Below are 52,329 nucleotides of genomic sequence, written 5' to 3'. Positions count from 1 at the left end.
GTTGGATCAAGAGCTGGCCAGCTGAAGCTCGAAGCCGGCGTGATGCAATCTCAGCAGCTTGCCTTTTATTCGACATCGCTACGGATGGGAAAAGGCTCAATCCCGGGAGAGAAAACGGATATCAAGAACCCGCTGCAGGGCAGGGAAAACCAGTCGATCCTGCCGAAATAGAGCGCATCATCCTGGGCCTTTGGGACCGCTCTAAAACTTCAGAGCTCGCTCATGCTTGCGCCTGGATCACGACTTGGGTTGCCTTAACGGGTGCCAGAGGGGCAATGGTGATGGCCTCGGAACTCCTTTGGAAAAAACCTGGTCAGGTTGAAGTTGCTGTGGGTAGCTACGTGCGCTGTCGGGACAGCAAGCGAGGCCGAAACCGACCAGCAAATCTATGCCCGTCCTGGCGGGGGTTACTAGAGAGCGTCGGCGTAGAACGACTGCAACAGCCACCTCAACGGCTACGCAACGCCGCAAGTCCTTGGGACGACAAACCGACTCAGGATCAGCAACGGAAAACAGAACAAGAGCTTGGAGCCGTTCACGGCTGGCTCTGGAGAGAGCTGTCTGATGAGAAAGGCCTCAAGGGATACCGAGAAATTATTGGACTGCGCACACTGCGACATAACGCCGCACGACGCCTACTCGAGGTGAAACAGTTGGACCTACTGCAGATTGCCGGCCTGCTCTCTACATCCGAAGAGATGCTGAGGCGCACCTATGCCGACCATCACCGATTCCGCTCGCACGAAATCATTCGAGAAGTCTTCTGATAAGGGTTTGCATGGGTCAGGCGCATGCCCTTGCTCAATCCAACTCGCAGGCTTCCACCTTCCGGCGAATGGCCCGCAGCAGCTCACGGATCCAATCCTCATTGGTGGACATCCCACCGCTGTGGCGTTCACGGCGTGCCTCGAAGAACAAACAACAGCGCAGCTCGGTGAGAGTTTTCGGCGTTCCCCGGTTCGCCAGTTCGGCACAGGGCTCAAACCCACCCATCACCTCGTAGCCGTTGATGGTGTGCGCAAAGCGTTCCCAACCCCACAGCTCTGCCTCCGGATCAGGGATGAGTTTCAGCACCAACTGCTCGTTCGGGATCAAGTGCAGTGGCATGCCCAATCCAGGGGAGCTGACCTGAGCTTCGGCGGCAAGTCCATCGCAGCCATCCCTCCAATGGGGGATGCAAAGGCATTTATTCAAGACAACAATTGAGCTAACGGCCATAAAGGCCCTCTTGAACTGATGAAAACCAGCACCGAACTCACCGACACCCTGATTGCTCTGATCCCAGAGGATGGCAGCCGAATCAGCAACGCTGAGATCAAAGTGGCGCTGGAGAAGGAAGCTGGCGACTCCATTAGCGAAGCGGAGCTGAAGGAGCTGAAATCACGCGTTATTGCCATGGAAGCAGCCGAAGCTGCAATGGGCCCCGGTGGTGGCCTGAAGGCACCTGGCATCAATCCACCACCACGAGCTGAAGCTGCACCAAAAAGGAAAAACTCAGCCGCTTCGCCACAAAGCGGAATTGCTCCTGGCACCACAGCGGCTTCTGTGCTCACGGGCGAACTGCGAAACCAAATCGACCGGATATGGGATGCCTTCTGGAGTGGCGGCATTGCCAACCCGCTCGAAGTGCTGGAGCAGCTCACTTACCTGCTATTCATCCGCCGCCTAGATGACCTGGAAACGCTGGAGGAACGGCGCAGCCAACGATCTGGTCAACCCATGCGGCGGCGCATCTTCCCAGAAGGGACAGATGACCAAGGACGGCCATGGTCTGAACTGCGATGGAGCCGATTCAAAGAACTGGGTGACACCAATGAGATGTTCACCGTTGTCAGCGAAAGGGTCTTCAAGTTCCTGAGGGAGATGGGTGGCGACGAATCGGCTTACGCAACCCACATGAAAGACGCGCGCTTCACCATCCCCACAGCAGGCCTACTCACCAAGGTTGTTGATCTACTTGATGCGGTTCCGATGGAAGACCGCGACACCAAAGGAGACATCTACGAGTACATGCTCGGCAAGCTGGCGACTGCTGGCACCAATGGCCAGTTCCGAACGCCACGCCACATCATCGAGCTGATGGTGGCAATGACTGAACCAACACCAAAGGACGTGATGGTGGACCCGGCCTGTGGAACCTGCGGATTCACCGTTGCTGTGGGCGAATACCTACGCGAGCACCACCCGGAAATCCTTATTGATCCTGAGCTGCGACAGCATTTCAACCATGGTTTGTTCCATGGCTTTGATTTCGACAGCACGATGCTGCGCATCGGCGCGATGAACATGCAACTGCATGGGGTTGAGAACCCTGACGTGAGCTACAGAGATTCACTATCAGAAGATGCACCAAAAGACACAGATAAATATTCGTTATTACTGGCTAACCCCCCTTTTAAAGGCTCATTGGACATGGCGAGTCTTGCCAACGACTTGCGCAAGTTCTGCAGCAAAAGCGGAAAGAATCCGAAGGGAAAAACAGAGCTCTTATTCAACGCTCTTTTCCTGAGAATCCTTAAACCAGGCGGCCGCGCTGCGGTGATTGTTCCGGATGGCGTACTGTTTGGCTCCAGCAAGGCTCACAAAGAACTGCGCCGCAGCTTGGTAGAAGACCACTTCCTTGAAGGTGTTGTTTCATTACCCAGCGGAGTTTTCAAGCCTTATGCAGGTGTGAGTACCGCAATCCTGCTGTTCACCAAAACCGGGCGGGGCGGCACCGATCAGGTTTGGTTCTATGACTTGGCTGCTGATGGCTGGAGCCTCGATGACAAACGCAATCCGCTACTTGCTTTGGAGAAGCTCGGACCTTCACCGAAGGAGGGCCTAGCCGAAGACGAACATGAGAAGAACAACCTGCCTGATTGCTTGGCGCGCTGGCGGCAGCGCAAGGATTCAGAGTGCGAGCGCGAACGCACCGCCCAGAGCTTCTGCGTGCCCAAGGCTGAAATCGCGAACGAAGGTTATGACCTCAGCCTCAATCGCTACAAAGAGATCGTTTACGAAGAAGAAAAACACCGGCCACCGCTAGAGATTCTTGCGGAACTAATAACTATCGAGAAAGAAATCCTGAAAGAAATTGAAGAGCTGGAGGGGATGCTGCAATGAAAGCCTGTTTGAGTGAAGTTTCAGAGTTCATTACTGACGGAACTCATGGATCTCCAGAGAGAACAGAAAAAGGCATACCAGTACTAAGTGCTCAAAACGTGACAGGCGGCACCCTTACATACTCAACCTCAAGATACACGAGCGAAGATGAGTATCAAGCGTTTAAGAAAAGACTGGACATTACTATTGGAGATGTCCTTCTTACAATTGTCGGATCAATAGGCCGCGCAGCGGTCATTTCAAAGAACAAGCCCGCTGTATTCCAGAGAAGTGTTGCAGTAATTCGACCAAAACCAAAAGACTTAGATTCACGATACTTACTTCACCTTTTTCACTCACAGTTTTTCCAGTCAGAGCTCTACCGAAATTCTAATCAGTCTTCGCAGGCAGGAGTTTACCTTGGCCGCTTGGGTTCTATTGAAATACCCCTCCCACCCATGGAGGAGCAGCAGAGAATTGCGAAAATTTTAGACAAGACAACGCAAATTTCCCAGCTTCAAAAAAGAAGCATGAGCAATCTTGTTTTGCTGAAGCAGGCCATTTTTCGAGATGAAATCACCAACAAATCAAGTGAATCATACTCACCACTAAGTGATTACTTGACCTTTATAACAAGTGGCGGCAGAGGATGGTCACGCTACTACTCCGAAAAAGGATCCAAATTCATTCGCTCGGGAGATATTCGAGAAAACAAAATCATTCAAAATGATGCTCAATACGTACAACCTCCAAATAATGCTGAGGCGAAGAGAACTTGCATTCATGAAGGCGACGTTCTTCTAACCATTACTGGATCGCGCATCGGCCGCGTTGCATACGCCACCTCAGAGGACGCCGGATCGTTTATTAGCCAACACGTAGCGATTATCAGACTTGACAGAGAAAAGGCTATTCCTTCATTCGTTTCGTTTTTCTTGAGCATGCAAGATGGAGGACAAATCCAAATCAAGAAGTCCCAGTATGGCCAAACGAAACCAGGCCTTAATTTTGAGCAAATAAGAAAGTTCTCAATCCCAAAATTATCCCTTGATGATCAACTGAAGGTCATGAAAAAAATTAGCGCTGCAGAAAAAATACTTGATGCTCATTCTCTCCAATCCAACAAAATCAATGAAGCTCTTGCATCATTGACCGCATCAGCGTTCAGCCCAAATACTCAAACATGAAAGCGACAGAAGCCAAACTCTTACAAGCCCTGGGCAATGTCTCCCAGTTCATCATTCCGATTTATCAGCGCACCTGTTCCTGGACGCTGAAGGAATGCCAACAACTATGGGCTTACTCACATCACTTATGCCCTACCCCCTTGGGCATTTGGCATAAGGGAAATGGAGACCAGAAGCACGGCGTTGCCACTATGGATGAGGTGCCCTGTGCCCTAGTACTTGTTCGGCAATGGCTCGAACAACAGTTCAATATCGACGAAGAGTCGAACTGATCGCCATGACGACAGGCTCCTCCCCATCCCAATACGCGCTCATCGCCCAGCAATGGCCTGAACTCCACGCTGAGGCCGTCCGGGTTGAGGAGTGTGCGCTACGCGATCCACGAACCGCCTGCTTTTACGCGCGCCGCACGATCGAGTTGCTGGTGGAGTGGGTCTATGACAACGACAGCCAGCTGAGGCGCCCCTATGGCAATGGCTCCCTAGCTGATCTGATTTATGCCAACGACTTTCGTGAGCTTGCCGGTGATGAAATCCGCCGACTACGCCTGATCAAAGACCTTGGCAACAAGGCCGTCCATCGCATTGAACCGATCCGCAAAGGGGATGCGGTTCTTGCCGCTGGTGAACTGTTCCGGGTCTTGCGCTGGCTGGTGCTCACCTATGGCCGCAACCCGCAGCAGCTGCGCGGCCAACGCTTTGATCCAGCGCAATTACCCAGCGAAGAAAAAGCTTCAGCGCAACAAAGCCAAAGCCGAGAACAGCTGGAGGTCTTGGCTGAACAGCTCGCCAAGCGTGATGAGGAACTGCGCCAACAACGCCAGGCCTCTGCCACGTCTCAAGAAGAGCTGGAGCAATTACGCGCTGAAATCACAGCCCTGCGCAAGGCCAATCAAGCAGCCGCCAAACCCGATCCTGACCTGCCCGAATGGGAGACCCGCAAGGGCTACATCGATGTCTACTTGGAAGAGGCCGGCTGGAGCTTGGGCAGCAGCTGCACCCTCGAGGAGGAAGTCCAAGGCATGCCCAATGAAACGGGTACGGGCTATGTCGATTACGTGCTTTGGGGAGACGACGGCAAGCCACTCGCTGTTGTGGAAGCCAAGCGCACCAGCAAAGATCCCATGGTTGGCCAACGCCAAGCTGAGCTGTACGCCAACTGCCTTGAGCAGCGCTATGGCCAACGGCCGCTGATTTTTCTCTCCAACGGCTACCGCCACCGCATTTGGGATGACAAGCGATACCCGCCTAGGGATGTTCAGGGCTTCTACAAAAAAGCCGAACTGATCACCCTGATCCGACGCCGTGAAACGCGCCAAGCACTCAACGACGCCAAGATCTCCAGCGATATCGCTGGGCGTTACTACCAGCAGCGTGCGATTCGAGCCATTGGGGAATCGCTCGAACACGGCCGCCGCAAGGTGCTGCTGGTCAAGGCAACAGGCACCGGCAAAACGAGAACGGCCATTGCCCTAAGTGAATTACTGATTCGCTGCAACTGGGTAAAGCGAATTTTGTTCCTGGCGGATCGCACGGCGCTGGTGCTTCAAGCCGAACGTGCATTCCGTTCCTTCCTCCCTGATTGCTCACCGGTGAATCTCGTCACCAACAAAGGCGGCGAAGGTCGGGTGTTCCTCTCGACCTACCCCACGATGATGAAACTCATCGATGCGGAAGATGGCCAAGGCGTGAAGCGCTTTGGGGTTGGCCACTTTGATCTGGTGATCATCGATGAGGCACACCGCAGCGTGTATCAAAAATATGGCGCGATCTTCAATTATTTCGACTCACTCCTGACAGGGCTCACGGCCACCCCGCGCGATGAGATCGACCGCAACACCTACCAACTCTTCGAGCTCGACATCGGGATGCCAACCGATGAGTACGGCCTTGATCAAGCCATTGCTGATGGCTTCTTAGTGCCGTTCAAGCCCATCTCTGTCTCGATGAGATTTCCAAGAGAGGGGATCCGATACAACGACCTCAGCGAAGAAGAGCAGGCCCAATGGGACATCCTCGACTGGGATGAAACGGTTCAGCAGACAGGCCAGGTTGATTCAGGGGCACTGAACAGCTGGCTGTTCAACGCCGACACAGTGGACCAAGGCCTCAAAGTGCTGATGACCCAGGGCTGCACCAGCGCCAATGGCGACGGCGTTGGCAAGACCGTGATCTTTGCGAGGAACCACAAGCATGCGCAGTTCATCCAGGAACGCTTCGATCACAACTATCCCCACCTCGCGGGCAAAGCAGCCCGCGTGATCGACAACCAAACCTCTTACGCCCAAAGCCTGATTGACGAGTTCGCCCAGCCATCAAGCGAACTAATGATCGCAATCTCGGTCGACATGCTCGATACCGGCATCGACATTCCAGAGATTGTCAATCTGGTGTTTTTTAAACCCGTCCGCTCACGCACCAAGTTTTGGCAGATGGTGGGCCGAGGCACTCGCTTATGTCCAGACCTCTTTGGCCCAGGACAAGACAAGCAATGCTTCTGGATCTTTGACTTTTGCCAGAACCTTGAATATTTCCTCGGCAACCGGGGGGCTGATGGAGCAACACCCGCTGCCACTCTGGCGACGCGACTATTTCGGGCACGCCTGGCCTTAGTCGATGCGATTGATCAGCAACACAAAAGCGGAGAGGTACCAGCGGAAGAGATCCAAAGTCATCGCCGCTCATTAACGGAGCTATTGCGAACGACCGTCGCCGCTTGCCCTGCCGATAACTTCCTCGTGCGGCCTCACCTCGAGGAGGTGGGTCGCTTCAGTAGTCCATCAGCCTGGGAGCAGCTCACTCCAGAAGATCACGATCTTCTAGCTCACACACTGGCTCCATTGCCATCGGCCCATGGGGAGCAAACCGGCGATTCCGATGCCACAGCCAGGCGTTTTGATCTGCTGCTTTACAACCTGCAGCTAGCTCAGATGCGCAGTGAGCCTCGGGCAGCAAAGCTCCAGGGCCAAGTGCGTGAGCTCGCTGGCTTGCTGGAGGAGCGGCACACCATCCCAATGGTGGCCGCCGAACTCGAGCTGATCCAAGACCTACTGCGCGATGAGTGGTGGCAAGACGTCAGCATCCCCATGCTGGAAAACGTGCGCCGGAAATTACGCGGCCTGATCGGCCTAATTGAACGGCAATCACAGGAGCCGCTTTACAGCGACTTCAGCGACGAATTGGTGGGAATCAAAGAACTTGATGCAGCAGGGCTACTCAGCAATGACGAGTTCACGCAATTCCGTCTCCGCGCCCAGGAGTTCCTTAAAACGCATCAGGACCATCTGAGCATGCAACGGCTGAGGCGCAATCAGCCGTTGACAGCTAGCGATCTGCAAGAACTCGAGCAATTTCTCCTGAGCCATGGCATTGGTGACGATCGCGTCATCGCTCGAGCCAAAGAGGAATGGAATGGGTTTGGGCTGTTTGTGCGATCCCTCGTTGGCCTCGATCGCAACGCAGCCAAGGAACTGTTCTCCAACTACCTCGCGGAAGGAACCCACACAGCAACCCAAATTCGATTCATCAATGCGGTCATCGATGAACTCACCAATAAAGGGGTTATGGATCCTGCAAGGCTTTACGACCCGCCCTTCAGCGACCTCGCCCCAACCGGCCCGGAAGATCTCTTCTCGGCAGATGAATCAGGCCAAATCTTTGACTTGCTTGCTCTGATTCAGGAACGCGCTCGACCAGCCATGGCGGCTTAGGCAATTACAACGAATGCAAAGTGGCTGTGTAAGCCAGAAACCCCAGCGCTGATCAGCAGGATTCACACCAGCTCCAGCCACCACGCTCCCCATCAATGCAGTGATTCTGCAGAGGAATCGATCAGGCCAGGGTCAAACCACCCACCGCGGCGCAAAACAGGACAACCCGCCACGCCGGTTGCCGCCAGCTCACCAACAGCACAAACGCCACCAAGGCCAGGCTGAACTCAGCTCCGCCGCGGATTCCCGTCTGCCAGACGGGTTGAAACAAGGCCGCCAGCAGGATGCCCACCACCGATGCATTGATGCCCAGCAGAGCTCGACGCATCGGAGCCAAACGGCCCAAGTCACTCCAGAAGGGCAAGAGCCCGCCAATCAACAAGAACGAAGGAAAAAAGAGAGCGATGAGCGCGGACGCAGCACCGGCAATGCCCTGAAGCCCTGGCTGCAGATCGAAGCCAAGAAAGGCCGCGAAACTGAACATCGGCCCCGGCACCGCCTGGGCGGCGCCGTACCCCGCCAGAAACTGCTGCAGGTCAATCCAACCGTTGGGCACCAGCGCTTGCTCCAACAGGGGAAGCACCACATGGCCACCGCCGAACACCAAGGCACCCGTGCGCAGGAATCCACTGAGCTGCTGCACCAGCAGCGGCCTGGCCTCAGCGGACAGCCAGGGCAGAGCCACCAACAGCAGAGCTGCACAGACAAGCAAGCCCAGCGCCACAGAGCGCCGCAGCGGAACCATGAGACTTTCAGGCGCCAATGGCTCCAGCTCAGGTGGCGTCAGAGCACACAACCCCACCAACCCACCGAGCAGTAAGGCCAACAGCTGAGCCCAGACACGAGGCACCAACAGCACCAGCACGGCTGCCCCCACCATCAGGCTGGCCCGCTGCCGATCGGGAGCCAGCTTGCGCTGCAGACCCAGAACGGCTTGGGCCACCACGGCCACAGCCGCCACCATCAAGCCATGCACCCAGCCCCCGTCCATCCAGGTGGGATGGGCTGAGAGCAGCGACGCCGCCAGCACCATCAACACAGCGGAAGGCAAGGTGAACCCTGCCCAGGCGGCCAGCCCGCCAAGCCAACCGGCCCGGATCAGCCCCAGACCCATGCCCACCTGGGAACTTGAAGGGCCTGGCAACAGCTGGCAGAGCCCAACCAGATCGGCGTAGGCCTCAGCGGTGATCCAACGCTCCCGCTGCACAAAACGCTCGTGGAAATAACCGAGGTGCGCCACGGGACCACCGAAGGACGTCAGCCCCAACACGAAGAACTGAACAAAAACCTGCAGCGGCCTGGGCATCACGCTGCCCATCTCAGGCAGGGAACAAGCGTCGGTTCCGATTGGCAATCGCCACCAGGGAGAGCATCACCGGAACCTCCACCAGCACGCCAACAACCGTGGCCAAGGCAGCCCCGGAGTTCAGACCGAACAGGCTGATTGCCACCGCAACTGCCAACTCAAAAAAGTTGGACGCGCCGATCATGGCCCCGGGTGCCGCAATCGATCGCGGCTGGCCTGCTGAGCGCATCCAAAACGCTGTGATCCAGAAGATCAGATAGGTCTGGAGGATCAGGGGAATGGCGATCAAGACGATGGCCAGCGGATTGGCAAGGATCGCCTGGGCCTGGACCATGAACAGCAGCAACACGGTGGCGATCAAGGCGCCAATCGCTAAGGGCTTGAGCCGCGTCTCGAACCGCTCAATTCGGCGAGAACTTCGCAAACTCACCCGCGTCAACCACCCGGCCACCAGGGGAACCACGACGAACAAACCCACTGCTGTGAGCATCGTGTTCCAAGGCACCAGCACATCCGAGACCCCCAGCAGAAGCGCCGCAATCGGCGCGAAAGCAAACACCATGATCACGTCGTTCAGCGCGACCTGCACCAGGGTGTAATTGGGATCGCCATCGCTGAGGCGACTCCACACAAACACCATCGCCGTACAAGGCGCGACCCCGAGAAGAATCATCCCGGCCACATACTCCTGGCCAACAGCTGCCGGGATCCAGGCGGAAAACACACCACGGATGAACAGCCAGGCAAGGGCTGTCATGGTGAGCGGCTTGATCAGCCAGTTCACGACAGCCGTCACCAAAAGCCCCCGTGGCTGCTGGCGAATCGCTCCGATGGAGGAAAAATCGACCGCCAACATCATTGGAAAAATCATTCCCCAGATCAGCACCGCGATTGGCAGATTGATCCCCACGACCTCCAACGCCGCTATTCCACCCGCCAGATCGGGGAATAACGCTCCAAGACCAACCCCAGCCACGATCGCCAGGGCGATCCAGAGAGAGAGGTAGCGCTCAAAAAGGCCCATTAATCCATCAAGGGATCTTGATGAAATGAGCCTATAGCGACGAAGTCCCCGCTCAAAAGCAACGCAGCAAAAGAAGCCGAAGGTTATGAAAGCGATAAGATCAGGCCAAAAGATTTATTATTTGAGCGCTGATAAGTAGGTCGCAATCAATCCTTATTCACTCGTTAACCAACAACGCCGGGAGAAGGTTAAATTTCCAGATATCGAGCTCGACAGAGAAGGTGCATGAAAGACCTGTTAAATATTAAGCAGCTATCAGTGTCTTTTGGAGATGGCAATTATGCAGTTCAAGATATCAACTTTTCAATCCAGGATGGAGAATTTGTAGTTCTCCTGGGTTCATCCGGGGCCGGCAAATCAACACTGCTTCGCTCTTTGAATGGACTGGTTCAACCGTGTGCAGGAAGCATTCATTCGCGGCACCACGGAGAAGTCAGCTCATGCTCCAAACGGCAGCTCCGCGCCCACCGGCGGGATACGGCGATGGTGTTCCAGCAGCATCAGCTGATTGACCGCTTATCAGTACTGGACAACGTGCTGATGGGGCGATTGGGGTACCACTCCTTCCTGCGTTCACTGCTTCCACTACCGGAGAGCGATCGTCAAAAAGCCCTTTCAGCCATTGAACGCGTTGGCCTGATCGACAAGGCACTGGCCCGCGTCAAAGACCTCAGTGGTGGCCAGCAGCAGCGCGTTGGAATCGCTCGGGCCCTTGTGCAGGAACCACGCCTCATCCTCGCGGATGAGCCGATCGCCAGCTTGGATCCAGAGAGTTCGCTGCAGATTCTTTCGCTGTTGAAGGACATCTGCCAACGCGATCGGATTGCTGTTCTGGTGAGTCTTCACCAAGTGGAATTCGCGCGTCAGTTTGCCGATCGAATCATTGGCATGGCAGCTGGTCACATCATCTGTGACCAACACTCCTTGACCCTTGAGGACAGCGACATTCACGCCCTGTATCGCCACAAGCTCGAGGCAGCGGTCACCTAAAAAACCGCCGTCTCGAGTTCAGGCTTGCTCTTCATTTCTTCACCATGTTGTCCCAAGCTGCGCGTTTTACAGCCGTCGCTTTCTCCTCTGCTGCGATTTTCCTGGTTGGTTGCTCCAGCCAAATAACGACTGGTAAGTCTGCGGACACCAGTGATCCCGACAAGCTGATTGTTGCCCTGATTCCGGATGAAAATGCCGCAACGGTGATTCAGGACAATCAGGGGCTCAAGGATTTCCTCAATCAGAAACTCGGTAAGGAGATCGAACTGGTGGTCACCACCGATTACTCCTCGATGATCGAGGCGGCCCGCAACGATCGCCTCGACCTGGCCTATTTCGGACCGCTGTCGTACGTCTTGGCCAAAACCAAGAGCGAGATCGAACCGTTCGCCGCACGGATCAAAGGTGGCACCAAGACCTACAACTCGTGTCTGATCGGCAACACCGAAGCCGGGGTGACCGACTTTGAAGCGATCAAAGGCAAAACCTTTGCCTTTGGAGACCCAGCTTCAACCTCCAGTCGCATGTTCCCGGAACTGACCCTCAAAGAAAATGGCCTCACCAAGGGTGAGGACTACGAGGGGGTGTTCCTCGGGGCACATGACGCTGTGGCCTTGGCGGTTCAGAACGGTAATGCTCAAGCCGGTGGGATGGCCTGCCCGATTTTTGAGTCGATGAAGGAGAAGGGCAAAATCGACGACACGAAAGTGACGTTGATCGCCAAATCAGCACCGATCCCGCAGTACCCCTGGACGATGCGCTCGTCGTTGAAGCCCGAACTGAAGGAGACCATCAGCACCACCTTCATTGAGCTGAACGACGACAGCGTCCTGAAGCCCTTCAAGGCCGATGGATTCGCCGTGATTACCGATCAGGACTATGACGGCATCCGCAAGGCGGGTGATCTTCTGGGCCTCGACCTCGGCAAGTTCGTCAACTGAACAGGTACCTCCGTCCCGATGGTTAACACCATCGGGACATTTTTTATCTCCCGTTATGAGCGCTTCCGTTGATTCCTATCGCGCCATTCTTCGGCGCCATGAGCTGCGATGGCGGCAGCAATTCCTCCGTGTTCTGGTGATTCTCACGGCGGTGGTTGGTTCCCTGTCCGTTGTGGGCCTGTTTGATCCGAATCGAATCGCCACCGGGGTGCCGGCGATTTTGAACTTGCTGCCTGAAATGTTCCCACCGGATTTCGCTCGGTGGCCGTTCTGGATCAAGCCCTTGATCGACTCGATGGCCATGAGCATCGCGGGCACCTCAATCGCTGTGTTCTTCTCAATGTTGCTCTGTTTCTTCGCAGCAAGAAACACCAGCCCCAGCCGTGGCTTGTACGTCATGGCCACCGCAATACTCAACGTGACCCGAGCCGTTCCCGAGCTAATTCTCGGCATGATTCTTGTGGCCGCCGTGGGCTTCGGAGCCCTGCCCGGAACGCTGGCCCTCGGTCTTCACTCCGTTGGCATGCTCGGCAAGTTCTACGCCGAGGCGATCGAGCTGTGTGATCAAGAACCGATCGAAGCCGCCCGCTCATCGGGGGCATCTGAAATGCAAGTGATCGTTCACAGCATCCTTCCCCAGGTGTTCCCAGCCATGGCGGATGTCACGTTCTACCGCTGGGAATACAACTTTCGAGCCTCGATGGTGGTGGGCGCCGTGGGTGCCGGCGGCATTGGCTTGGAAATCATCAGTGCTCTGCGGATCATGGAGTACCAACAGGTCTTGGCCCTGCTGTTGGTGGTGCTCGTGGTGGTCACGGCGCTCGATTCGATGAGCAATGCCCTCCGGCATTGGATGGTGCAATGACAACCCTCGTGAGCCATCAACACCGGCCCCATCTGGTGGTCACGAACTATGTGCAAGAGGAGGTCATTGACTTCCTCTCCCAATTCGCACGGGTCACCGCCAATCGCAGCCGGGAACCCTGGAGCCGTCGATCTTTGCTGGAGGCAGCAGCGGACGCCGACGGCCTGCTGATGTTCATGCCGGATTGCGTCGATGCCGACTTTCTTGATCACTGCCCGCGGCTGCGCTCGATTGCCGGAGCCCTGCGTGGTTTCGACAACTTCGATCTCTCCGCCTGCGATGCACGGGAGATTCGCTATCAATTCATCCCCAATTTGTTGGCGGCACCAACGGCAGAACTAACCGTTGCGATGCTGATCAGCCTGGCGCGATCCATCCCGGCAGGGGACGCCTTTGTGCGCACAGGTCAGTTCCCTGGATGGCGGCCGAACTTCTACTCCAAAGGAGTGATTAACAGCACAGTTGGCATCGTGGGAATGGGGCAACTCGGCCTTGAATTCGCCGAGCGCATGCGGGGCTTCGGCGCAACGATCCTCTACAGCGATCCCATTCGTCTTGATCGCCAATCTGAGCAACGTCTTGAACTGCAGCATGTGGAGTTCAACGACGTAATTGAACACAGTGATCACCTGGTGCTGATGGTGCCGCTCACAAACGACACGCTGCATCTGATCAATGCGGATGTTTTGGCCCGTTGCAAGCCGGGAGCGGTGCTAATCAATCCATGCCGCGGCTCGGTGGTGGATGAACAGGCTGTTGTGCAGGCACTGCAATCGGGCCAGCTGGGGGGCTACGGAGCAGATGTTTTTGAGATGGAGGACTGGGCCCGACAGGACCACCCCAATTCCATTCCCCAGGCCTTGCTCGATCAACGCGATCACACCGTGCTCACGCCGCACATCGGTTCGGCCGTCCAATCGATCCGCGACGACATCGCCATGACGGCGGCCCGCAATCTCAAGGCACTTGTTCAGACCACCCTGTTGCCGATCAGATGACCAACATCACAACGCACTGGGATCCGAAGGATCTCCTTCAATTCAAAGGGCTTCATCAGCAAGACGGTGTCGTTCATGTGCATGGCTTGGTGGCAAGCGAAGCCATGGCCGAGCTGTTGGCTTGGGTTGACGACATCTCCAACGCGTCAACCTTGGGGCGCCACTACTTCGAAAGAACAGCCCATGGCCGGGTTAAAGCGCGAACCGAAGACTTCGCCAAGGATCACCCTCCCCTGCATCAGTTCCTAACCCAAGGCCGAGTGCACGACGTGCTCGAAGCATTGTTTGGCGAGCCACCGGTGCTGTTCAAGGAAAAGATCAACTACAAGCATCCCGGTGCAGCCGGGTATGCCCCCCATCAAGATGCACCGGCCTATCCGTATGGCTCCCTGCACATCACGATGCTGCTGGCCTTGGATTCAGCTGATACCAGCAATGGTTGCTTGGAATTCGCCAAGGGGGCCCATCACAACGGGGTGATCGACGTGAATGCCGATGGATGTCTACCGATTGAGAAAGCATCCCAACTCGAATGGACGCCGATGCCTGTGGCTGCTGGCGACGCTGTGTTCTTCAACTCCTTTTCACCGCACCGCAGCGGCACCAACCGCTCCGATCGTTCACGCCGCGCGCTGTACGTCACCTACAACGCCAGCTCCGAAGGCGATTTGAGATCGGAGTACTACGACCACAAAAAGCAGGCGCTGGCTGAAGGGCGCGTCAGCTTGATCAACCACTTTCTCGGGGAGGACGTCTCATGACTGCACTGGCCGACCACGCCATGGAGTGGATGAAATCCATGCAAGCGGGGAGTCGCGAAGAGCGCGTTGATCTGCTCTTCGCCTATCTGAACACCCACGGGCAATCCAGCTATGACCCATCGGTGACGCAGCTGGAGCATGCTCTACAGACAGCGCGTTTGGCGCATCAGGAATCGCACCAGCCCCACATGGTGGTGGCATCACTGCTTCATGACATCGGCCATCTGATGATCGATGAACACGATGAACGGGGAGATTTCCTCGATCAAGACTGTGCCCATGAGGCCGTTGCAGCACGAGCACTCTCGGTGTTCTTCCCTGCGAAGGTCGTTGCCCCCGTACAGCGGCATGTCTCAGCCAAACGGCTGCTTTGCTCTTTGGATGAGACGTATTACGCGGGGCTATCGGATGCATCGAAACGCAGTTTCGCTGTGCAGGGTGGAGAACTGAGCCGTTCAGAAGCGATGCGTCTCTTGGAATTGGAGGGGATGAACGATGCCATGGCACTGCGGCGCTGGGACGACCGGGCCAAGGTTCATGGGGTTGAAGTGCCCGAATTGGATGCCTACCGGCAGGTGGTCTTGGACCATCTCCTGTAGAGCAGGATTCAAGCGAAGTCAGCTGCCTGGGAGTTGCACACCATTGATCCCAGTTGCACAAAATTCCAGGGACAACTCAAGGACAAGAACCTCAGGCCTATTACCGGAACTGATAGCTAAGTGGCAGCAGCGGCAAGAAACCCCAGCGCTGATCAGCAGGATTTACACCAGCTCCAGCCACCATGCTTCCCATCAATGCAGTGATTCTGCAGGGGAGTCGATCAGGCCAGGGAATAGCAAGACACCACTTTGCCAAAAAGAACCGACCTACAGGGAAACAACTGGCTCCAGCATGAGTTACTTGATTTTATCAATTTCAAGCGTGGGATTGTAACCTTCTTTGCCCATTTTGACCATTTCGCTTGGCCCATAATGCCTAATAACGATATTAAATTTATCCGTTTTATTCCCTTCTCGAATAGGAAGATTATTGGGCTGGCCATCACATCCAAATCGAACTGTGTAGGTACCATCCTTGTTCTGGATAGGATTCATATTGCTTGAGATATTCCCAACATCGTTGAAGAGGTACCCGTCACCATTGTAGACAGTTGCAGACCAAAAATCTCTTGCCTGCGGATCAAGAAATGTCATTTCATAGCAACCATCAGAACTCATATATTGACTCGTTTGATAAATGTTGTCTTGAACCATCGCTCCACCCCATCCCCCTGCAGCACCGACGTAATTCATAAAAGGTGTTTGCCCACTTTCTTCGTTGCTATAAGCCTTGGACTGGTCGTACCCCTTAGAGAAGATTTCGTTTCCAGCTGCAGCAACTTTTTCAAATGATTCATCATCCCAGCTCTTGACGCTGAATGGCTGGGCACTACTAGCTTCTGCAACGAGATTCCGACGTGCATTGTCATCTAGACTCCTAACAATAACAAAAGCATGTGTTGTCTTGGCAGTAAGCCTGTGCCTACCAGGTCCATAAATCATGGGTTGAGTTTCATGGTTCTCATCTACCACCTGAATCGATACGTATTTATCGGTCTCAGGGATGGTTACATAAATTCCACCCGTCATATCGAAGATCGATGTGGCATAAAATGTATCTCGGTTCATTCGAACAACGAACTGCTTTGCAGGGTCGCTCGAAGCAACTGGCATTTCTAAGAATTTATTAATTCCACCTGCCTGTTTGATAATTGCATCAAACCGTAAATTGCTATACGCCTGAGGGAAATTGCCTTCAGTAACGACAATAGGTCTTGATTGAACAGTTCTATCGCCATCTTTAGTACTCGCAATGATATTGCTCTGCTGAACGTGCTCGGACTTGTTTAAATAGCTAGCTGAATCCACTGAAGCGTGATGATGAGTGTTGGCTAAAGCCTTAAAGCCGAAAGCGCTAAGTGGAATCAGGAGTGCCAGAGGTAGAAAACGGGCCATGCGTCATCGAAATGCTTTTAGCAGCGTAGGAATAAGTCTGATCACTCGCCGCCCTACTTGGTACATATAGAGCCGATTTCCTGAAGCCATAATTTCTTTAACTTTGTGATTCCTATGAGTGATTCTGGAATGTCCCATGTCGCTCAAAACGTTGCCATGGCTTGCTATCAGGCATCTAGAGGCCAGTGAGATACCAATCGAGATGAGCTGAGCCAATTCGAACGACATCTAGACGTTCTGGTTGTTGTGGTCCAACGAAGCAGCTAATTCTGAAGACGACAGGCCCCTACCAGATGCGTCGAATTGAACTGGCTCTTTTGGTGTTAACTCTCTCCGGAGTTGGTGCCATTACAGGACTCCCTGCTCACGCGGCACAACCCACCTACTGCGAATCCAACGTCGGATCACCCAGTGATCTGAAGGAATTGAAACACGGGCTTCTGCAGGGCTACCTCGATCCGGAGACCCTCCCCGACTCCCTCAAACTGCTTGCTCCTCCACCGGTACCTGGATCAGCAGCACAGGAACTCGATGAAGAGATTGCCAAGGCCAATTTTTCTCATGAAGGCACTGCACGCTGGAGCCAAGCAGCGACAGATGCCGATCTTCACTTCCCTGCCGCCGCATCGATTTTTTCCTGCAGTTTGGGCATCGAAATTTCCGAAGAACGCACACCAAGGCTTTACACGCTCCTGCGCCGATCACTCACCGATGCGGGATTGGCGTCTTACAAAGCCAAGAACCACTACCAGCGATCAAGGCCGTTCATGAGCAATGGGGAGTCGATCTGCACCCCTGATGATGAGAGTTCTCTGCGAACCGACGGCTCCTATCCATCTGGACACACCTCCGTGGGCTGGGCCTGGTCTCTGATCCTCAGTGAGATTGCCCCCAACCAACAGGATCAGATCCTGCAACGGGGAATGGACTACGGAAGGAGCCGAAACATCTGCAACGTGCACTGGCACAGCGATGTTCAAGCGGGGCAGCTCATTGGCGCAGCAACGGTGGCACAACTGCATGCCAACCCCGTGTTCCGTGCTGATCTGCGGGCAGCACGCAAAGAAGTAAAGGCGCAGCAAGCCACCAACAACATTGCGAACTCGATCAGCTGCACGCGGGAGCAATTGGCATTACAGCCCTAACCAACCAAAAAGAAGAAACAAACGGCAGACAACATCTCCAAGGCTGAGCCATGCCCTCCACCATTGTCTTGAATGCCGATCCAGATGTTTGCCCCGCCATGGGGACCTGGATCACCAATAACACCCAGCTGCTCTCAGGTTTTTCTCTTCTCATCGCCGAAGACGTGATCGAGGAGCTCACCCTGCGCCATGAATTAGGTGGACTTTCGATCATTCCCTGTCGTGCCATCCGTGACGGTGGGGATATCAGCATGGCGGCCAAGGTCCTCGAAGGAGAAATCAGTGGCCTGGTCCATTTCCCAGCTCCACCTGAACAAATGAGCAGGGATGTGCTCGCTGAACCACTGGTGCGAGCGGCCCTCCTCTGCGATTTACCGATCGCACTGAATCCAGCCACGGCATCTGCCCTATTGCAAGGCATAAAACGCAGCAGGCGGGGCTATTTGATTTTCAATCCAATCTCCGGTCAAGGGGATCCTGAGGCAGAACTGGCCGAGATTCGAAGTCATCTCGAACCACAATTCATGCTGCAGGTTTGGAAAACCCAGCCGGATCTTGATCCTGCCGAGCAAGCTAAAGAGTTGATCAAGGAGATCAAAGCCTTCGATGCCGAAGGAGATGGCGAATCGATCATCATTGCCTCGGGCGGTGATGGCACCGTTGGCGCCGTTGCCAGTGCCCTGCAGGGCAGTGATATTCCTCTAGGCATCATTCCCCGTGGCACAGCCAACGCCTTTTCCGTTGCCCTGGGCATCCCCACAGGAGTGAAGGCCGCCTGCACCAATTTGCTTTTGGGCAATCTGCGACGGGTCGATGTGGCCTTGTGCAACGACCGGCCGATGATCCTGCTGGCTGGCCTTGGCTTTGAAGCGGGGATGGTGGATAAAGCCAGCCGTGAACTGAAAAACATCCTTGGCCCGATGGCCTACATCTTTTCTGGTGCCCGGCAGCTGGTGGATCAACAACCATTCCAAGCCACCCTGCAGATCGATGGCAACGAATACCAGCTGGATACCAGCGCCATCACCGTGGCCAATGCCGCACCAGCCAGTTCGGTGATGGCCCAGGGGTTCGGAGAAGTGATTCCCGATGATGGGCTTCTTGAAGTGATTGTGGCCACTCCCAAAGACCGCATTGGTGGTTTTTCGGTGCTGTCCAGCCTCGCCTGGTCGGCCATCAAAAGCAGCAACGCCAACCACAGCAACATTGCCTGTTTTCGAACCAAGCAGATTCAAATCAAGTTGAACGACGTTCAGAAACTGGTGATTGATGGAGAAGTGCTCGATGCACAAACCGTCACGGTGAGCGTGAACCCTCAAGCCTTGCAAGTAGTGGCACCCATCCCACTGAAATTTTGAATTTCGCCAGCGATCCCCCCCTTCAACGCAAGATCAGCCAGATGGGCAAGCGCGTGCGCTGGCAGCATCCGGAGCTGATACATCGCGGGATCGATCAAACCCGACTCGTCATCAACAACGCCAATGGCACCCCTGAAGCGCACGATGCCTTTCACTTCTTGGTTCTTGGCGACAGTGGCACTGGCCGTCATCGGTGGCACAGCCCACCCCGACGAATTGCGGAACGACTTCTGCCCCACAAAAAAGGCGCTGCCTTTCTGCTCCACACCGGAGATGTGGTGTATCTGGTGGGGGCTGCTGATCAGTACCGCGACAACTTTCTGAAGCCCTACAGGGAGTGGCTCCATCACAGTGAGGATTGGCAAACCATCAGCCATGAGGGGCTTGTCTTCAACCAACCCTTCCTTCCGGTTCCGGGAAATCACGACTACTACGACCTCTCCATTCCCGTGGCATTGCTTGCAGGTGTCACCCTGCCATTGCGGCGGCATCTGCAATGGATGCATGACATCGACGCCGGATGGCGCGGCTCACGGCAGGGTGAAACCTATGCCCGCGCATTCCTTGATGTTCTCGCCGACATCCCCTTAACCCATCTCGGCGATCACCTTGACAAGCACTACGACGTCTCGTGGGACGGAAAACGATGCCTGCGCTACCAACCCGGGATCAACACTCGATTGCCCAACCGCTACTACCGCTTCCGGCATTCGGGTGTTGACGTTTTTGCAATCGATTCGAACACACTGTTGACAACAGCCAAGCCGTCAACAAACAGCGTTAAGCGTCGGCAAGAGCTACGCAGTCTTGAACAACAACAGGCCAATCTCTACAGAGAGTTGGCGAATAGCAATCTCAGTGAAGAGAATCGCGATGCGCTCCTCGATGAACTTGAAACGCTTCAGGAGGAATGCTTCGATCTTCAACGCCATTTCAGGCCCAGTGCATCCGTTGATCAAGAGCAACTGACCTGGCTCAAGCAGGGGCTGATTGCATCCCATCGTGATCCCGACGCACGTGGACGCATCTTGACGATGCATCACCCCGCTTATGTCACAGAAAAAACCAAATGGAGTCAGGCCGATACGCAGGCGATTCGCAACCACCTCAGGGATGTCTTCGACGAGGTTGCGTCATCTCTTGGGGGCGCCCTCAATTCACCTCTGGTAGATCTTGTTCTGAGTGGGCATGCCCACTGCATGGAGGTGCTGCGTACCCATGAAACCGGACACGCCGATCGCGAGATCAACTGGGTGATCTGCGGCGGAAGCGGCTATGGGCTCCGCATGCAACGGCGCGAGGGGCCTGAGCTGATCGAACAGGACGAGGCAGGAAACAGCAGCGTGATCGCCAGCAACAACCTCTTCATCGGACGGAACTGGAATGGCACTCCTGAAGGAGATGCCTACAGCGGCCTGCGCATCGACATTGCTGAGGGAAAGCCGCTCAGGATGTCCTTAACACCGTTGGTGTCGTCCCGAACTAACAAGGGATGGGTTGATGCAGAACCTGCTCCAATCACTCTGGGGGGCTAAATCATGAGCAAGACAAAGCTCATACAGGGTTCAACACTTCCGTGCGCTGCGCGGTGATGTTGAAGCCAGCTCATATTCCTTGATAAGGAATGCCGTAACCAGAGGGCTGTATAGAAGATAAAGAGGATGTCGAAAAAACGTCAAGAAGCTCTGGAGACACGCTGCACTTGCTCAGCATTCACCCCAATTGCACAAAAAATGATGAACAACTACAACTCAGGGACCAGCCCCTCAAAACTATTTCTATAGGTAAAAGCCAGGTGGCAGCAGCTGCCAGAAACCCCAGCGCTGATCAGCAGGATTCAGATCAGCGACGGTTGGATCGCTTGGAGTGGCTGTGTTTCGACGACAAATGCAACAGGCTGGATGCTTTGTCTTGCTCCTCCAGCTTGGTGAGCTTTTTCACAAGGATCCAGGTGTCTTGGGCAGACATCTCCCCATCCGGCTCCCATTTGATGCTCGATAGCTCTGCGGGGGACATCAAGAGCTGTCTAGGGAGCAACAAGCTAAGGAACCCAGCCTGGTGGCAACCGGCAAACCCGACCCTTGTCACTTAAGAAAATTGGAGATTGGTTTGCCTGGTTACAGCTTTCTGTGCTGGACAACAAAAAAGCCCCAGCCGAACGGACTGGAGCCAGGTGATGGGGAACTTTCGAAAGATACCGGCCCTGCATCAACAAGCAAGACGGGAGACACCACATCTAGTGTGATCAGCCCTCAGAGGCGGGCCTACCCTCAAAAAACACCAGATCTAGGGGACGAGCAGAAGCCCCCTAATCGAAGCCAATAGCGGTCAGTGCGTGCCGAACCAGGAACAACAGGAGCCAAGACGCATCGTCAAAAGCGTCAGTACACCAACCGCTGCAGCCACAAACGACAGACCCATCAGCTGCTGACGACGCTTCTCCTTAATGACTTCGATCGATTGGCTGCCGTTCAAGCTGTAAGCGCTAGTCCGAAGATCTTAACGATTTTTAGTAACGAAAGCTACTAAGGCTGTGACTAAGGGTGAAATGGCCTAAGAGCTTCTGCGACGAACGACGTCGACTTCAGGTCCCCACACAAAACGACATTCTCTGTAATCGCAGCCAAGAGTTTGGACTGATACACCTCTGTCAGATCTGGGCCGAGACCATGAGCGACCTGAGCAAGGAACAGGAACAAGCCATTGCTCGGTCGACCATGTATCTCTTCGCAGCAATCCTGACGATTCTGATGGTTTCCCTTGCAGGACTCTTCCTCAGTGCCGAACTGGAGCAGCAAGCCCAGATCAAAGAGGCGACATCAGTGCAGATCTCACGCCAACCCGAGGTCGCTCCTCAATCCCAACGACCTTGGACACGATGGAAACAACAACGACCCGCAATGTTGCCTGTGAAAATCCATGCTTCACAAGAGCCCAACAAGGTCTTTGAACTGAGGTTCTCATCGCTCACTTGAAACAAAGCGGAGCCAAGCAAAAAACGGAGGCTTTCGATCGCTTCAGGGTGCAGCGGCGAAGCGGCGACTGCGGGCAGTCAATTGGGTGCGCGCTCTGAGATGGCGATGCCGACGACAGGGCCTTGCGTAGAGATCAGAGCTGTTTTTCCAAGAACGCGGATAGGGCCAGCTTCGTTTGACCGCCGGCGAATTGGTTGTTCTGCAACACCACCAAGAGTGGAGCCACAGGGCTGTCATGCCACAGATCAAACCTGTCATAGCTGCATGATGAAACCCACTGGGGCGACGTCAAGCGCAGATCTGAAAGCGAAGCCTCGCTGCGATTCCTCGCTCAGCCCCCAACCATCGCGTGTTGCATCAACTCTGCATAAATGAGTGATAAGGCCAGTTGCCAAGACCCCGAAGGCCGATGCAGAACGGGAACATCGGATCCGCAGCCATGGCCAAGCGTCGCTTTCTCGACAAGCAACCACTCACCCAGGCAGAAGGGCTAACCGCCCTGATCATGATGGGGGTGGGTCTAACCCTGGGCGGCATCAGCGTGACCATCTTCATGGCGTTAAGTGCTGCAGCCCAAGGGTCTTGGCAGGAACTTTGGCTCTCCGGTCAGCTGAATTTCTGAGCTCAGGGCATCCAAGGCAACCGGATGCCGAAAGCCTCCAACGGATCCATCACGAGTTTGTTCATCGCCCGCCCCAGCAGCACTTGGGGCTCTTCGGGACGAATCGGAAGCACTTCATGCTCTCGACTCGTCGCGCGATCCATTCCTTTGAGCACACCACTCCGTATCAAGGCATTGGCTGCCTCAAGGCCGCAGACATAGGCACGTTCCTGGCACAGTCCCTTGGCTCCGTGCTCCCGTTCTCCCATCCGCACCCAGTCGCCAGCGCAGACCACGGATGGCAGCGATGTTTGCAGCGGCGGACGTTGGCTGAAACTGCCAGGTGAGAACAACGACACCGAACCCGGGTAACGCCGCACCTCAAACTCCAGTGCTCGCGCCAACCGAAAACCCGGCACCGCCTGCGGCAGAAGCTCTTTCATCAGGGTGTCAACGATCTCTTGATCACTCAGAGCCGCAATCGCTGTGGCGTTATAGAAGTCGCTGGCAACGACGGACCCCTGAGGAGCGCGACCGCCCCAGAGATCCGTTTCATCCCCTTTCTGCAGCTGGTCGAGCATGAAGAAGGTGGCACCCGAACCCTGCAATGGCGCAAAGCGCGAGAAGACATTGGCGGGATCGTCGACTGCGACATAGCGATCCAGCCACAACCGCACCGACACCACATCAATCGCGCCCAATGTGCCGGCAGCCACCAGCTCCGGTAGGGCTCCTGCACAGCAAGGCGACTGCTCCATCAGAGCATTCATGCCCTTGGAACCCACCGCCAGAACAACCGCATCGACATCGTCGATCACACTTGTTCGTCCCGTTGCGGGCGAACGGACCTCCACAGACTGGATCGCGGCTGCCTGGTGATCGAGATTGAGACAAGTTGCCAGCGTGCCTGCCTGAACTGTGAGCTGACAACGGTCAAGCAAGCGTTCCGCCAATGGAGCGATCAACCGCTCTGCGATGGTCCCAGAACGAATCCAGCGCACATCGAAGGAGTCCTGATGCGCCAAGGCGTAGTAATAGAGCAGCTCCATGGTGACGGCAGCGGATAAGTCTTCGGGTGGCTTGAACAGCCCCACCAGAAGAATCGGACGCAAAAACTCATTGATCATCCGCTCACTGATCTTCAGTTGGCGGAACAGCGTCAGCGCATCGATGGCGTCATAACGCCGGAATGTTTCCTCACTGCGATTGAGATCAAGCATCGCCACCAGAAGCCCGGCGATACTCAATCGATCGGCAACTGGAAGGCGCTTGAAGTTCTTAACCGTGGCCATGGCCTGCCCCAAAGGACTGGGGAGCTGCAACCCATCACCAAACACCGGTGCGGTGGCCTCCAAACCATCGGGAGACCAGAAGGCACTGGTCGTGAAGTCGGTAAACACATGCTCGAGCTCGAGCTCATGGGTCAGCGCATTGATGTTGGGGTAATCCCTCCAGAAACCACGGGTACCGGCTTCAAAAGGGTTGCCAGTTGCGGTGCGCGTTGGCGTACGACCTGTTGGATCCGCCATCCCATCGATCAGGGTGACCCGCATGCCTGCTTCACAGAGGGCTTTCGCAGCACCCCAGCCCGCCCAGCCAGCACCGATCACCACGACATGGGAGGACTCAGCCTGCGTGACCATGGATTGCTCAGGCATCGAACCTTCAGAGATCGAATGAACCGTCTCCGCATCATGGAGCTCTGAGGCCGGCAACGGTCGCCATCGCCACTGAGCAGAACGGCTCAATAGCGTTGTCTCGAATGTTCAAAACCATCCGATGAATCCCGACACAAGCGCACGCTGGCCTGTTCTTCTTCCCATGGTGTTGTTCTTCGGGGGGATCGGTGCAGCGGCAGCGATGACTCAGTTGCTGGGATCGTTCTGAAATTCAGCTCGTCATCAGACCAATTTCAAGGCGTGCAGAACCTGCACTCGGATGCCTCCCAAGCGGACCCATGCCCGCAGTGCATCGGCTTTGCAGGTGTAGGGCCTCCAGTCGTCCTCATGAATACGCCGTTGAATGTGACGCACCACCCGCTCAGCAACAACACGGTCGCTGGGCACCTTCAGCAGGACCTGCTGACCGTTGACCAAGAGCGACTCAATCATTTTTAGGAGGTTTGATCAGCTCGCCGGTCTGCAACGACACCACAGCGAAGCTACCCACAAACACCAACGCCACCAAAGCCAGAAAGACAGCGGTGAGATTGCTGATCTCCAGCTGCCCGAGCATGAAGGCGAAAAGACCTGGCATCAAAAGCAGCGACGACGTCTGAACTTAAACCGACTGGTCAGTGGTGAGAGTTCCCAGAACAACGCCGGCCATGGACAAGCCGATCGCAAGCATCACAACGGTTTCGATCATGCGTTTTCACCAGAGGAGCTCGCGTTGAGCACGGCAGCAGATCGGGAGGACTTCACCGCAGGTTGCGCTGAAGAGGCAGACAAATCATTGGACTGCCAGGTTGAAGCTGCTGAACAACGGGTCGGATTTTTCACCCAGGAACTACGGCCCATCACCAAACATCCAATTGGAGCAATGATTGCGGCAACCGATTGGCCTGTCTGTTCGATCGGCAACCGACGCCGTGGGTGATCGCCATACAAGCGTTCACGGATCTGAACAGCCGCCTGGCCATAGGCCGACCCTCCACCTCTGCTTTTTCAAACGCAGCCAACAGGGGGATCTCTGCCTGCATCACATCGACCCAAAACCATCCAAGATTTGGCTCGCATCCTGAGCAAGCCGTTGTTGACGACGATCCACCTTCACCAACAACGCGGTATGCATGGTGCCCATCTGCCCCAGCATTGAGGAGAGTTCAACCGTGAACTCGACGGCACCTGCAGAGAGATTTTTGAGTTCATCTTCATGGCTTCTGACTTGACCCTCCGTGATGATCACGTAGGCATGGCGCGTGGCTTTCGCTGCAGCCTCGGCTGGAACCACCTCAAACGGGAGAATTCCTCGGGCGGAGAGGCGGTTGCGGAAGAGACGGTTGCGATCCGCGTCAACAAGACACACCGATATGCCCTGTTAATCCCATACACAGGCCAGATGATGACTGCTGCAGGTTTTTGCCACACCTCCCTTTTGGCCAAAAAAAGTCAACAACAGAATTCGGTCAAATGCGCGGAATGATCGCGTCGTTAGGAAAGAACTCCTCAAACACACAAATGCGGTCGGCCCAACGCGCCTCCACTTCCAAGCGCATTAAGCGGTTTCGCACCCACATCAATGTGTCCACATCAATGGGCTTATGAAGCTTGTGTTGCTGTGCCTTCACCCAATCATCTTTGCTCTGAGAGCTTTTCATGACATCTAAAACAATGTGCCTACACGGTACGAACGGAGGCTTAAGGCGCTAGCAGCTTCACACTAAGTAAGCATCAAAGAACACTTGATTGCGTGCGAACTGTTCACAATGACAACAAGTTAATGGAAGCTTTGAGTCCAGAACAAACCGTCAGAGCTTGAACCGCCAGATCGGTAGCCGATCCATCATTCCGTCACTCCAAGCAGCGACAAGATGAAATCAATTCCTGAAACGCTGAGATGACGCAAACCACTGCCTACCCCACTCTGTTGCAGGCCATCACCAAGGCGGCTCAAAAAACGCCGCAACTCAAACCTCGCCCGGTGCATACACCGCCAAACGGGCGCGGAATCAATTGAATGAAAACCGCTTGAATGCATCCAAGCGGGGGTATTCAGGCCTGGGCTAAACAAAATTGCAGCTGTGTAACAGCACGAACGACACGTGGGTTGATAGCGCCTCTATAAAGGTTATGTAGCAACAGCTACGCAACTACGTTCACCCCGCCTTAGGCGAGGCGCAGTTCGATTCAGGCCATGGAACGGGGACCTGAGCTTGCTTCGAGGAACCCATCATGACCCTGACCTATCGCGGCCAGAAGTACATCAAGAACAATGCTGCTGCGTCCAGCAACCAGCGTTCTGTTCTCGTTTATCGCGGTCAGAAAGTCGCTCGCTGACAACAGCACAAAACGCTCGCTCAAGTCCCGCCTAGGCGGGGCTTTTTTTATGGCTGTTTCGTCGTGGGATCAGGCTGCTTGGCTTTCCAACGTTCAAACCAAACCGCCACACCCAAGGAGATACCGATCGCGATGCCTGCACCGATGCAGACGACCCCAAATTCCACAGGCATGCAATCACCCCAATTTCATCTCAATCATCGGACAAGACCGCTCAGAAGTGGCGATCCATCGCTAAGCATTGGTTTCGTCAAGGCGTGCTGGAACGATGTTCCTAATTCATAATTCGCACGAACAAGCCAATCTCCTGGCATCAGCACTGGTGCAAGTCCACAGAGTTGAAGGCCACTGGTACACGTCTTTTCAACAGGACCTTGCCCACACCCTTTTCCTGAAGCTGCTTGACGCTGAGATTGACTTCTCCGGCCATCCCGGAATTGAGGTTGAAACGTTGGCAGAGACGTTGACGCAAGCATCGGAGCGCCAAGAGCTGCTGGAACTGCTGATCGCCTTCGAAATGCTTTGCAATCCGATCCCGGAGACGTTGAGTAGGGACATTGATCATTGGGCCAACGCACTGAACATCAACAGCGAGATCCTGAACCTCGCCAGGGAATTGGCACACAACGCCATCACCCAGGCAACAACAGATTTTTACCGCTGCAACTGGATCGGAGAAGGCGATGATCAAAGCGATCCTGTCTTTCAGGATCTCTTGAAAAAATACGGTGATCACGCCTATGGCGTATGTGTCACGGCTGATCCTGATGAGTTTGCACGCTGGGACAACCTCAAAAACTGTTCCCAGGGCAGCCTTGGACGCAGTCTCTGGGAGTTTTACCAATCAAGAGGATTCAAACTTCCCGGTGAACTCGGTGCCGGTAATGCAGCACTCGCGCATCACGACTGGATCCATCTGATTGCTGGGTATGACACCAACCCCATCGGAGAATTGGAAGTCACAGCATTCATGGCTTCCTCAAGCCGCTCAGAGGGAGCAACCCTTGGCTTTATTGGAGCAATCAGCATCTTGGAAACTGGGTTGCTGCATAGCTTCTACGGCGCCGACAAATTCGGGAGAGCGCTCTCAGCCGACAATGGAATTGAGCGTATCGCTCAGGCAATCAACAGAGGCAAAGCCTGCAATGTCGACCCGCTCATCGACCTTGACTATTTCAAGTATGCAGACACACCACTAACAAACATTCAGAAGGCCTGGTGGAGCTGAGTTAGTTCACCAAGCGTTGATACGCTTCATTAACACGGCGAAAAGCCTCTGCCGAACCGCCAAGGTCGGGATGGTGCTGTTTCACCAATTTCCGGTGAGCCTGCTTGATCTCGGTGAGTGACGCGTTGGCGTCCAACCCGAGGACATCTAAAGCTGCAATCCGTGGATCACGGGGATGTCCAAAGTCCACACGATCTGTTCGCCTTTGATCACTTCGCGTGCGACGTCCCTGCCGCTTAGAGCTGAATTGTTCCTGGTGCTGACGCAGCTGTTCAACCACCCGTCGTGGATCCTCATCGAGCCACTCGCTGGCCCGAACGCCGAACATCGCAAACGCCGCCAGGACTGCCGTTGTTTGTTTGCTCGCCTTGGATCCAACCGCTACCCGAAGATCAGTCCCTAAACCAGGAACCAGACGATCGAGTCGCTGTTCAAGGGTCAGATGAGAGGGAAAACTGCTGCGGTTGAGCTGATCAATCAAAGACTCCAACCCGCGCTGACGCAGGACACTCCATCCCGGCTGCTGTGCAAGAGACTGCCCCCAAGCCTGCACCTGGTGGCTGCTGATGCGCGGCGGAGCTTGGGCCGATGGCTCGCTCCAAGAGCGGTGGGAAGTCGTTTCGGTTCGGAAGCGTTGGCGTTGCTGCCGCTGCAGTCGGTCCAACTCACGGTTGAGCCGCAACACCTCACGTCGAAGGGCATCGTTCTCCACCAGCAACGCCTCAACATTGCTGGTAACCCGTTGTTCAGAACGTCCGCCAGACCAGTGACGCGGATCAAAACCCAAAGCGTTTCTCCCGTCTCACCACGGCAACAGCTCACCATTGGCATGCCAGAAGCTGCCGCTGTTGGCCATGGTCAAGGCATCAATCCGTGCCAACAGACCCTGCACCGCCTGCTCCGGGTGAATACCGCTTGGATTGAACTGGATCATCCGAGTACGCACCAATCCAGGATGCAAAATCGCAACAGCGATGCCGAGTGGCTCCAGATCAATCGCCAATGATTTTCCGGCCATGTTGAGGGCCACCTTCGACATCCGATAGCCATAGGAACCTCCAGATGTGTTGTCATCGATGGAGCCCATACGGCTGGTCATCAACACCAACTTGGCACCACGGGGCATCTGATTCACCAAAGCCCGGGCGAGCAGCAGAGGAGCAAGGGCATTCACCTCAAACTGCCGACGGATTCCCGTGGGATCCAGATCGGCCAACCGCATCGACTGCAGGATTCCGGCATTGAGGATGACGCCATCAAGCGGCAAGCCCGTCAAGCGGTGCACCAGATCATCGATGCATTGGCTGTCACTCAGTTCAAGGCCCGCTTCAACACGCACCCCTAGCTGCTCCAATTCGTCACTGCTTTGACGGCAGACCGCCACCACCTCCTCGCCCCGGGCCTTGAGCTGACGGCAGTATTCCAACCCGATCCCACGGTTCGCGCCGGTGACCAGGAACGTCGACATGGGGGAATTTCAGCCACCGCCATCCTGCCGGCTCTTCCATCGATCCAACGAAGAGATCAAACGATTCGATTAATCAGATAGATCACCATCAACGCCGTACTGATGCAAACACTGCTTCACCGTTAGGACCGAAACTGTGCCGCCGGTCTCCGCATTGACGAGCAAATACGGGCAGCCTCGAAGAACACAGCGACGTCGTGCGTCGATATAGGCATCAAAAGCGTGCGCATGAGAACACTCCTCCACCCAACCTTCGCTACTGAGATACCGCGTGAGAATCATGTCCAAAGTCCTCAAGGCCACTGGTTATGGCTCAGGACATCCCCCATCCCAGGAAGTGACCTGAAGTCTTCGGGATCACAGCGGCACTGAAGACACCAAATCAAAGCCATTCAAAGGGATTCAGCCGATCCCTGCACAACGGTGACCACCTGATTCCAGGTGGCATGAACCACGCGATAGGTCTTCAAGGTGGCACGTGATTTGGTACGGGCATTCACAAAGGCTTTGAACTCCGTTTTGAAGCAGATCTCCTGAATCCATTGCCCCCCTGAATCAAGCCTCTCGATGCAATACATCAGACAAAAGTCGTTAAAAACATCACAACCGCAAAACTTTTGCTGAGCACAGAATCAAAAGGTGTAGTTCGGGATTGGGCCAAGAAAAAGCCCCCGCGGTTAACGGAGGCTCAGGTGGTGTGAGGAGTCGACGTTTTTTTATAAAGGCCGACATTGTTTTCATAGCTTGATTTCACCGCGGCAGCACCATCAGCCACAAAGCTTTATCGGCTCAGAAATAAAGAAGACTGTCGCGACAGCGCTGGAGGGCCTCACGAACAGCGATCAGCGCAGCTTCATTAGGTCGTTGCAGTCCGGCAGGCACAACAACCAAATCATCTGGATCCAATCGGACCCTTGCCGAGAACCAGGTGCCATGCCCTGGCATAGATGCACGGCAGATCGGCTCCTGCATGTCATCCAAACGGCGCTCGATCAACCAACCGTCCAGACGGTCTAAGGGCTGGAACGCCGTTGCCCCAAAGGCAACAGGCGAAATCAGGATCAGCAGCAACACACGCACTGGCTGCATAACAACGCTGGGGCGGCGGAAGCACACCCATCGTCACAGAGAACACCGGTTCGGCAGGGCCATTGCGTTAGAAGGGCGGCGTCGAGAAATCGTCGATGCCGTTATTTCGCTGTGAGGGATGCTCGATGCGCATCGAACGATCGATGGAGGCCTACTGGCGCAACAAGGGGAAATTGCTGTGCTCCTCATGCCTAGACCGCCAGGACATGCCTCTAAAAACGACCGAGGACGGCCACAAGGATGGATCTTCCGGATTCCGTGACAACAGCAACAAAAGCTGACGCCATCTGTGGAAATGATGGCTGAGAAATTCTTTCCCGAACCATGGGCTTCCTCGCCGTCGCCGGATGCATGCTCTTGGCCACAGCCATGTCTGCTGCACTTACCACCAAACCCTCCAAAGCCTGAGAGATCTGTAAGCAACTCACAAGCATGAAAGAAACCGGGCTATGCCCGGTTTCTTTTTTTGGCTCGACGCTGATTTGCAGATCAATCACAACTGAGGCATAACGGCACTCCCATAGCCATGGCTCTTTTCGTTCACAAAAGAGATTTAGAAGTGCAAAACAAGCGTGCAAGGGGAGCCCGCGTGGTTGTAGATCCTTGATCCCACGAAGGATTTCCATGGCGAGCATCAGTCGAATCTGTGCCACCTCCAAGGGCTCAACAATTGATGCCATCGGCCAGGGCCGTTATCGCGTCTGCAATCGTCAGGAGGTGTGCTCAGAAGTAGAAGGCCTTTGGCAGGCCTATGAGACCCTGCGGCGCCAAGAACAATCCTTAGGTTGATCCACGCAATCAAGAATAGGTATCAACACTTACAGCGCCACTTTGTTCAGTACGTAACACTTAGTACACCCCGGTGAGGGGTAATGCGTCGACTCCGGGAGGGCTTAGGGAACCCTCCTTTTTCATGCGTGGTCTTCAGAGGTTCAGGCTTCCTGCGCTGTCTTCGCCGAACTCCAAATACAGACACCGGGCGTCTTCGGCTCGCCCGCAATCAATCAGGTGTTGAACCCGTTCACGCCACCATTGCGACACACCAGAACTCAACTCCTTGTTGGGCAGACCTCCGAAAGATTCACTCACAGCAATCATTCGTGTTGAACAACGCTAAGAAAGGTTATTGACGCACCGATTTGGGCTGTTACCTACTGTTAGCAGCTGTTGTTACCCAACTGAATCGTTCTGCAAAATCGACAACAAAAATCCGTGTGTAGCCATTCAACCGCCTCAAGAGCAGCCCTCGTGATTGACACGACCAGGCGGGGCAGAGGGGGGCGGAGGGGGGCATTCAGTGCTGAACCTCAACCGAAAGTGTTGCCGTTCCAGCCCCAGCAGCTGGCCTGGACATCTTCAAAGCCGATATAAACCCGACTCGCGGGGATCCCGGTGCGCACCTGGATCAGTTCACAGAATGCGGCCGTCATCGCCGGTGGCCGGAGTGCGCCGATCGATTTCACCTCCACATAGGCGCAGGGCTCGTGGCTTCCGGCGAAGGTCATCGGTACTCCCGTCTCCAAGAGGGTCATCACGTAGGCCTCGGGCTTGCCCGTTTGATTGGCCAACTCGGAGGAAAGCTCCTGCAGCAAAGCCGATCCATCCTTAAGCGTCGGCAACGATGTGCGCACATTGATGAGGGGCATTGAGGCAAGAAAGCTAGACAAAGCTTGGCACTCTCCAACAGCGAGTGCCAAGCATGACTAGCGATCAACATCAAACATTTCCAAAAGAAAAGATCCTCAATCTGAACAGCGTGCTTCAAAAAAAGCTCGTAAGTTCCCTAACAAAGTGATCAGTGCCATGATCCTTCTTCATTTCTTTGGGCTGGGAGATGTTCTGCGCCGTTTTGAACTTGAGCAGATCACAGGCCTAAAATTGATGGGCTTCAGGCCTCTCAGCCTCGACGAGTTGATGCATTGGTCACAACACATTGCCGATCAACAAAACTGGGATGTTGATTCGATTCGGCAAGATGTCATCAGCATTTGGCTTGATCAAGCCGAAGACATCACCTGCTGGAGACAGCGACTGAATCGGGCGCCGGCAGAAGTGGAACTGCTGGCAGGCATTGGCGATCAGAACACATGGAGAGATCATTGGGAAGGCATGCTGCGCCAAACACCGCGTGCCGGCCGGCAATAACAAGCGAATTCAATGACAATCTGCCCACCGATAAGCGGCCGCGAACAGGACGTTGCGGCCTTGATGCTGAAGCCACGTCAGGCCTGGTCAACCAGCCCGATCAAGTTTGAGCAACTTCGTTCGGGATTTGCCTGTGCTCTGCACATGCACCAACCGACGGTGCCAGCGGGAGCGGGCAACACATTGATTTCCCATCTTCAGTACATGCTGGATCACCCCAACGAAGGTGATAACCACAACGCTGAACCCTTCGCGCATTGCTACCGCCGTCTTGCCGAGCTCCTGCCAGAACTGATCAACGAGGGCTGCGCCCCAAGAATCATGCTCGACTATTCCGGCAATCTGCTGTGGGGAATCGAACAGATGGGGCGTCGCGATATCGGCGACGCACTTCATTACCTGGCCTGTGATCCCCTGATGCAGGAGCACGTGGAATGGCTTGGAACGTTTTGGAGTCATGCCGTTGCCCCATCAACACCGATCCCAGACCTGAAACTGCAGATCAGCGCCTGGCAACAGCAATTCGAGGCCTGTTTCGGCAGAGCAGCATTGGAACGCGTCAAGGGATTTTCCCCACCGGAGATGGCATTACCGAACCATCCCGACACCTTGTTCGAATTTGTCAAAGCCCTGAAGGATGCCGGATATCAGTGGCTCTTGGTCCAGGAGCACAGCGTCGAGCGCATCGACGGCAGCCCACTGCAGCGCGACCAGTGCTTTGTTCCTAATCGGCTTGTTGCCAGGAACAGCAAAGGCGAGGAAACCTGCATCACGGCGCTCATCAAGACCCAGGGCTCAGACACCAAGCTGGTGGGGCAAATGCAGCCTTATTACGAGGCGCTGGGCTGCGACCGCCAACAGCTCGGCGAGGTCGATGTGCCATCGCTCGTCAGCCAGATTGCCGATGGAGAAAACGGGGGCGTGATGATGAATGAATTCCCTGAGGCGTTCCGTCAGGCGAATCGCCAAATCCGTGACAACCCCAATGGCACCGTTGCCATCAACGGCAGTGAATACATCGAAGCCCTTGAGCGGAGTGGGGTGAATCCCAGCCACTTCCCGACCATTCAGGCTGTTCAGCAACACCGCCTCTGGAGAGAGGCCGGGGACAACGCCACTGCAGACGGTATTCAGAGCGCGATCAACAGGCTGAGTGCCGCCGATGCCGGCTTCAACATGGAGGGTGCGTCTTGGACTAACAACCTCAGCTGGGTGGAGGGTTACGCCAATGTGCTGGGCCCCATGAATCAACTGAGTGCTCAGTTTCATGCGCTGTTTGATCAGACAGTCGACAGAGACTCCTCGATCACCTGCACGCAGGCCTATCAAGAGTCGCTACTCCATGTACTGCTGCTGGAAACCAGCTGTTTTCGGTACTGGGGGCAAGGCGCTTGGACCGATTACGCCCACGAGATCCATCGCCGCGGAAACGAACGCCTCAGTCAGGAGGATTGTTCCAAGCTGTGCAGCTAAGCGGCCACAGCCGTGAACCAAAAACTGAGAAACGCTTTACAGAGCGTTACATGCGTGTAACGTGGGTGCAGTAGCAGGTCAAGTGATGGGCGACTACACGACGGCGATCATCGCCATGGTTGGCATTGGCGTTGTGCTCACCGCAGCTGTCGTGTTCGCCTTGATGCAACCCAGCGACCTCCCCCCTATCGACGAGAACCGCAACTAATCATGGGGATCGCGACTGAGCTTTTGATGGCTATTGCTGAAATCGGGATCGCACTTTTGGTCGCGATTTCTCTTCCTGTCGCCGAGTCACCGAACTGATATTCAGGCGACACCTTTCAAGCGAAACTCAAGGTAAATCGAAGCTGCATCCCTCTCTCGATCAAGTTCGACTAAATCGCTGCATCTTGATTGCATCCAGCCATCTGTCTCTCTCCAGATTTCAAGCCGATAACGTCGTTCGAGATTTTGTCCGGATCCTTCCATTGCTTCACTACGAGCTTCCCTAAAACGTAGTGAATTGATGATGACATCGTTTTTGATGTCAACGTTTACCCACCGAGGTGTTTCAGAGTTGATGCCCAGGAGCCAAAGAACTCGGCACGTTGAGTAAGTCTTGTTCAAGATCACGCAGCAGAAGCGCCAGCCCCACCCCCATCAGTGCGAGAGCAGCACCTCGCTCCTGATCGACAGCAGCCTCAACGGATCGAGCGAGCTCAAGATGTTGCGACCAGGAAAAGTGCATGAAAACCATCAATCAATCCCATCCTGAGAAATAACCAGACGAGACAGACCAAAAAGCGACAACAGGCAATGCTCTGTCATCAAAACCATGTATGCAGCAGAACACATCCGACCTGAAACGTACCTGTTGTTACGACGACGCAGGAGCAGACCGATACTTTGAGCCCAACTTGCCGACGTCACCATGGAGCCCATTGCTCTGACACTTGGCCAACAGTTCGAATTGGAACAGCGGACTCGAGACATCAGCACGATCACAGATGTCAAAGAGCTTCAGGAGATGAGCAAAGACCTGCTCTTGGCATGGCAGAAGGAGATCGCACGCTCACGGGCGGCAGCCAGCTCACAACGCAAATAACGTTTGATTAAAGTTGTCGCACTTCTTGGGTGAGCTTTGAACCTAAGTCTGCCTCAGCAATTCGAAGCTGAATCGATCAAGCGATCCATTGATGACACCAATGACCTGGAAACGTTGAAAACCCTTGCCAGAGAACTTGCTGATCTTTACGTGCGACAGAGAGCAGCAACAGCATGGGTGATTGCTGAGCGTTAGCCGCTACACCTTGCTGTCTTTGCGCCAGCGTCGTTCCAAGCGCTGACGGGCTTCATCAACAGTTTGTTGATTGAAAGGGGCAGCTTTCTTGCGGTAGGGACGCGTTATCGACCAAAACTTGACGGCAGAAGCAAACGCCACAACCAACCAGGCCAGGACAATCCAGCTTGGATTCGACATCGTCTCCCAGGCATCATCACCATGATGGCGAAGCTGGTGCCCATCAGCTCTGTCGGACCTCCAACCAGCACAAACGTGGATTCTGAAGCTCGTCAACTCGTGATCAGCCAGCTTGTGGTGATTGCAGTGCCGGTAGGAACCCTGTTCGGGGTCTGGCTTTGGATGCTCAACTGGAGCGGTCGTTCCCGCAGAGACCAGTGACCTTTCTTGCCGGCCTACTGGCTCCAATCCTGATGTTGTTCCATCTCGTCGGCCCCGTTCCTGCCGATTTGGGAGTCAGCAACGGTGAGCTCCGTGCTTGCAAGACGACCGCTCACTGCGCAAGGGAAGTCTGGGCGAGCTCAGATCCAATCGCAGATTTCAACAAGCTGAACACGCTGGTTCGGCAGAGGCCCCGAATGGTTGTCGTCAACGAGAGGGAGGCCTACTTCCATGCGGAGGCAAGCAGCGCATTCTTCGGCTTCATTGACGACCTAGAAGTATTCGCAGACGAGGACAAGAGCCAGATTCAGGCACGCTCCGAGTCTCGGATTGGTGACTCTGACCTTGGTGTGAATACCTCAAGGATTTCTGAGCTGCGGTCGGCCCTAGAGCGCTGAAGGATCCTCACACCTTGGCTCGACGCATATTGCGCACATCCAAGATCAACTCCTTAATCCCCGCCACGAATCCGACAGCAGCTATCACCACAATGCCGGCGACTAGCACAGTTTCCACAAGCGCGCGAGGGTCAAACCAATCAGACACGGCATGAACCAATGATCTGAACTCGTATTAGCCAAAGCCCGATAAAATGCCACGACGCGGCGCGATCGAACAACACAAAACGTCAGACATGCACGACATCATCTGCCCCAACTGCAACACAGCCTTCAAGGTGGATGAAGCCGGCTATGCCGACATCCTGAAACAGGTCAGAGATAGAGACTTTGAACAACAACTGAATAAACGACTTGCACTGGCGGAACAGGACAAGCGCAATGCCATCGAATTGGCCATTGCCAAAAAAGACACAGAAATGCAGACGCTTGAAGCCCGACTCAAGCAAAATGCGATGCATCAAGAATTAGCGATTAAAGATGCTGTCAATAAAGCCGAGAAGCAGCGAGATCGCATCGCCGCCGAACTACAGCAAATGCGTGAACAACAGGCGACACAGCAACGCCTCGCAGAGACCAGATTCGCCAAAGAGATGCAGGCTGTGACGCTTCAGAAAGATAGTGAGCTTCGTGATTTGCAGGCACAGCTGAATGCCGGTTCGATGCAACAGCAGCTAGCAGTGAATGAAGCGGTGAGCACGGTTGAAAAGCAACGAGATGCTCTCCAAAGCGCTTTAAACGAAACAGAGCTGAAGCATCAACTGGAATCACAATCGCTCAAGGAACGCTATGAAACCCAGCTCAGTGACCGAGATCAAGCCATAGAACGACTGCGCGACATGAAAGCGCGACTCTCCACCAAAATGGTGGGAGAAACCCTTGAACAGCACTGCGAAACCGAATTCAACCGCATTCGTGCTGCTGCTTTCCCGAAGGCCTACTTCGAAAAAGACAACGATGCCCGCAGTGGTAGCAAAGGCGATTATATCTTCCGCGACCAAGACGAACTCAACAATGAAATCATCTCAATTATGTTTGAGATGAAAAACGAAGCCGACACAACAGCCACCAAGAAGAAAAACGAGGACTTTCTAAAAGAGCTCGATAAAGATAGAAATGAAAAGAACTGCGAGTATGCAGTTCTTGTATCGCTCCTCGAGCCCGAAAATGAGTTGTATAACTCAGGAATCGTTGATGTTTCTCATCGCTATACAAAAACCTATATCATTCGGCCACAGTTTTTTATTCCATTTATCACATTGCTGCGCAATGCTGCCCTAAAATCGCTTGAGTACAAGGCAGAGCTTGCTCTTGTAAAATCTCAGAATATTGATGTAACTAACTTCGAGAACGATCTCGAAACCTTCAAAACGGCATTCTCACGAAACTACGACCTTGCCTCGAGACGCTTCCAAACCGCGATTGATGAAATCGATAAATCCATTGATCATCTCCAAAAAACCAAGGATGCGCTGATGGGAGCTGATCGAAATCTTCGCCTCGCCAATGACAAAGCGCAGGATGTCACCGTTAAAAAGTTGACCCGCAGAAATCCAACGATGGCAGCCAAGTTTGCCGATTTAGACAATTCAGCTGACCAACAATCCGCCTAAACGATGCCTTCCAGCCCACGCGACCGCATTGGCGAGGTTTACGGCAAGCTCACTGTCGTGCGCGCTTCCGAACGTCGAACCAAAGCAGGGAACGTTTACTGGTGGTGCCGCTGCAGCTGTGGAGCGGAGCGAGAGGTACCCAGCGACAAATTGTCGCTCAACACAGCGCGTCGCAAACCCACCGTGAACGCTTGCGAGCGTTGTGCGAGAGAACTCCAGATTGAAGGGGTTTATCGCAAAAACGATCGTGAGGAAAAAGAACGCCGCCAAGCAGCTGTTGAGGCCAGATCCAAATTGGCAGGACAAGTTCCCGAGCGCTGGCTGAAGCTGCCCCTCACTGATGCTCATGCTCGAGAGCAAGGGAAAAAACTCTTTTTTCGCGGAACCACGTGCCTTCGTGGACACTTGGCGCCTTATCGCATCAACGGCGGTTGCTTGGCTTGTTCTGGTCAGACGCCATCTGCGGCAAGTTCGCCATCAACCAGGCCCACAGGGTCATGATTGCGGCACCGAATGCCAATAATGCTAGGAGTTTGGATTCCATTTAAAGAAAGTCGAAATCGTCTTCAGAGTCACCAGAAAATGCATTCATAACGAGTGCAGAAAAAGGGACAAATACGGCTGCAAGCACAAGTATTTCCACGGGCTTAAGAGAGCTCGATTTAACGTAACTGGAATTACTTTACAAAAAGTCATCAGCGCTACCGTTCCGCTGGGGTGAGTTCAAATACTCAATTCTCTGCCGTCATAGGCATTTCACTCTGTTGTCAGCCGTGAGGGCCGAATCAGACTGAGCTGAGTCGCAAGACGAAGATGCCAAAGATGCTTAGAGCCGCCTCGGAAAGAATCCGCAGCCTGCTGAAGCCGCCGGTTCAACAGAGCATTTCCGAAGACCGGCTCCGCAATGATCGGCAGAGCTACTTCGCCATGACCAGAGCCCTGATCGATGCCCAGCTCGAATGGCGTGATCCTGAACTCACCTCACGCTTGTGGCAAGAGGTGGTCGACCGTGACATGGATCGTGGTCGCATCCTTCAACTCCTCTTCAGCGGTGAGGCACCCCATGACGACGAAGCTCTACAAAGGTCTGACATGGCCTATCTCCAGCTGATCGATCCCAAAGATCCCTGAAGGAGCCTTCCTTCAAATCTCAAACACGGTCCCCAGAAGCATGGCGGGATGGGTGGACTCTCCTGCTGTGCTGCGTTCGAGTTGAACCGCCATGACGCAATGGGCAAGGAATCGAACTGCCGATAGAACAGCCAGGCCAATGCACAGGGGGCAGTGCGTGATGCTCAAGACGAAGACCTGCTGAAGGTGATGGACCTATCCCAAAGCAGAAGCGTGGAAGCGCCACCATCTCTTCAACAAGCGTCACGCAAAAGAATGCAGGCAGCAAAGCAGTTCATAGGTCTTAAAGCCCAAGCGGGGCATCAGACCGTTGAGCCACTGCTGAATTGCTGAGCGCGTTTCGAGCTGATCTCGCCAAGGCTTATCACGCCAGTCAGGGGGGGGGGTGGCTGTTAAAGTCGATGTTTATTGCTCTCTTTCGGGGAACGGATGAGTCAGGTCACAGTCGGCGAGAACGAAGGTATTGAATCCGCGTTGCGTCGCTTCAAACGCTCCGTCGCCAAAGCCGGCATCTTTTCTGATCTGCGTCGGATCCGTCACCACGAAACCCCCGTTGAGAAGTACAAGCGCAAGCTGAAGCAACGCTCCCGCAACCGCCGCCGCTGATCCGGCAACGTCGATTCGACAAAACGGGCCCCAGGGCCCGTTTTTTATGAGCCATCAATTGCCCTTAACAGACACCGCCGAGGGAATCGGTTTCACCAGAAACGTCCAGGGCTTGTGTACTGCTTGAACCGCACGTCTCATATGGGCGGAATGTCACGGTACGTCTCTGTTTTCGCCAGACTTAATCAACGCTTTAGACCAACAAAAACCACCCGATGGTGTTGTTCAACCCATTTTGTCCCATCAGTGCAGCAAAAATTGCCGGCCTGAAGGCCACCATCGTCTTGCTGTTGGTGTTGCTGATGAAGTCAAAACTGCTTCGAATCAAAATGTCTCTTCTGGGCTCTTTTCTGGGATTCGCCATGTTGGTGGGCTTCCTGTTGAGCACTGGAGTTTTGACAGTGATCAGCGGCGGAGCCATTGCCTACGCCGCCATGCAGAACCGGAGCAACTGAGTCATGCGTAACCGTCTTCCCTTCTTCAGTGGTCTTGCTCTGGCAACACTCGGTGTTTCAGGCCTGGCCGGTGGAGGTCTGCTTTGGAATTTTCAGGGTCGCACTTTGGGGCTCGGCAGCACCGTGACATCGTTGGTGTTTTTGGGGATCAGCTTTGTATTGCTGAGACCTGAACCGCGAGTCCTACCCGTTGCAGCCAGCGAAGACACCCAGCCGCTAAAAGTCAGAGCACCTCAGGCTTCACTCCTCGGCTTGATCCTCGCCACCATCGGAACCCTTGGCATGGCTGGTTCGGGGCTGCTTTGGAATTTTCAGGGCCTGGCGTTTGGACTCACTGGCACGCTGACTGCCGCAGTCGCTCTTCTACTGAGTCTTGTCTTTCTCTGGCCCCTCGGCTCAACCAAACTGACCGGACAAGGTGACACCTCGTCTGTTGAAGTCAAGCCAATCAAGGTGGAAGCTGTTTCGCAAAACCCAACACCCACACCGACCACTGCTGAAGCCATTGCCGAAGTGTTGGCAGCTGAACAGAAAGAGCTTTCAGAACCGACACTCGTGAATTATGCCCCTCTGCATCTTCTTCCAGGGCAACGTTTATCAACACGTGCCAGACGCGGAGGAAGTTCTCTTGGTCGTTATCGTTCGATGGCTAAAGACCTTTTCCGGAGCTGACGTCTCGCCAGACATTGCGAAGCTGGCGATGCCAAGGAGTGATGTTGACATCACGTCGATGTTCTCTCTTTAACGATCCATCAACACTGAATCCAGATTCTTCCATGTCTCGTCGGAGACGTCGGGTAATTGGGATAAGCAAAATTGACAGAACTAACGCCGCAAGCAACAAAAAAGGAAGTAGCGAAAGCAGCCAAATAGTGCTCACCAGAATGATCGTTGCGGCAAGGCCGGTTTTCAGCCAACGAGGCATGTTTATTCCCCGTTGGCCAGGCAGCTGTTTCATGTTTCAGGGTGTTCACTCAGTCGGTAAAAAATCCTCTCAAGTTCACGGCGAAAAGCCGTGGAACTGAGTGGTTCCCCTAAGCGTCTGCGACGTCTTTGTCTCAGCATGACTCCAATCCAACTGATCTGCAGTGCAATCAGCAGAGAGGAGATGATCAGAAAGGGTGTCGCAAAATCATTCCACTCCATCCTTGCTCAATAACTGGATTGAGGCAGGGTGAAGCCAGACTGCATATGTCCAAAGTCCAGCAGCACGTAAGTCAGCCAGATCAATACTGCAGCGACACCAGCGCCGGCAGCAACCTTGGCCAATGAACGACCAATCATCTCCAACAAACTGACCTCTTTCATCGCGTTGAACCAACTCTTTCGATTCTGACGCCTCTTCACCCCAAACCGTAGCCAGCCAACAAAAAAGCCCCGCAAGGCGGGGCTAAGTCAAACGATCAAGCGAGGTGTTCAGCGTCCGGCAACTGCTTCTTCAAGAACACCGCTCTTGGAGAAGCCTTCATTCAGCTCAGCAGAAAACTCCATGTCTGGCTCGAAACGACGAGCAATGAGCTCATCAATGGAGAACACACCAGGGCCACAGGCCAACACGGCAACAGCTGCCGCGAAGTACAGCCCGAGGAGCTCGAGGAGATAGATGTTGAAGCCAGCTGTGACGATGGCGTGATAGATGGCGACGGAGATGGTTCCTGCAACCGCCAATGCCCCCATCCGCGTCAACAATCCTGTGATCAGCAACCAGCTTCCGATCACCTCCGAGAACGCCGCGACGTAGGAGAGCAAGATCGGAAAGGGCAGATGCAACGGACGAACGAATGCATCGGCAAAATTTTCGATATTGGCGAGCTTCTCGTAGCCGTGGTGAATCAGCAGAGCCCCCGTGAACACCCGGAGGACAAGCAGACCAAGGTCGCCTGCAATGGGACGGGAAAGAATGGCGCGAATCACTGCAGAGCTAATCGTCTACACACAACTTAAATAAGTTGTGTGTTGCAGTGCGGGTCCGCGCCAAGGGACGGGCCACTGATGAGTACTTCTACTCAGCTCGCCTGGGCGACTCAGTCGTCATAGACCAGGCACTCAGGCTCATCGGGATTCTGCTCACAGAACAGTTCCAGGGGAGAGGGGTCATGGGGATCATCGGGGAATTCCTTTTTGTGATCCAACAACCACTGCAGCTCTTCCGTGAGATGACGCACTTTGCCGTCGTTGTGATCAGACAGGGCCTTGAGGAACTCCTCTTGATCCTTCTGAATGTGCTCGTCAATCGTTTTCATGACTTGGTCCGTCATCTGGCTGACATTGGGTTGTTAGCGAAGACGACCCATTTCGATCAGTCGGTAGATCTACCTTTGTGGTCGAAAGCACACAACAGATCCTCCCAAGAACCCATCACGTCCTGTGACATCGCGGTAGCCATCTGACGCTCCCCGAAGGAAAGTCAGGGAGGCTGATCATCCAGTGCATGCCGTTTTCCGATCGCAGTGTTCTGACAGGAGTTCTTGTCTTTGCCATAGGGGTTGTTCTCGGCATCGGGATTGGTTCGGCTAGCGCCGTATCGGCCCTGACCCAGGGGGCACCCGATGTTCTCCAGACATGGTCGGGTGTTGTGGCACTCCCTTGAAGGCTTGACTCCGCATCGTTTCCCGCCTATCAGATGCTGAAATCGGGTGAGCTGCGCGATGTTGTCAAATGACCGAATGATCTTCAGTCGTGAAAAAAGAACGATTCGGCAATTGCTTAATCGACTGCAGCGGATTTTGTTTGGCTAGCTAGCGCGTTCCAATACTGATATTGCCAACACCAATCAGATGTTCGAGTCGCGCTGTGAGCTTCAACTCAGTGCGATCAAAGCCATCCTGATTGCCCGAAACGTAAGCAAGCTCTTCGGTGGTGATCACCTGGTGGGTGACAGCATCAAGGTAAATCTGAACCAGGGACATCCTCAACGTCACCATTCGAAGGCCATCCTGGCAACACTGGAGTGCAAACGGCGAATCGGGCCGCGAACGACAGAACTATGGATCGGCAGACCATTCAGAACCTGATCAAGCAATGCAGCGTGGGACTGTTTGATCTGGCCTGTGCCGTCAGCGGACATCCAAGCTGGGATCTGAGCCTGCCTGTCGGAGTGATCGATGCAAGACGCACCAAACCGAAACTGATCGTGAGTGCAATCGGCACGATCAACTCGACGTTGAAGGCCTCATCCACCATTGCTCACCCTTTGATGGTGCAGCTGTTCGAGCGTTTTGAAGACGTGGGCTTGGAACAAGCTCTCACCGAAATGAAGAACGGAGAGGAGGGAGAGGCTTTCGCAGAGGTTTGGCAGGCTTACAGGGATGAACGCCGTAGCGGTGATGCCCCAATGTGGAGCATCGAAGACGCCACGGCCTTCGTCGTGCAGTCTCGTGAGGCCCACGCTGACCGAGAGGTGGCCTGCGTCGCCGTTCTCCCTGGGGAGCCCCATCGCATCATCACGTTTTCGGTGCCCATTGCCTTCCTGACACGAGATTGAACAGGCCTATCGCGATGCGCCAAGCCAAGCAGGCATGAGTGTTTCCGAACTGCTGACCCAAATCGCCCTCTTGGGTATTGCCATTGGAGCTAATGGCCTATCAGCACTAGCGGGCGGTGGCGCTGGACTGGTTCAACTCCCAGCGCTCATCCTTCTTGGCCTTCCATTTGCCATGGCACTGGCCACTCATAAGGTTGCCAGCGTTGCTCTGGGGCTCGGAGCGACGGGGCGTCACTGGCGAGCCAGCAGCCTTGACCTCAAACGCTCTGCAGTGGTGCTCGGTGCCGGTTTACCGGGGGTCTGCTTGGGCGCCAGCATGGTTCTTGCCCTGCCAGATCAAGCGGCCACCGCAAGCCTCGGTCTGCTGACGCTGGGGCTGGGGGTTTACTCGGCGCGGAAACCAGATCTGGGAACTATGGACGAGCCCCGCCCCCTGACGGCCAGCACCGTCGGAGTCGGAGCCTGCGGACTGTTCATTATTGGAATCCTCAACGGTTCGCTGACCTCCGGGACAGGTTTGTTTGTCACCCTTTGGCTGGTGCGCTGGTTCGGACTGAGCTACGCGAGAGCGGTAGCCCACACGCTGGTTTTGGTGGGGTTGGGATGGAATGGGATGGGAGCGCTGGTGCTGGGTTTGAGCGGAGAGATCCGCTGGGACTGGCTGCCAGCACTGGTTCTCGGGTCACTCATCGGAGGCTTTCTGGGTGCCCACTACTCACTTGTGAAAGGTAGTCGTCTGGTCAAACGATCCTTCGAAATCTTGGCGCTGCTGATGGGGGGATCTCTTCTAATCCGCTGTCTCTGAATCGGAGCCCTCAAGGAAACGCCCAGAGAATCGCGTTGCCAGTACCACCGTTGCAGCCCCGTAGGCAATGAACGTAACCGCCTGACCAGCACTGGCTGTTTCATAGACCTCACCCGTCAGCAGCATCCAGTCCATCAGGGACGCCACAGTTCCCCAAATCACCACCCAGACGGACACATAAGCAACGCCACGAAAGGTCCGATCCACAAGCCCAGAAGTTAATCCTCTCAACGCTAAGGGAAGCTGGTTGAACAAGGAGGGCCGGCGGCTCCCGTAATGTCGGTGATTGATCCGATTGAGGGGATGCCGAAGAAACGCCGCAAGCTCAACAAGGACATGGAAGCGGAAATGGCCGCTGCCAAGCGAAAAATTGAGCTAGTGGGCGCGCTGATCAACGACATCCGGAATGAAGACATCCAGGCTGAGTACCTCGGCGCCTTCACGCAGATCCGAAGCGCCGTGGTGAATCTCATCGCTAAGTACACCACCGACGGATTCTGCGAAGAAACAGAAGGCCTGCTCGCGCTTTACAAGGGGCTGATCCAACAATTTGAAGAGGAGTACGAGCTCTGAAGCGGAGATCACGTCGGTCGTCATGGGAACAGGCACTGACGTAGCGCACCGTTTAAGTTCATCGACCTTTGTTCCAAGCCATGGCTCTTCGCCAGAACGACCCGCAGGTGTCACCACTGCGGCTGAAGATCACAGTTTTGATCGCCGGCTTCGGGCCACTGCTCGCCGTCGGCCTCTGGCTGCAGTCCAAAGGTTTTTTCAACTGACGCCATGCACCGTTTTCTCACCACCGCTGGACTGCTGTCCCTCGGCATGCTCCCCAGCCTGAGCTGGGCCGAAACCGTCACGTTGACCCTGCGCAACGGCGACAGTCTTCACGGGGAACTGATTGAGCGGAACTCAGAGGATGGAACGACGGTGCTCAACCACCCCCAGTTGGGGCGGTTGGAACTCACCGCAGAACAACTCCGACCGGCCGAAACCAAGCCCCTCTGGACAAGCTCTGTGTCCGCGGGTCTGATCGGCAATGAGAAGGACGGCGACAGCTCCATGTCGATCAGCTTCACCGGAAAAACCCGCTACAAAGATGAACAGCAGAAGCTGTCGTTGAGTGGCAGTTTCAATGCAAGCAAGTCGAAGGATTCGGGGGAGGCACTCTCCATCGATACAGAGAAGGGATCTGCGGAACTCCGATACGACAAACCAATCGGATCCAACCTCGATTTGTTTGCTTTGAGCAGTTACCAGTACAACGGCACCAATGATTCCGGGGTGAACACCGTTCTGGGAAACATCGGTGTGGCTTTCCCACTGATGAAGTCAGAAACAACTGATTTCACCGTGTCCATCGGTCCTTCGGTGCAGTGGAGCGGAGGAGGCATCACCTGTCCCAGCGACACGTTTTGCGGCAACACCTACGGCGGCGCAACGCTCACCGCAGATCTCAGCTGGAAACCCTTGCCAACGCTGAAGTTTGGACTTCAAAACCAATTCACAACGGTCTGGGCGAACGAGATTCAACCAGGCAACACCCTTACCGCTGAGGTCCGTTACTACCCCGCCGTGAACAGCAAGTTGTTCACAACATTGCGGGTTCAATCGATTTACCAAAGCATGAGCACTCCACAGGTGAACAACACCATCACAGCTCAGGTGGGCGCCGACTTCTGATGACAACACCACCCATGCTTCAACCGCCGCTGGACGCAGAACAGATCCGTGCCCTGTTCACCAAGCCCTACGGAACACCCGGCCCCACAGCTGCACAATGGAAGGCTGTTTACGCCGACGACGTTCACTTCACCGATCCAACCCAGGAACGGCAGGGAATTGACGCTTACATCCTTGCCCAGGAAGGTCTGATGCAGCGCTGTGATGACGTTTTCCTGGAAACAGAAACGGTGGCGGTGAACGCAGAAACAGCGTTCGTTGAATGGCGCATGGGCCTAAAAATCAAAGGGATTGAATTCATCTATCCCGGCGCAACCCGACTCAGCTTCAATCCAGATGGAAAGATCGGGGATCATCGTGATTATTTCGATTTCGTCGGTCCCACATTCGCTCCTGTTCCTGTGATTGGTGGGCTGGTGCGATGGCTGTACAAACGGTTCGTTGCCTGAAGCAGCACAGCAGGGGCATCTGTTGATCGGTCCCCCCGGCAGTGGAAAGTCCACCCTCGCCGCGATCCTCGCTCCATTGCTCGGTGCAAGGGTGATCTCCAACGACGCGCTGAGGAAACAGCTTTGGGGGGACGCAAACGTTCAAGGTCCCTGGCCTGAACTCGAACCCCTCCTCCATGAAGCCATCGACAGCGCCCTGGCTGCTGGCGAGAACGTGCTTTTGGATGCCACCCATGCGCAACTCAGCTGGCGCCAACGGTTGATGCACAGAGATCTAGGGGTGAGGCGCCTGAAGTGGATCGGCTGGTGGCTACAGACACCGCTGGACCGCTGCCTTGTCTGGAACCGGTCCCGTGAACGAATGGTGCCGGAACAGGTGATTCATGCGATGCACCGAACGCTGACCAGCCGTGCTGATCGACCCGATAAGAGAGAGGGATTCTCAAGTTTGATTCGCCTCAATCCCGCCAGCTCAGACCACAAAGAACAGATCAATCGAGCACTTCAAACCATTCTTGGCCATGAAGAAAGGTAAGCAGGTCATGCACGCCCCTTTGAGTCCCATCAACGTGATTTGAACAGCATCAGTGCCATGACTCTCGGAGAACTGTTTCTGGAAGCCATGTCCACCGGCGTGATCACCAACGGTGAAATGGCGTGGGTGACCGACCGACAAGATCAATTCACGCGAACCGAGGAAGCCGTCGCGCAGCGACTCGGCCGACTCATCGACGAAGGCACGATTCAGCTGGGTTGCCGCATGCCGGTGGCCTGAGCAAAGGCAGTCCCCTGATGACGCGCATTTCCTGCCGCTACACCGGCGATCTGCACTGCTCAGCAGAACATGGGCCCTCAGGCGTGGCATTGCACACCGATGCACCGCCTGATCACGACGGACGTGGTGAAAGCTTTTCACCAACAGATTTGTTGGCCACCGCTCTTGGCACCTGCATCTTGACCGTGATGGGAATCACGGCCAAACGCCGAAATTGGACGGTTACTGATGCAGAAGCATCGGTGGAAAAAATCATGAGCCAATCGGGGCCCCGCAGGATCGAGACACTTCGGGTCAGCATCACCCTGCCTATAGGGCTGTCAGAGGAGCAGGTTCAGTTGTTCAAACGTGTTGTGAATGACTGCCCTGTGAAACGCAATCTTGAGCCATCCATGACGATTGATTTGATCTGGTGCTGATCATCCGCATCGATCCAAAGACGGGTTTAAAGCGGAGATAAGAAGAGCAAGAGGAGGAACGGTGAGACTTCACTTCATACCGATTCATATCTTCCGAGAGACTCCATCGGTGACCTTCTTTGATGCTGGGGTCCCTGGGAGCAATGGCACCGACGTGGTCGCCCACCATGGCGCCGCCACGTCCCCCCCCGATCAAGGCGGCTCAGAGCAGTACTACGTCCACCGTCATCAGGTGGACAACAACCTGGTGTTGGAAGGGGCTCGGACCTTCACGCTGCTCAATCCAGCCTGGGACCACCCCCATCACATCATTCATTTGATCCGCGCGATGGGTGCTCTCCAAATCCCGATCGGGACATACCACCGCTCAGTTTCCAGCATCGACGGCAGTCTGGTTCTGAACCAGTCCATGCGTGATCGCGAATTTGATTACAGAACGGAATTCATCCCCATACGACTTCAAGCACAAGAGGATCTCCGGAAAGCAAAAGCAACGGTTCCATGGATCTGGAGCTGGAAAGATGGGCACATCTGCAGAGATCACGGATCTCAGTGATGGTGTTTCCGTCGTCGTGAATGACGACGAATGCGCTTCACCAATCGATCGCTGATGGCGTTATCCGCTGCACACTCCAGCTGATTCCAGCGCCATCCCAGCAAAGACAGCAATAAGACGATTGCAATTACGATCAACCAACCCACGGTGACAACTCAGAGTGACAGCTCAGAGACAAAGACTGCTGGTCCAGAGTTCTTCCTCGTCACCGAGATGTGTCCGAACGCAAGTGGTCACGCACTCGCCATCATCCACCGAGCAGGTGGTGATGCACTCAAGGCATGCCTCAACAGAATCCCAGGTTCCAGCCTGCTGTTGCTCCATGGCGCTCTCAACCGACTGAAGGAGTTGTAGGTCGCCGCTGGATCTCTGTCACAGCTTCCATGAAGACGAGTGAAGGAGGCGGGTTTTAGCGCTGGCCGTCCTGATCGAGGCTGAACTCCAGCAATGCTGCCGTGAGCAAGGTCTTCATCGTCTGCAGTGCCTCCTGCTCTCTTGGATCCGGCCCCCCAGGCCATTTCTCGAGATGAAAGCTCACCGAGCGATGGAGCAGGCGAACAGCCTCGAGATCCAGATCGAACTGGAGCGTGGCGCGGGACTCACTCATATCCACATTCTCCCTAACGCCGGCTCACCATGGCCAAATCGTTGACAGCGAGAAACCTAGGGAGTAGTACATAATTACTACACTTATGTCTATGGAGTCCTTGAACGTACCCCTTGCTGGGACTTGGCCACCGATGGGCGCTGGGCAACTACGGCCCAGTCGATCCCTCATGGTGTGCCTCACCTGCCAGCACTTTCAGCACACCCTTGCCGAGGCAGGAGTCACTCAGCCGGTCTGCGCACGCCATCAACAATTGCTCCCCCAGGGAGCACACCTTGATCACCGCTGCCACCAGTGGATGCAGCGACTGGAGAAGGAGATCGGCTGGTGCCCAGAGGGTGCCTAATTCGCTTCAAATCCCCCACAGTGACAAACAAAAGCCCCCTCGTGAGAGGGGGCTTTCCGATTCAGTTGATCTGAATCGATTGGTCTGTTCCAGAAGGAACAGGTTGATTCCAGATCAACCGATGGCAGGAGCCTGCAGAGCCACAGGAGTGGACTCAACAGCAGCCAGGTCGAGGGGGAAGTTGTGAGCGTTGCGCTCGTGCATCACTTCCATGCCGAGGCCGGCACGGTTGATCATGTCGGCCCAGGTGTTCAGGACACGGCCCTGACTATCCAGGATGGACTGGTTGAAGTTGAAACCGTTCAGGTTGAAGGCCATGGTTGACACGCCCATGGACGTGAACCAGATGCCGACAACAGGCCAAGCACCCAGGAAGAAGTGAAGGCTACGGCTGTTGTTGAAGGAGGCGTATTGGAAGATCAGGCGACCGAAGTAACCGTGGGCAGCCACGATGTTGTAGGTCTCTTCCTCTTGGCCAAACTTGTAGCCGTAGTTCTGGGACTCACTCTCGGTGGTTTCACGCACCAAGGAGGAGGTCACCAGGGAGCCGTGCATGGCGGAGAACAAGCTGCCGCCGAAGACACCTGCGACGCCCAACATGTGGAAGGGGTGCATCAGGATGTTGTGCTCGGCCTGGAACACCAGCATGAAGTTGAAGGTGCCAGAGATGCCGAGGGGCATGCCGTCAGAGAAGGAGCCCTGACCGAAGGGGTAGACCAGGAAAACGGCCATCGCGGCAGACAGCGGAGCGCTGTACGCGACGCAGATCCAGGGGCGCATGCCCAGGCGGTAGGAGAGTTCCCACTGACGTCCCATGTAGGCGGAAATGCCGATGAGGAAGTGGAAGCAAACCAACTGATATGGGCCGCCGTTGTACAGCCACTCATCGAGGGAAGCAGCTTCCCAGATGGGGTAGAAGTGCAGGCCGATGGCGTTTGAAGAAGGAACAACAGCACCGGAGATGATGTTGTTGCCGTAGATCAGGGAGCCAGCGACAGGCTCACGGATGCCATCGATATCGACAGGGGGTGCTGCGATAAACGCAATGGTGAAGCAGATGGTGGCCGCCAAGAGGCAGGGAATCATCAGTACGCCGAACCAACCCACGTAAATGCGGTTGTTGGTGTCGGTAACCCACTGACAAAAGGCTTCCCAATTGCTCTGGCGTCCGCTGCGAATTGCGGTGGACATAGAAGAAAAGAAGACGAATGAACCTCTCCCCGGAAAAAAAAGGGGATAGGTGGACCAAGCCTATGGACGGAACCTTCCGTTACATGAGATCTAAACAATCAGAATCAGGTCTCAAGCAATCTTCATTAAGCGCTTCATGAAGCATTCATGAAGTTGCATGAAGCAGCCAATCGCGTGATTGCTGAACGAAGCCGTTCCAGTTCAGCCGCTCCTGCTCAGCGGCCTGGGCCACGAGCAACGGGGCCTGCTGCTTCAACGCCACAAGATCCAGCTCATCCACACCCGCATTGACCGCCAGCCAATCCGCCATGGAACGTCCCACCACGCGGGTGAGATAGGCCGCACTGAGGGCTTGCATCGCTCCAGCGATGAGCCAGCTCCCCCCATCCAACTTGGCCAGACCCAGCAAGGTTTGTCCGGTCCACTCCACCACGCCCTGGGCCAGCGCTACACGCGCCAGCTGCGCCGCCGCTTCCCTGAGCACATCTGGCTGCAGCGACGTTCCCCAGATCTCTCCCATCTCCTTGATCATCAATCCGTTGGCCACCGCGACGGCAAGAAGATCAAGGCTTGGGACTGGGGATGCCAACACAGAACCGGCAACCACCCATTGGGTGCGTTGCTGGATCTGCAGAAAGCGCTCACGCCGGAGCGACTCCAAGTCGCGCTGCCAGCGCCGGTGAAGATCAGCCAAAAGCCGCGGCCGCGTCTCGGAAGCCGCCTGTTTCAGCAAACGGCGCAAAGGCCCTAAAGCAGCCCGAAGCGACATCGAAGGATCCCGAACCAGAATTCGCTCACGCCAGCGATCGGGGAGATCAGCGAGGAGAGCAGAGATGGCATCAGGCGACGATTCCTGACCCTCGGGAGTCACAAGCAGCCAGGCAGGTTGATCATCCGGCAACTGCTGAAGCCAAAGCAGGTCTGAAGCCAACAATGGAGTGCCCAGGGTGAACAAAATCAGGTCCTGATCCACCAGCCCACGAGGCCAACAGCGGCTGCCCTCAGTGATCAAGGGATGGCACAACGACAGGCTCAAAGACACCGAGCCTGTAAGAGATCGGCTGAGGTCCTCTTCGTTTGGTCCCTGATGGTTCCCCAGGGCGACCATGGCCATACGCACAGGACCGCTGCGCTCCACCACCAACTTCAATTCAGCGCGTCGGGCTAGATCCGCGGATGGTTGCTGCTCAAAACGTGCGAACTGATCCAGCACCTCCTGGCAGCGAGAAATCCATCCATCCAGAGACACCGGTGCTGCGAACCGCGGTTTGCTGGGCTTGCGGCCGAGCCAGATCACCACGCCACCAGCAGCCAGGAGGCCCAGTCCTCCGCCGGGAACATGCATGACATCACTGATCAGCCAGTGTCCAGCAAGCAGGCCAGCTCCAGCCACAGCCAGCGGCCGCAGCAGCGACGTTGGTGGCATCACCAGATCTGGCAATGAAGCCGTGAATTTCAACAGAGAGTCTGTTGTAGCAGTGGCCCTTCTTAGCTCAACCCAACTCCTGAAACCAGGACTTCAGGTCAGAGGGAAGACTTCTCCATAACTTGGGAAGAAGACGGGTTCAGCCATGACACACAGTCATCCCAACCCGATGGTCGACAACCGCAAGGGGGTGCGCAGGGTTCTCATGGTGGCTCTGGGCCTGAACATCACCATGTCGCTTCTGAAGCTTCTGGTGGGGGTCATGAGTGGATCCCTGGCGGTGATCGCGGATGCCATGCACAGCGCCACCGATGCCCTCTCCAGCCTCACGGGACTGGTCACGAACAAGCTCTCCGATCCACAGCCGGATCGCGATCATCCCT

General features: G+C 55.1%; 75 protein-coding genes (2 of these 75 running past the window's edge). 43 read left to right on the top strand and 32 right to left on the bottom strand.

Translation table 11 applies throughout. From position 1 onward, the window contains the following. Window positions 1–171 carry the 3' portion of a hypothetical protein gene (locus FZX13_RS01950; RefSeq protein ID WP_226406800.1) on the top strand. The gene continues 12 nt to the left of window position 1, outside the view, so only the last 171 of its 183 coding nucleotides appear in the window; the start codon falls outside the window, past its left edge; its stop codon occupies window positions 169–171. A 110-nt stretch (window positions 172–281) separates the two neighbouring features. After that, entirely contained in the window at window positions 282–767 is a 486-nt protein-coding gene (locus tag FZX13_RS01945) for a hypothetical protein (RefSeq protein ID WP_226406798.1), read from the top strand. A gap of 34 nt (window positions 768–801) precedes the next feature. On the opposite strand, the gene FZX13_RS01940 is transcribed toward FZX13_RS01945, so the two are convergent. Next, window positions 802–1,107 (bottom strand): hypothetical protein, encoded by a 306-nt coding sequence (locus FZX13_RS01940; protein WP_226406788.1) that lies wholly within the window; start codon window positions 1,105–1,107, stop codon window positions 802–804. Window positions 1,108–1,236: 129 nt separating this feature from the next. Here FZX13_RS01940 and FZX13_RS01935 point away from each other — a divergent pair, with 129 nt between their 5' ends. The 3 genes from FZX13_RS01935 (at window position 1,237) to FZX13_RS01925 (ending at window position 7,980) form a co-directional block, all read left to right on the top strand. Next, on the top strand, window positions 1,237–3,105 hold the full coding sequence (locus FZX13_RS01935) for a class I SAM-dependent DNA methyltransferase (RefSeq protein ID WP_226406786.1): 1,869 nt from the start codon (window positions 1,237–1,239) through the stop codon (window positions 3,103–3,105). Next, window positions 3,102–4,271: a restriction endonuclease subunit S gene (locus tag FZX13_RS01930; RefSeq protein WP_226406784.1), complete on the top strand. Its 1,170-nt coding sequence runs from the start codon at window positions 3,102–3,104 to the stop codon at window positions 4,269–4,271. Before FZX13_RS01935 ends, FZX13_RS01930 begins: the two co-directional genes overlap by 4 nt. 277 nt (window positions 4,272–4,548) lie before the next feature. Beyond that, window positions 4,549–7,980: a DEAD/DEAH box helicase family protein gene (locus FZX13_RS01925; protein ID WP_226406782.1), complete on the top strand. Its 3,432-nt coding sequence runs from the start codon at window positions 4,549–4,551 to the stop codon at window positions 7,978–7,980. A gap of 121 nt (window positions 7,981–8,101) precedes the next feature. Here FZX13_RS01925 and chrA read toward each other — a convergent pair whose 3' ends face one another. Continuing rightward, window positions 8,102–9,286 carry a chromate efflux transporter gene (chrA, locus tag FZX13_RS01920; RefSeq protein WP_226408214.1) on the bottom strand — a complete coding sequence of 395 codons (1,185 nt, stop codon included), beginning with the start codon at window positions 9,284–9,286 and terminating at the stop codon, window positions 8,102–8,104. A gap of 13 nt (window positions 9,287–9,299) precedes the next feature. Continuing rightward, the gene (gene arsB, locus FZX13_RS01915) at window positions 9,300–10,310 is read right to left on the bottom strand and encodes an ACR3 family arsenite efflux transporter (RefSeq protein WP_226406771.1); all 1,011 of its coding nucleotides are present in this window, start codon (window positions 10,308–10,310) and stop codon (window positions 9,300–9,302) included. A gap of 225 nt (window positions 10,311–10,535) precedes the next feature. On the opposite strand from arsB, the gene phnC reads away from it, so the two are divergent. Genes phnC through FZX13_RS01885 form a run of 6 tightly spaced genes read left to right on the top strand, consistent with a single transcriptional unit; the run spans window position 10,536 to window position 15,464 of the window. Next, window positions 10,536–11,300, top strand: a complete 765-nt coding sequence (phnC, locus tag FZX13_RS01910; protein ID WP_226406769.1) for a phosphonate ABC transporter ATP-binding protein — start codon at window positions 10,536–10,538, stop codon at window positions 11,298–11,300. Window positions 11,301–11,344: 44 nt separating this feature from the next. Continuing rightward, complete coding sequence (gene phnD / locus FZX13_RS01905) at window positions 11,345–12,241, top strand: phosphate/phosphite/phosphonate ABC transporter substrate-binding protein (RefSeq protein ID WP_226406767.1); 897 nt, start codon at window positions 11,345–11,347, stop codon at window positions 12,239–12,241. Between the two features lie 55 nt (window positions 12,242–12,296). Further along, window positions 12,297–13,106 (top strand): phosphonate ABC transporter, permease protein PhnE, encoded by an 810-nt coding sequence (phnE, locus tag FZX13_RS01900; protein ID WP_226406765.1) that lies wholly within the window; start codon window positions 12,297–12,299, stop codon window positions 13,104–13,106. Continuing rightward, window positions 13,103–14,104 (top strand): phosphonate dehydrogenase, encoded by a 1,002-nt coding sequence (locus FZX13_RS01895; RefSeq protein ID WP_226406763.1) that lies wholly within the window; start codon window positions 13,103–13,105, stop codon window positions 14,102–14,104. The genes phnE and FZX13_RS01895 overlap by 4 nt, the downstream gene beginning before the upstream one ends. Beyond that, on the top strand, window positions 14,101–14,865 hold the full coding sequence (locus FZX13_RS01890) for a phytanoyl-CoA dioxygenase family protein (RefSeq protein WP_226406761.1): 765 nt from the start codon (window positions 14,101–14,103) through the stop codon (window positions 14,863–14,865). The genes FZX13_RS01895 and FZX13_RS01890 overlap by 4 nt, the downstream gene beginning before the upstream one ends. Next, the gene (locus FZX13_RS01885) at window positions 14,862–15,464 is read left to right on the top strand and encodes an HD domain-containing protein (RefSeq protein WP_226406759.1); all 603 of its coding nucleotides are present in this window, start codon (window positions 14,862–14,864) and stop codon (window positions 15,462–15,464) included. Before FZX13_RS01890 ends, FZX13_RS01885 begins: the two co-directional genes overlap by 4 nt. A 297-nt stretch (window positions 15,465–15,761) precedes the next feature. On the opposite strand, the gene FZX13_RS01880 is transcribed toward FZX13_RS01885, so the two are convergent. Beyond that, entirely contained in the window at window positions 15,762–16,859 is a 1,098-nt protein-coding gene (locus FZX13_RS01880) for a DUF1214 domain-containing protein (RefSeq protein ID WP_226406748.1), read from the bottom strand. A 293-nt stretch (window positions 16,860–17,152) separates the two neighbouring features. On the opposite strand from FZX13_RS01880, the gene FZX13_RS01875 reads away from it, so the two are divergent. The 3 genes from FZX13_RS01875 to FZX13_RS01865 are packed head-to-tail and all read left to right on the top strand — an operon-like array spanning window position 17,153 to window position 20,897. Continuing rightward, on the top strand, window positions 17,153–18,004 hold the full coding sequence (locus FZX13_RS01875; RefSeq protein WP_226406746.1) for a phosphatase PAP2 family protein: 852 nt from the start codon (window positions 17,153–17,155) through the stop codon (window positions 18,002–18,004). Between the two features lie 50 nt (window positions 18,005–18,054). Continuing rightward, complete coding sequence (locus FZX13_RS01870; protein ID WP_226406744.1) at window positions 18,055–19,362, top strand: YegS/Rv2252/BmrU family lipid kinase; 1,308 nt, start codon at window positions 18,055–18,057, stop codon at window positions 19,360–19,362. Window positions 19,363–19,403: 41 nt separating this feature from the next. Then, window positions 19,404–20,897: a metallophosphoesterase gene (locus FZX13_RS01865; protein WP_226406742.1), complete on the top strand. Its 1,494-nt coding sequence runs from the start codon at window positions 19,404–19,406 to the stop codon at window positions 20,895–20,897. Between the two features lie 307 nt (window positions 20,898–21,204). Here the strand turns inward: FZX13_RS01865 and FZX13_RS01860 are convergent, their stop codons facing one another. Together FZX13_RS01860 and FZX13_RS01855 are read right to left on the bottom strand one after the other, a co-directional pair. Next, complete coding sequence (locus tag FZX13_RS01860; protein ID WP_226406740.1) at window positions 21,205–21,378, bottom strand: hypothetical protein; 174 nt, start codon at window positions 21,376–21,378, stop codon at window positions 21,205–21,207. A gap of 312 nt (window positions 21,379–21,690) precedes the next feature. After that, window positions 21,691–21,837, bottom strand: a complete 147-nt coding sequence (locus tag FZX13_RS01855; RefSeq protein WP_226406738.1) for a hypothetical protein — start codon at window positions 21,835–21,837, stop codon at window positions 21,691–21,693. Between the two features lie 909 nt (window positions 21,838–22,746). Between FZX13_RS01855 and FZX13_RS01850 the strand changes: the two genes are divergently transcribed. Then, window positions 22,747–22,959, top strand: a complete 213-nt coding sequence (locus FZX13_RS01850) for a hypothetical protein (RefSeq protein WP_226406736.1) — start codon at window positions 22,747–22,749, stop codon at window positions 22,957–22,959. A gap of 2 nt (window positions 22,960–22,961) precedes the next feature. Here the strand turns inward: FZX13_RS01850 and FZX13_RS01845 are convergent, their stop codons facing one another. The 5 genes from FZX13_RS01845 to FZX13_RS01825 form a co-directional block, all read right to left on the bottom strand. Continuing rightward, window positions 22,962–24,596 (bottom strand): FAD-dependent oxidoreductase, encoded by a 1,635-nt coding sequence (locus tag FZX13_RS01845; protein WP_226406734.1) that lies wholly within the window; start codon window positions 24,594–24,596, stop codon window positions 22,962–22,964. Between the two features lie 243 nt (window positions 24,597–24,839). Further along, window positions 24,840–25,049, bottom strand: a complete 210-nt coding sequence (locus tag FZX13_RS01840; RefSeq protein ID WP_226406732.1) for a hypothetical protein — start codon at window positions 25,047–25,049, stop codon at window positions 24,840–24,842. Next, window positions 25,042–25,194 carry a hypothetical protein gene (locus tag FZX13_RS01835; protein WP_226398500.1) on the bottom strand — a complete coding sequence of 51 codons (153 nt, stop codon included), beginning with the start codon at window positions 25,192–25,194 and terminating at the stop codon, window positions 25,042–25,044. Before FZX13_RS01835 ends, FZX13_RS01840 begins: the two co-directional genes overlap by 8 nt. 444 nt (window positions 25,195–25,638) lie before the next feature. Further along, entirely contained in the window at window positions 25,639–25,965 is a 327-nt protein-coding gene (locus FZX13_RS01830; RefSeq protein WP_226406730.1) for a hypothetical protein, read from the bottom strand. A 100-nt stretch (window positions 25,966–26,065) separates the two neighbouring features. Further along, window positions 26,066–26,257 carry a hypothetical protein gene (locus FZX13_RS01825; protein ID WP_115023448.1) on the bottom strand — a complete coding sequence of 64 codons (192 nt, stop codon included), beginning with the start codon at window positions 26,255–26,257 and terminating at the stop codon, window positions 26,066–26,068. A gap of 574 nt (window positions 26,258–26,831) precedes the next feature. Here FZX13_RS01825 and FZX13_RS01820 point away from each other — a divergent pair. After that, window positions 26,832–26,936: a DUF4278 domain-containing protein gene (locus tag FZX13_RS01820; protein WP_226406728.1), complete on the top strand. Its 105-nt coding sequence runs from the start codon at window positions 26,832–26,834 to the stop codon at window positions 26,934–26,936. Between the two features lie 47 nt (window positions 26,937–26,983). Here FZX13_RS01820 and FZX13_RS12880 read toward each other — a convergent pair whose 3' ends face one another. Beyond that, window positions 26,984–27,109, bottom strand: a complete 126-nt coding sequence (locus tag FZX13_RS12880) for a hypothetical protein (RefSeq protein ID WP_255617907.1) — start codon at window positions 27,107–27,109, stop codon at window positions 26,984–26,986. A gap of 278 nt (window positions 27,110–27,387) precedes the next feature. On the opposite strand from FZX13_RS12880, the gene FZX13_RS01815 reads away from it, so the two are divergent. Next, a complete protein-coding gene (locus FZX13_RS01815) occupies window positions 27,388–28,164 on the top strand; it encodes a hypothetical protein (RefSeq protein ID WP_226406726.1) in 777 nt (258 codons plus the stop codon). Between the two features lies 1 nt (window position 28,165). Here the strand turns inward: FZX13_RS01815 and FZX13_RS01810 are convergent, their stop codons facing one another. The 6 genes from FZX13_RS01810 to FZX13_RS01785 form a co-directional block, all read right to left on the bottom strand. Further along, complete coding sequence (locus FZX13_RS01810; RefSeq protein ID WP_226406724.1) at window positions 28,166–28,951, bottom strand: J domain-containing protein; 786 nt, start codon at window positions 28,949–28,951, stop codon at window positions 28,166–28,168. Between the two features lie 15 nt (window positions 28,952–28,966). After that, window positions 28,967–29,632, bottom strand: coding sequence for an SDR family oxidoreductase (locus tag FZX13_RS01805; protein WP_226406722.1), 666 nt, complete (start codon window positions 29,630–29,632; stop codon window positions 28,967–28,969). Window positions 29,633–29,701: 69 nt separating this feature from the next. Further along, on the bottom strand, window positions 29,702–29,914 hold the full coding sequence (locus FZX13_RS01800) for a hypothetical protein (RefSeq protein WP_115023457.1): 213 nt from the start codon (window positions 29,912–29,914) through the stop codon (window positions 29,702–29,704). Between the two features lie 110 nt (window positions 29,915–30,024). Continuing rightward, window positions 30,025–30,210 carry a hypothetical protein gene (locus FZX13_RS01795; protein ID WP_226406720.1) on the bottom strand — a complete coding sequence of 62 codons (186 nt, stop codon included), beginning with the start codon at window positions 30,208–30,210 and terminating at the stop codon, window positions 30,025–30,027. A gap of 211 nt (window positions 30,211–30,421) precedes the next feature. Next, window positions 30,422–30,721, bottom strand: coding sequence for a hypothetical protein (locus FZX13_RS01790; protein ID WP_226406718.1), 300 nt, complete (start codon window positions 30,719–30,721; stop codon window positions 30,422–30,424). Window positions 30,722–30,933: 212 nt separating this feature from the next. Further along, complete coding sequence (locus FZX13_RS01785) at window positions 30,934–31,347, bottom strand: hypothetical protein (protein WP_226406716.1); 414 nt, start codon at window positions 31,345–31,347, stop codon at window positions 30,934–30,936. On the opposite strand from FZX13_RS01785, the gene FZX13_RS01780 reads away from it, so the two are divergent. After that, a complete protein-coding gene (locus FZX13_RS01780; protein WP_170951148.1) occupies window positions 31,346–31,510 on the top strand; it encodes a hypothetical protein in 165 nt (54 codons plus the stop codon). The genes FZX13_RS01785 and FZX13_RS01780 overlap by 2 nt on opposite strands. 135 nt (window positions 31,511–31,645) lie before the next feature. On the opposite strand, the gene FZX13_RS01775 is transcribed toward FZX13_RS01780, so the two are convergent. Both FZX13_RS01775 and FZX13_RS01770 read right to left on the bottom strand, forming a co-directional pair. After that, window positions 31,646–31,810: a hypothetical protein gene (locus tag FZX13_RS01775; protein WP_170952119.1), complete on the bottom strand. Its 165-nt coding sequence runs from the start codon at window positions 31,808–31,810 to the stop codon at window positions 31,646–31,648. Window positions 31,811–32,028: 218 nt separating this feature from the next. Then, on the bottom strand, window positions 32,029–32,367 hold the full coding sequence (locus tag FZX13_RS01770; protein WP_226406714.1) for a phenylpyruvate tautomerase MIF-related protein: 339 nt from the start codon (window positions 32,365–32,367) through the stop codon (window positions 32,029–32,031). Between the two features lie 157 nt (window positions 32,368–32,524). Between FZX13_RS01770 and FZX13_RS01765 the strand changes: the two genes are divergently transcribed. The 3 genes from FZX13_RS01765 (at window position 32,525) to FZX13_RS12875 (ending at window position 34,547) form a co-directional block, all read left to right on the top strand. Beyond that, window positions 32,525–32,866 carry a hypothetical protein gene (locus FZX13_RS01765; RefSeq protein WP_226406712.1) on the top strand — a complete coding sequence of 114 codons (342 nt, stop codon included), beginning with the start codon at window positions 32,525–32,527 and terminating at the stop codon, window positions 32,864–32,866. A 12-nt stretch (window positions 32,867–32,878) separates the two neighbouring features. Next, window positions 32,879–34,339 (top strand): glycosyl hydrolase family 57, encoded by a 1,461-nt coding sequence (locus FZX13_RS01760; RefSeq protein WP_226398485.1) that lies wholly within the window; start codon window positions 32,879–32,881, stop codon window positions 34,337–34,339. Window positions 34,340–34,424: 85 nt separating this feature from the next. Next, a complete protein-coding gene (locus FZX13_RS12875; protein WP_255453054.1) occupies window positions 34,425–34,547 on the top strand; it encodes a hypothetical protein in 123 nt (40 codons plus the stop codon). Between the two features lie 345 nt (window positions 34,548–34,892). Here FZX13_RS12875 and FZX13_RS01755 read toward each other — a convergent pair whose 3' ends face one another. After that, entirely contained in the window at window positions 34,893–35,069 is a 177-nt protein-coding gene (locus FZX13_RS01755; RefSeq protein WP_226406710.1) for a hypothetical protein, read from the bottom strand. Window positions 35,070–35,252: 183 nt separating this feature from the next. Here FZX13_RS01755 and FZX13_RS01750 point away from each other — a divergent pair, with 183 nt between their 5' ends. Beyond that, on the top strand, window positions 35,253–35,426 hold the full coding sequence (locus tag FZX13_RS01750) for a hypothetical protein (RefSeq protein ID WP_226406708.1): 174 nt from the start codon (window positions 35,253–35,255) through the stop codon (window positions 35,424–35,426). Window positions 35,427–35,624: 198 nt separating this feature from the next. Here the strand turns inward: FZX13_RS01750 and FZX13_RS01745 are convergent, their stop codons facing one another. Next, window positions 35,625–35,801: a hypothetical protein gene (locus FZX13_RS01745; protein WP_226406706.1), complete on the bottom strand. Its 177-nt coding sequence runs from the start codon at window positions 35,799–35,801 to the stop codon at window positions 35,625–35,627. Between the two features lie 36 nt (window positions 35,802–35,837). Here FZX13_RS01745 and FZX13_RS01740 point away from each other — a divergent pair, with 36 nt between their 5' ends. Next, a complete protein-coding gene (locus tag FZX13_RS01740) occupies window positions 35,838–36,002 on the top strand; it encodes a hypothetical protein (protein WP_226406704.1) in 165 nt (54 codons plus the stop codon). A gap of 32 nt (window positions 36,003–36,034) precedes the next feature. Continuing rightward, window positions 36,035–36,400: a DUF1499 domain-containing protein gene (locus tag FZX13_RS01735; RefSeq protein WP_226408212.1), complete on the top strand. Its 366-nt coding sequence runs from the start codon at window positions 36,035–36,037 to the stop codon at window positions 36,398–36,400. A gap of 7 nt (window positions 36,401–36,407) precedes the next feature. Here FZX13_RS01735 and FZX13_RS01730 read toward each other — a convergent pair whose 3' ends face one another. Beyond that, the gene (locus tag FZX13_RS01730) at window positions 36,408–36,548 is read right to left on the bottom strand and encodes a hypothetical protein (protein WP_170952123.1); all 141 of its coding nucleotides are present in this window, start codon (window positions 36,546–36,548) and stop codon (window positions 36,408–36,410) included. A gap of 88 nt (window positions 36,549–36,636) precedes the next feature. Here FZX13_RS01730 and FZX13_RS01725 point away from each other — a divergent pair, with 88 nt between their 5' ends. The 3 genes from FZX13_RS01725 to FZX13_RS01715 all read left to right on the top strand — a co-directional run bounded on the left by FZX13_RS01725 (window position 36,637) and on the right by FZX13_RS01715 (window position 39,144). Continuing rightward, complete coding sequence (locus FZX13_RS01725) at window positions 36,637–38,013, top strand: DUF2130 domain-containing protein (protein WP_226408210.1); 1,377 nt, start codon at window positions 36,637–36,639, stop codon at window positions 38,011–38,013. A 3-nt stretch (window positions 38,014–38,016) separates the two neighbouring features. Further along, the gene (locus tag FZX13_RS01720) at window positions 38,017–38,514 is read left to right on the top strand and encodes an early protein (E6) (protein ID WP_226406702.1); all 498 of its coding nucleotides are present in this window, start codon (window positions 38,017–38,019) and stop codon (window positions 38,512–38,514) included. Window positions 38,515–38,826: 312 nt separating this feature from the next. Continuing rightward, window positions 38,827–39,144 carry a hypothetical protein gene (locus tag FZX13_RS01715; RefSeq protein WP_115023476.1) on the top strand — a complete coding sequence of 106 codons (318 nt, stop codon included), beginning with the start codon at window positions 38,827–38,829 and terminating at the stop codon, window positions 39,142–39,144. Window positions 39,145–39,156: 12 nt separating this feature from the next. Here the strand turns inward: FZX13_RS01715 and FZX13_RS01710 are convergent, their stop codons facing one another. Next, window positions 39,157–39,312 carry a hypothetical protein gene (locus FZX13_RS01710; protein WP_166016653.1) on the bottom strand — a complete coding sequence of 52 codons (156 nt, stop codon included), beginning with the start codon at window positions 39,310–39,312 and terminating at the stop codon, window positions 39,157–39,159. A gap of 261 nt (window positions 39,313–39,573) precedes the next feature. On the opposite strand from FZX13_RS01710, the gene rpsU reads away from it, so the two are divergent. The 3 genes from rpsU (at window position 39,574) to FZX13_RS01695 (ending at window position 40,877) form a co-directional block, all read left to right on the top strand. After that, entirely contained in the window at window positions 39,574–39,750 is a 177-nt protein-coding gene (gene rpsU, locus FZX13_RS01705; RefSeq protein WP_009790002.1) for a 30S ribosomal protein S21, read from the top strand. Between the two features lie 215 nt (window positions 39,751–39,965). Beyond that, window positions 39,966–40,205, top strand: coding sequence for a hypothetical protein (locus tag FZX13_RS01700; RefSeq protein ID WP_226406700.1), 240 nt, complete (start codon window positions 39,966–39,968; stop codon window positions 40,203–40,205). A 252-nt stretch (window positions 40,206–40,457) separates the two neighbouring features. Further along, complete coding sequence (locus FZX13_RS01695; protein WP_226406698.1) at window positions 40,458–40,877, top strand: hypothetical protein; 420 nt, start codon at window positions 40,458–40,460, stop codon at window positions 40,875–40,877. A 480-nt stretch (window positions 40,878–41,357) separates the two neighbouring features. Here FZX13_RS01695 and FZX13_RS01690 read toward each other — a convergent pair whose 3' ends face one another. From FZX13_RS01690 to FZX13_RS01680, 3 genes are all read right to left on the bottom strand, one after another. Beyond that, a complete protein-coding gene (locus tag FZX13_RS01690; RefSeq protein ID WP_170951142.1) occupies window positions 41,358–41,513 on the bottom strand; it encodes a hypothetical protein in 156 nt (51 codons plus the stop codon). A gap of 108 nt (window positions 41,514–41,621) precedes the next feature. After that, on the bottom strand, window positions 41,622–42,119 hold the full coding sequence (locus tag FZX13_RS01685) for a DoxX family protein (RefSeq protein WP_226406697.1): 498 nt from the start codon (window positions 42,117–42,119) through the stop codon (window positions 41,622–41,624). Between the two features lie 110 nt (window positions 42,120–42,229). Further along, a complete protein-coding gene (locus FZX13_RS01680) occupies window positions 42,230–42,448 on the bottom strand; it encodes a CP12 domain-containing protein (RefSeq protein ID WP_115024259.1) in 219 nt (72 codons plus the stop codon). Between the two features lie 188 nt (window positions 42,449–42,636). Here FZX13_RS01680 and FZX13_RS01675 point away from each other — a divergent pair, with 188 nt between their 5' ends. Continuing rightward, window positions 42,637–42,795 (top strand): hypothetical protein, encoded by a 159-nt coding sequence (locus FZX13_RS01675; RefSeq protein ID WP_226406695.1) that lies wholly within the window; start codon window positions 42,637–42,639, stop codon window positions 42,793–42,795. 148 nt (window positions 42,796–42,943) lie between these two features. Here the strand turns inward: FZX13_RS01675 and FZX13_RS01670 are convergent, their stop codons facing one another. Continuing rightward, on the bottom strand, window positions 42,944–43,114 hold the full coding sequence (locus FZX13_RS01670) for a hypothetical protein (RefSeq protein ID WP_170951140.1): 171 nt from the start codon (window positions 43,112–43,114) through the stop codon (window positions 42,944–42,946). A 77-nt stretch (window positions 43,115–43,191) separates the two neighbouring features. Between FZX13_RS01670 and FZX13_RS01665 the strand changes: the two genes are divergently transcribed. Continuing rightward, entirely contained in the window at window positions 43,192–43,689 is a 498-nt protein-coding gene (locus FZX13_RS01665) for a hypothetical protein (RefSeq protein ID WP_115023487.1), read from the top strand. A 34-nt stretch (window positions 43,690–43,723) separates the two neighbouring features. After that, window positions 43,724–44,494: a sulfite exporter TauE/SafE family protein gene (locus tag FZX13_RS01660; RefSeq protein ID WP_226406693.1), complete on the top strand. Its 771-nt coding sequence runs from the start codon at window positions 43,724–43,726 to the stop codon at window positions 44,492–44,494. On the opposite strand, the gene FZX13_RS01655 is transcribed toward FZX13_RS01660, so the two are convergent. Next, complete coding sequence (locus FZX13_RS01655) at window positions 44,477–44,701, bottom strand: hypothetical protein (RefSeq protein ID WP_115023489.1); 225 nt, start codon at window positions 44,699–44,701, stop codon at window positions 44,477–44,479. The two genes, FZX13_RS01660 and FZX13_RS01655, sit on opposite strands and share 18 nt — an antisense overlap. A gap of 96 nt (window positions 44,702–44,797) precedes the next feature. Between FZX13_RS01655 and FZX13_RS01650 the strand changes: the two genes are divergently transcribed. From FZX13_RS01650 to FZX13_RS01620, 8 genes are all read left to right on the top strand, one after another. Further along, a complete protein-coding gene (locus FZX13_RS01650) occupies window positions 44,798–45,067 on the top strand; it encodes a hypothetical protein (protein WP_115024260.1) in 270 nt (89 codons plus the stop codon). Window positions 45,068–45,147: 80 nt separating this feature from the next. Then, the gene (locus FZX13_RS12870; RefSeq protein ID WP_255453056.1) at window positions 45,148–45,273 is read left to right on the top strand and encodes a hypothetical protein; all 126 of its coding nucleotides are present in this window, start codon (window positions 45,148–45,150) and stop codon (window positions 45,271–45,273) included. A 4-nt stretch (window positions 45,274–45,277) separates the two neighbouring features. Then, window positions 45,278–46,177 (top strand): DUF481 domain-containing protein, encoded by a 900-nt coding sequence (locus FZX13_RS01645; RefSeq protein ID WP_226406691.1) that lies wholly within the window; start codon window positions 45,278–45,280, stop codon window positions 46,175–46,177. 14 nt (window positions 46,178–46,191) lie between these two features. Further along, window positions 46,192–46,626: a nuclear transport factor 2 family protein gene (locus tag FZX13_RS01640; protein WP_370630788.1), complete on the top strand. Its 435-nt coding sequence runs from the start codon at window positions 46,192–46,194 to the stop codon at window positions 46,624–46,626. After that, a complete protein-coding gene (locus FZX13_RS01635; RefSeq protein ID WP_226398472.1) occupies window positions 46,619–47,161 on the top strand; it encodes an ATP-binding protein in 543 nt (180 codons plus the stop codon). Before FZX13_RS01640 ends, FZX13_RS01635 begins: the two co-directional genes overlap by 8 nt. A gap of 57 nt (window positions 47,162–47,218) precedes the next feature. Next, window positions 47,219–47,401: a hypothetical protein gene (locus tag FZX13_RS01630; RefSeq protein ID WP_115094193.1), complete on the top strand. Its 183-nt coding sequence runs from the start codon at window positions 47,219–47,221 to the stop codon at window positions 47,399–47,401. A gap of 17 nt (window positions 47,402–47,418) precedes the next feature. After that, window positions 47,419–47,820, top strand: coding sequence for an OsmC family protein (locus tag FZX13_RS01625; RefSeq protein WP_115023493.1), 402 nt, complete (start codon window positions 47,419–47,421; stop codon window positions 47,818–47,820). A 61-nt stretch (window positions 47,821–47,881) separates the two neighbouring features. Further along, window positions 47,882–48,376, top strand: coding sequence for a hemagglutinin (locus tag FZX13_RS01620; protein WP_226406687.1), 495 nt, complete (start codon window positions 47,882–47,884; stop codon window positions 48,374–48,376). Between the two features lie 409 nt (window positions 48,377–48,785). Here FZX13_RS01620 and FZX13_RS01615 read toward each other — a convergent pair whose 3' ends face one another. After that, window positions 48,786–48,983, bottom strand: coding sequence for a hypothetical protein (locus FZX13_RS01615; protein WP_115023495.1), 198 nt, complete (start codon window positions 48,981–48,983; stop codon window positions 48,786–48,788). Between the two features lie 169 nt (window positions 48,984–49,152). Between FZX13_RS01615 and FZX13_RS01610 the strand changes: the two genes are divergently transcribed. Beyond that, window positions 49,153–49,329, top strand: a complete 177-nt coding sequence (locus FZX13_RS01610) for a galactose oxidase (RefSeq protein ID WP_226406685.1) — start codon at window positions 49,153–49,155, stop codon at window positions 49,327–49,329. 114 nt (window positions 49,330–49,443) lie between these two features. Here the strand turns inward: FZX13_RS01610 and psbA are convergent, their stop codons facing one another. Continuing rightward, a complete protein-coding gene (gene psbA / locus FZX13_RS01605; protein WP_166016669.1) occupies window positions 49,444–50,520 on the bottom strand; it encodes a photosystem II q(b) protein in 1,077 nt (358 codons plus the stop codon). Between the two features lie 145 nt (window positions 50,521–50,665). Next, on the bottom strand, window positions 50,666–51,946 hold the full coding sequence (locus FZX13_RS01600) for a YcjF family protein (RefSeq protein ID WP_226406683.1): 1,281 nt from the start codon (window positions 51,944–51,946) through the stop codon (window positions 50,666–50,668). A 145-nt stretch (window positions 51,947–52,091) separates the two neighbouring features. Here FZX13_RS01600 and FZX13_RS01595 point away from each other — a divergent pair, with 145 nt between their 5' ends. Further along, window positions 52,092–52,329 carry the beginning of a cation diffusion facilitator family transporter gene (locus tag FZX13_RS01595; protein ID WP_226406681.1) on the top strand. 689 nt of this gene lie beyond the right edge of the window, so 238 of the gene's 927 nt are visible here — the first part of the coding sequence; its start codon is at window positions 52,092–52,094; the stop codon falls past the right edge of the window.

Origin of the sequence: Synechococcus sp. MU1625, assembly GCF_020514205.1 — a bacterium.
Classification (GTDB): Bacteria; Cyanobacteriota; Cyanobacteriia; order PCC-6307; family Cyanobiaceae; genus Parasynechococcus.
This window is presented reverse-complemented; position numbering and strand designations above follow the sequence as displayed.

Coding starts and splice junctions, on each gene's coding strand:
- FZX13_RS01880 (WP_226406748.1), bottom strand. CDS start 16,859: ATGGCCCGTTTTCTACCTCTGGCACTCCTGATTCCACTTAGCGCTTTC.
- FZX13_RS01660 (WP_226406693.1), top strand. CDS start 43,724: ATGAGTGTTTCCGAACTGCTGACCCAAATCGCCCTCTTGGGTATTGCC.
- FZX13_RS01625 (WP_115023493.1), top strand. CDS start 47,419: ATGACGCGCATTTCCTGCCGCTACACCGGCGATCTGCACTGCTCAGCA.
- FZX13_RS01700 (WP_226406700.1), top strand. CDS start 39,966: ATGGTGTTGTTCAACCCATTTTGTCCCATCAGTGCAGCAAAAATTGCC.
- FZX13_RS01935 (WP_226406786.1), top strand. CDS start 1,237: ATGAAAACCAGCACCGAACTCACCGACACCCTGATTGCTCTGATCCCA.
- psbA (WP_166016669.1), bottom strand. CDS start 50,520: ATGTCCACCGCAATTCGCAGCGGACGCCAGAGCAATTGGGAAGCCTTT.
- FZX13_RS01885 (WP_226406759.1), top strand. CDS start 14,862: ATGACTGCACTGGCCGACCACGCCATGGAGTGGATGAAATCCATGCAA.
- FZX13_RS01670 (WP_170951140.1), bottom strand. CDS start 43,114: ATGTCCCTGGTTCAGATTTACCTTGATGCTGTCACCCACCAGGTGATC.
- FZX13_RS01610 (WP_226406685.1), top strand. CDS start 49,153: ATGGTGTGCCTCACCTGCCAGCACTTTCAGCACACCCTTGCCGAGGCA.
- FZX13_RS01750 (WP_226406708.1), top strand. CDS start 35,253: ATGGAGCCCATTGCTCTGACACTTGGCCAACAGTTCGAATTGGAACAG.
- FZX13_RS01805 (WP_226406722.1), bottom strand. CDS start 29,632: ATGTCGACGTTCCTGGTCACCGGCGCGAACCGTGGGATCGGGTTGGAA.
- FZX13_RS01650 (WP_115024260.1), top strand. CDS start 44,798: ATGCCGAAGAAACGCCGCAAGCTCAACAAGGACATGGAAGCGGAAATG.
- FZX13_RS01760 (WP_226398485.1), top strand. CDS start 32,879: ATGACAATCTGCCCACCGATAAGCGGCCGCGAACAGGACGTTGCGGCC.
- FZX13_RS01825 (WP_115023448.1), bottom strand. CDS start 26,257: ATGAAAAGCTCTCAGAGCAAAGATGATTGGGTGAAGGCACAGCAACAC.
- FZX13_RS01745 (WP_226406706.1), bottom strand. CDS start 35,801: ATGTCGAATCCAAGCTGGATTGTCCTGGCCTGGTTGGTTGTGGCGTTT.
- chrA (WP_226408214.1), bottom strand. CDS start 9,286: ATGCCCAGGCCGCTGCAGGTTTTTGTTCAGTTCTTCGTGTTGGGGCTG.
- FZX13_RS01870 (WP_226406744.1), top strand. CDS start 18,055: ATGCCCTCCACCATTGTCTTGAATGCCGATCCAGATGTTTGCCCCGCC.
- FZX13_RS01890 (WP_226406761.1), top strand. CDS start 14,101: ATGACCAACATCACAACGCACTGGGATCCGAAGGATCTCCTTCAATTC.
- FZX13_RS01945 (WP_226406798.1), top strand. CDS start 282: ATGGCCTCGGAACTCCTTTGGAAAAAACCTGGTCAGGTTGAAGTTGCT.
- arsB (WP_226406771.1), bottom strand. CDS start 10,310: ATGGGCCTTTTTGAGCGCTACCTCTCTCTCTGGATCGCCCTGGCGATC.
- FZX13_RS01720 (WP_226406702.1), top strand. CDS start 38,017: ATGCCTTCCAGCCCACGCGACCGCATTGGCGAGGTTTACGGCAAGCTC.
- FZX13_RS01680 (WP_115024259.1), bottom strand. CDS start 42,448: ATGAAAACGATTGACGAGCACATTCAGAAGGATCAAGAGGAGTTCCTC.
- FZX13_RS01930 (WP_226406784.1), top strand. CDS start 3,102: ATGAAAGCCTGTTTGAGTGAAGTTTCAGAGTTCATTACTGACGGAACT.
- FZX13_RS01835 (WP_226398500.1), bottom strand. CDS start 25,194: ATGCCAGGTCTTTTCGCCTTCATGCTCGGGCAGCTGGAGATCAGCAAT.
- FZX13_RS01925 (WP_226406782.1), top strand. CDS start 4,549: ATGACGACAGGCTCCTCCCCATCCCAATACGCGCTCATCGCCCAGCAA.
- FZX13_RS01845 (WP_226406734.1), bottom strand. CDS start 24,596: ATGCCTGAGCAATCCATGGTCACGCAGGCTGAGTCCTCCCATGTCGTG.
- FZX13_RS01725 (WP_226408210.1), top strand. CDS start 36,637: ATGCACGACATCATCTGCCCCAACTGCAACACAGCCTTCAAGGTGGAT.
- FZX13_RS01715 (WP_115023476.1), top strand. CDS start 38,827: ATGCCAAAGATGCTTAGAGCCGCCTCGGAAAGAATCCGCAGCCTGCTG.
- FZX13_RS01800 (WP_115023457.1), bottom strand. CDS start 29,914: ATGATTCTCACGCGGTATCTCAGTAGCGAAGGTTGGGTGGAGGAGTGT.
- FZX13_RS01675 (WP_226406695.1), top strand. CDS start 42,637: ATGCCGTTTTCCGATCGCAGTGTTCTGACAGGAGTTCTTGTCTTTGCC.
- FZX13_RS01770 (WP_226406714.1), bottom strand. CDS start 32,367: ATGCCCCTCATCAATGTGCGCACATCGTTGCCGACGCTTAAGGATGGA.
- FZX13_RS12875 (WP_255453054.1), top strand. CDS start 34,425: ATGGGCGACTACACGACGGCGATCATCGCCATGGTTGGCATTGGCGTT.
- FZX13_RS01645 (WP_226406691.1), top strand. CDS start 45,278: ATGCACCGTTTTCTCACCACCGCTGGACTGCTGTCCCTCGGCATGCTC.
- FZX13_RS01690 (WP_170951142.1), bottom strand. CDS start 41,513: ATGAAAGAGGTCAGTTTGTTGGAGATGATTGGTCGTTCATTGGCCAAG.
- FZX13_RS01795 (WP_226406720.1), bottom strand. CDS start 30,210: ATGTATTGCATCGAGAGGCTTGATTCAGGGGGGCAATGGATTCAGGAG.
- FZX13_RS12880 (WP_255617907.1), bottom strand. CDS start 27,109: ATGCCTGTGGAATTTGGGGTCGTCTGCATCGGTGCAGGCATCGCGATC.
- FZX13_RS01850 (WP_226406736.1), top strand. CDS start 22,747: ATGCAGAACGGGAACATCGGATCCGCAGCCATGGCCAAGCGTCGCTTT.
- FZX13_RS01640 (WP_370630788.1), top strand. CDS start 46,192: ATGCTTCAACCGCCGCTGGACGCAGAACAGATCCGTGCCCTGTTCACC.
- FZX13_RS01765 (WP_226406712.1), top strand. CDS start 32,525: ATGATCCTTCTTCATTTCTTTGGGCTGGGAGATGTTCTGCGCCGTTTT.
- FZX13_RS01820 (WP_226406728.1), top strand. CDS start 26,832: ATGACCCTGACCTATCGCGGCCAGAAGTACATCAAGAACAATGCTGCT.
- phnE (WP_226406765.1), top strand. CDS start 12,297: ATGAGCGCTTCCGTTGATTCCTATCGCGCCATTCTTCGGCGCCATGAG.
- FZX13_RS01615 (WP_115023495.1), bottom strand. CDS start 48,983: ATGAGTGAGTCCCGCGCCACGCTCCAGTTCGATCTGGATCTCGAGGCT.
- FZX13_RS01735 (WP_226408212.1), top strand. CDS start 36,035: ATGTTGTTCCATCTCGTCGGCCCCGTTCCTGCCGATTTGGGAGTCAGC.
- FZX13_RS01860 (WP_226406740.1), bottom strand. CDS start 21,378: ATGTCCCCCGCAGAGCTATCGAGCATCAAATGGGAGCCGGATGGGGAG.
- FZX13_RS12870 (WP_255453056.1), top strand. CDS start 45,148: ATGGCTCTTCGCCAGAACGACCCGCAGGTGTCACCACTGCGGCTGAAG.
- phnD (WP_226406767.1), top strand. CDS start 11,345: ATGTTGTCCCAAGCTGCGCGTTTTACAGCCGTCGCTTTCTCCTCTGCT.
- FZX13_RS01665 (WP_115023487.1), top strand. CDS start 43,192: ATGGATCGGCAGACCATTCAGAACCTGATCAAGCAATGCAGCGTGGGA.
- rpsU (WP_009790002.1), top strand. CDS start 39,574: ATGAGTCAGGTCACAGTCGGCGAGAACGAAGGTATTGAATCCGCGTTG.
- FZX13_RS01895 (WP_226406763.1), top strand. CDS start 13,103: ATGACAACCCTCGTGAGCCATCAACACCGGCCCCATCTGGTGGTCACG.
- FZX13_RS01630 (WP_115094193.1), top strand. CDS start 47,219: ATGACTCTCGGAGAACTGTTTCTGGAAGCCATGTCCACCGGCGTGATC.
- FZX13_RS01940 (WP_226406788.1), bottom strand. CDS start 1,107: ATGCCACTGCACTTGATCCCGAACGAGCAGTTGGTGCTGAAACTCATC.
- FZX13_RS01840 (WP_226406732.1), bottom strand. CDS start 25,049: ATGATTGAGTCGCTCTTGGTCAACGGTCAGCAGGTCCTGCTGAAGGTG.
- FZX13_RS01865 (WP_226406742.1), top strand. CDS start 19,404: ATGGGCAAGCGCGTGCGCTGGCAGCATCCGGAGCTGATACATCGCGGG.
- phnC (WP_226406769.1), top strand. CDS start 10,536: ATGAAAGACCTGTTAAATATTAAGCAGCTATCAGTGTCTTTTGGAGAT.
- FZX13_RS01790 (WP_226406718.1), bottom strand. CDS start 30,721: ATGCAGCCAGTGCGTGTGTTGCTGCTGATCCTGATTTCGCCTGTTGCC.
- FZX13_RS01755 (WP_226406710.1), bottom strand. CDS start 35,069: ATGCACTTTTCCTGGTCGCAACATCTTGAGCTCGCTCGATCCGTTGAG.
- FZX13_RS01780 (WP_170951148.1), top strand. CDS start 31,346: ATGGCGAGCATCAGTCGAATCTGTGCCACCTCCAAGGGCTCAACAATT.
- FZX13_RS01785 (WP_226406716.1), bottom strand. CDS start 31,347: ATGGAAATCCTTCGTGGGATCAAGGATCTACAACCACGCGGGCTCCCC.
- FZX13_RS01875 (WP_226406746.1), top strand. CDS start 17,153: ATGCGTCGAATTGAACTGGCTCTTTTGGTGTTAACTCTCTCCGGAGTT.
- FZX13_RS01600 (WP_226406683.1), bottom strand. CDS start 51,946: ATGCCACCAACGTCGCTGCTGCGGCCGCTGGCTGTGGCTGGAGCTGGC.